Origin of the sequence: Flavihumibacter sp. ZG627, assembly GCF_000814325.1 — a bacterium.
Classification (GTDB): domain Bacteria; phylum Bacteroidota; class Bacteroidia; order Chitinophagales; family Chitinophagaceae; genus Flavihumibacter.
On sequence record NZ_JPHF01000012.1, the window covers coordinates 1 to 57,671 of the forward strand.

The window sequence follows — 57,671 nt, forward strand, 5'->3', positions numbered from 1 at the left end:
CCGAAGCTTCAGCGTAGGTGGGCGGTGCCCTATAAAGCTTCAGTAATTCTTTCAAACCCTGCTCCACAAATTCATATTACGGCAGGCAATCTTGATTGTGAATTAAAATACTTATCATTGAGGTTAGTATTCCTTTCAATATTACCGCATACAGATTGTCCAAGGATATTGATATTCGATCACTCCTGTTAAGATAGACGCCGAATAACATGTGTATTGGCAAAAGCGGATTTCCCGTACCCAAATAGTTTACAAATTCATTCTCGCCCGCCTTCGCGAATGCCGCAACATTAAATAATGGGTCAAATATATTTACTATTAATTATTAGATATCTTATTCGCACACATAGAATAGTTGCTTCTGTTATTTATAAAAATACTGCTCGATGGCTTTTATCCCTCAATTTCGGCTATGCCTGTGCTGATCAATATAAGAAGCAGCACCCTGGAACCATGCAATGGCTTCATGTTCCATAGCCTTATCCATTTTCTCCGGACGCATAACGCCGGTTCTGAAATCAGGCTCAAACATTTGCACTTTTCTGCGGGGTGAGAGAACAACCATCTTGCCGTCTTTTACATAGGCGATATCCTGGTAATTGACCAGCAATAATCTTTCACGTCCTTTTTCCAGGTGAAATATATCATAACCAAAAAAATCTGACTCATAGGGGATATTAAGCAATCCCATGATGGTAGGTGGTATATCGATCTGGCTGGTGAGCCGTTCAAATTTCCCGGGCTTTATAAGTCCGGGTGCATATATCCAACCCGGTATATGATATTTATTGACCGGCATATCCGTTTTGCCACCAACAGATGCACAATGGTCGGCAAGTATTACAAAAATGGTATTATTGAACCATGGTTTCTTTCTTGCCTGCTGAAGGAATTGTCCGAGGGCATAGTCAGTATAGAGCAATCCTCCCTCTCTTCTTTTAATGGAAGGGGGGATAACAACTTTGCCTTCCGGGTAGGTGTATGGCCGGTGGTTTGACACGGTCATCAGGTGATTAAAAAAAAGTTTACCCGATCCGTAACTTTTATCCATTTCGGAAAGAGCCTTCGCGTATAGATCTTCATCACATACACCCCAGGCTGTTTCATGATGAATACTATCTGCCGGAATATCGCTTTCATCAACAACCTGGTAGCCATTCTTGCCAAAAAAATCTCCCATATTATCAAAGAAGCTATTGCCTCCATAAATAAACTTGGTATCATACCCATGTTTCTGAAGCACTTCACCCAGGGTGAACATATTATTGCGGGTTGGAAGGCGTTTTACAATTGACTGTCCCGGTGTGGGAGGCATGGAGGTACTAACCGCTTCAAGCCCTCTCACGGTGCGTGTTCCGGAAGCGTATAGCTGGGTAAAAAACAAGCTTTCATCAATCAGTGAATCAAGATTAGGTGTAAGCTTAGGGGCTATCCCTATTTGCTTTAATAGATAATCGGGATAATAATAGTTATGGTATTCTTTAAAATAGCTGAGATACTCTGCGCTAAGACTCTCAATGGTTATCATTACCACATTCCAGTTATGCGGTTCTCCAACCGGATTGATCTTACGGGTTATATTATGTTCATCCTTGCTTTCAAAACTGGCAGCGGGCTCCTGCAGCAGCTCATGTAGTTTGTTATATACGACAGCCTCCTCATCTTTTGCATAAAAATCAAGGTAGGGCATTTCGTTTTTCCTGAATGCATTTCCAAATTGGTAGATTCCATTAGCGGCCAGTTCATTGTTCATCTTGTTATTCGAAATATTATGGATATCATCTTCAGTAAAATAAAAAATGGAAAATGAGACTGACAACACTGTTACAAGTGTGATCATTCGGGCCACCAGGGGGATTCTTTGCTGGCCGGTAAAAACCTGTTTTCTGATAAATAACCAAATAGCCAGGGTTATGATTAACAATCCACCAATGACAGGTGCCATTGGATAAGATTGACGAATATTATTAAGAACCTCATTGGTATATATGAGGTAATCAACAGCAATAAAGTTATATCGGACAGAAAATTCATTCCAGAAGAATATTTCCGAAACCGCATTCAAAACCAATAATAAGAGGTGAATAAAGAAAAATGTTTTTTGGAAATACCTGCCTGCTTTGGTAAGGAGGAATTTTTGCGGCAACACCCATATTATAAGAAAAAGGAAAAGACTGAAATACCAGGCAGCCAGTATGTCAAAGTAAAATCCTGTAAGAAAAGTTTTGGCAATTAACACTGGTTGGAGAGAAGCCTCCGGTAACGCATAAACAAACAGAACGATCCTTGTAAGGGTGCTAATCAATACAAACACAATGATAAGCAAGTACCATAACCGGAAGCGTTGGAGGGTGTCTTTGATGGTTTGCATATGCTATATTACAATTTTAAGCTGCTATGCCAATGTGATAACTATCACACCAGGTTTTTAAATCAGGTTCAAATCCATAATTAACATGCCTTTTAGAGCTGAGGCAGCAAAACATGAAACGCTGCACCATTGTCAGGTTCTGAAACAGCATAGATGAGTCCCCTGTGATTGATCGCAACTTTCTTTACCAGTGATAGTCCGATTCCGGTTCCTTCATATGCTGTTTTGGAATGTAAGCGCTGGAAGATAGCGAAGATCTTCTCTGCATATTTTTGTTCGAACCCTATTCCATTGTCCTTGATGGTGATCTTGTAATACTCTTTGAATCGAATGAGTTCTGGGTGCATGGTTATTTCTTCCTGCAAGGCATTGGTTGCACTGATCTCAACGATGGGGGGCGTGCCAGGCCTCGAGAATTTCAGGGCATTGTTGATCAGGTTGTAAAAGAGCTGCTGCATCTGTACGGGAATGGCATTCAGCACAGGGAGCTCACTAACCTGGATAGTTGCATTTTTTTTCGCGATCATCAATTCAAGATCAACCAGTACCTGCGATACAACTTCATTCAGAGAAACCCAGCTAAACCTGTCTTCACTCTTTAACCTTGCGTAGGTCAGGAGATCTTTGAGTGATTCGCTCATCCTTTCGGCTGTAGTACTGATCTTGTCGAGGTATTTGTTGGATTGTTCATCGAGATGGTGCCTGGAGGTGGTTTTCAGCATGCTGGCAAAGGTCATGATCTTTCGAAGTGGTTCCTGCAGATCATGGCTGGATACGTGTGTGAACTGTTCCAGCTCATTATTGATAATTTCTAATGAATGCGTTCTTTCCTTTACCTTTTTCTCCAGTTCTTCCGTCAGCAATACCTGGTCATGTATATCAGTGCAGGTACCTACCCACATCAGGATCTCTTTACCTATTCCTTGTATGGCTGAAGCCCGCACAAGATGCCAGCGGTATTCTCCTTTTGCATTTCGATACCTTGCTGCCTGCTGGAAAGGCTTTCCGCTTGCCAGGGAACTCTTCCATTGCCGGAGAAGTTTTTCTTTGTCGGCGGCATAAACAACATCCACCCAGCCTTCGCCTGCAGCCTGCTCTTTAGACTGACTGGTATAGAAATACCATCCCTGGGTAAAATAGGTTGCATAACCATCGGCACCCGCCGTCCAGGCTATTTGCGGTAATGCTTCAAGAATACTGTGAATGCGCTGTGTTTCCTGCCGCACATGGGTAACATCATTTAAGAGCAGCAGGAAATGTTTTTCTCCCTCTTCCGTATATACTGCTGAGGAGGTGAGTTCAAATATTTTTTGCTGATGGGAGAGCTCTATGCTGGCTTCCGGATCATGTTGCTGGTGGATGAATTCCTTTATGTATGAAACCTGCTCTTTGGGAAATACCTGCGATAGCTCAACATCTACTGTTTCGAGAAGTGGAAATAATTTGCGGGCCTGCTGATTGAAATTGACGATACGATCTGTATCACTTAAAAGAATGGCACTGATGGGAGCATGTTCCAGGAAGCAGCCCATCTGCGTCACTTTGATTTTTTGAACCTGTTCTGCTTTTGGAATGGCGTTCAGGTTCAGTTGATGAAAGGATCTCTTTTGTCTTGTTCGCGTGGCGGCGTTTTCGCAAAGGGTGGGGAGGTTCAGCTCGGGATTGAGTGGAACCACCAGGGTGTTCTTTCCAATAAAAGGAGCAAACTGGAAAGCCTGTTTAACCTGCTTTAATGCGGAAGGTTCAGCCAGTACGAGTACAGAGAGATGTTTGTCGGCCGCATAAATTTTCTGTACCTCTTTTACCGGTGCTGCTATACCGGGACCAATTAGAAAAACCTCAGCGCGCTCCATAAGGTTTTGTAGAATAGCAACGTCTGCTGCATCAACTTCCACCAGCGAAAACAATGAGGAGAGCTGCTGATAGCCCGGGGGGGTAGTTGTCAGTCCCGAATGAATGATCATGATTACATTTTTTTAGTCCGACAATAAAGGCTGCTCCAGAAGAGATCTTCCTATCCAGGTGTAGAGGATATCTGTTGTTGGTGCCATCACGTGTGCAGCTCTTGCATCGCGGAGAAGCATCCCGAGGAGATTGTTGTTTTCATAACCGAGCCCTCCCGAGAGGGTCATAGCTTCATTCACTGTATCAACTGCGCAGGAGGCCACCTCGGCCTTGGCAGCCAATATTGAAAGCACTGCTGATTCTTCTCCTTTATCGCCGTCCAGTGCAGCATTATAAATAAGCTGTCGCGTGCGTTGCACTTTTGCCCAGATAGTGCCCAGCCGGTGTTGAAGGATGGAGACCTGTGCCAATGAGCTGCCATTATGTGTATACATTCTTTTGGAGAGTGTTGACCTGGCTTCTGATAAGGCGCGTTCGGCAATGCCGAGGTAGGTGCCTGCCATGGCCGTAAGAAAATAGGGGGCCACAACATTAAAAATATACCAGAGCTGATCCCCTTTTTCACCAAGCACCTGCTGGTCTGAAATGCGGACATTATTTAGTTTCAGTGATCGGGACGAGTTACCTCTCATGCCGAGTCCATCCCATTCTTTACCCCAATGCATGCCTTCGGTGTTTTTGTTAACCACGATGCAGGAAAACTGATGGGGCTCGGCATCACTGCTGGCGCCTACAGTTGAGAGAACATAAGAATCAGCGTGTGATCCATTGGTCACAAAGGTCTTCATTCCATTCACCATGAAATCTGTTTCGGTTATGGGAAGGAGTGAGGTTTGCGGGATATAAAAATGAGAACCTGTTCCTTTCTCACTGAGGGAGAGGGTTGTAATATGCTGGCCATTTGCGATAGGCTCGAGGTAGTTTTGCTTTTGCCATTCGGTGGGTTTAGCCGCTATCACGGCTGTACCTACACAATGCATTCCAAAACATAGTCCGGCGGAAGAGTAACCCTTTCCCAGTTCTTCACAAACGCGGGCCAGGGCATACATGCCATGTCCATGTCCGCCGCAGTTGATGGGAGCCGTTAGTGCTGTAAGTGTGGATTGCTTTAAAGCGTTCATCGTTTCAGAAACCCAAACACCATCGTGGTCGGCAACTAATGCTTCTTTCACTGCTATATCAGTAGCTATTTCTTTTGCTTTATTTATCAGCGCATTTATATCCATTAATGATTATGTTTTCACCTCAGTATTCACCTGGCAATTTAATTTTTCTGAGGGTTACATGCAATATCGGAGCATACCTTCAACTGTTTTGACAAAATCAGGCATATTGGAAGGTTTTACAACGAAATCAGTGGCGCCTTTTGATAAGCTGCGGACTCTGTCGATTTCAGAAGCAGATGTTGTGAAAATGATTTTGGGGATATGCTGAAAGCTGGCTTTGTGGTTTAATATCTCCAGGGTTTGAATGCCGTCAAGAACAGGCATATTCAGATCGAGGATGATCACGCAGGGCAGTCCGTCTTCAGGTGAAAGATTAAATAGGATCTCAAGGGCTTCCTTGCCGTTAGTGGCCATATGCACCTTATGATAAGATCCTACATTCCTCAGCGCATGCATTAAAAATTCTCTATCATCTTCATCGTCTTCAGCAAATAATATGGAAAAAACATGATGGGAATTAACAATAGACATAGTAGGCGAATTTACAACTACAGACGGAGGATTTGTGGTGAAAGACATGAAAACTTATGCCAATGTTTAAGTACTATCCAAGTGTTGAATCTATTAAGGAGTTGGGGAAAATTGTCGCCAATCAGCAAAATTGGTAGGGGAAACCGTAATCTGTATACAAATATTGCCATGAAAAACTATGATCTTTAGCACATTGTCTTATCTTATTTTATAGGTGATCAATTGATTTTGTAATAATAAATTCCCCAACAATGGCCGATCTAAAAACTTCCATAACCAGGCGATCCTTCCTGCGGTCTTCAGCACTTGCCGGGGGCGGACTGATGATCAGTTTTTCCTGGCTCTCCGCCTTTAAATCTCCCGATACAATGGCGCCCGAACTTGCCGATTGGGCTGAGTTGACCGGGTATGTAAAGATCACGCCTGATAACATCATAAAAATTCTAAATCCCAATCCGGAGTTTGGACAAAATGTTATGACCTCGCTTCCCATGATTGTAGCGGAAGAACTGGATGCCGACTGGAAGCAGGTGCTGGTGGAGATGGGGCCACACGATAATGTGAAACTGGGGCCGCAGTTTACCGGGGGAAGCAATTCGGTGAGGATGTACTGGAAACCACTTCGCGAAGCAGGTGCAGCGGCAAGGCAAATGTTGATAGAAGCTGCATCCCAATCCTGGGCGGTGCCTGCAGCAGAAATTACTACGAAGGCCGGCATCTTGTATCACCAGAAAACTGGTAAGCAGGCAACCTATGGCAGCCTGGCAACAAAAGCTTCTGCTATCGCCATTCCGAAAGGGATGAAGCTGAAAGATGCAAAAGAATTTAAGGTGGTGAAATCATCCATAAAAAATGTTGAGGGAAAGAAGATCGTTACCGGCGAACCTCTTTTTGGATTAGATTATCATGTGGAAGGGATGCTTATTGCGATGATAGAACATCCGCCTGCCTTTGGAATGAAACTAAAATCTTTTGATGCATCGGAAGCGCTGAAGATGCCGGGCATTAAAGATGTGTTCACGCAGAAATTATATGAAGATGGTTTTGAGCAGGGAGGTTTCGATACGAGAACATTCAACGATCTGTTGGTTGTAGTTGGGAGCAATACCTGGCAGGTGATGAAGGCGCGTAAGAAATTAAAAGTGGAGTGGGAGCCCGCTGGTGAGTATAAAGATATTATTGCCGCCCGTGGTCAGAAAAGAGAGGTGGTTGTACCTGCAGAGCTGGAAAGTACGGAGGCACAGCTAAAGAAAATGCAGGAATGGTCGGCAAAGCCCGCCCCTCAACTGAGAAAGGACGGAGAGCCGGAAGCAGCATTTAAAAATGCAGCGCAGGTAATTGAGAGAACCTATAATGCACCCTTCCTCGCACATAATTGCATGGAGCCGATGAATTTCTTCGCGCATGTTACGGATGACAAAGCTTTGGTTGCTGGTCCGCTTCAGGCACCGGGCTGGTCGGAGCCCACGCTGGCAAAACTTTTAAACCTGCCGGCCGACAAAATTGAGATCCAGATGACCCGCATGGGTGGAGGTTTTGGTCGCAGGGCCTATGGACAATACCTCTATGAGGCAGCACTGATCTCTAAAAAAGTAAAGGCTCCCATCAAACTGGTTTATAGTCGGGAAGACGATATGACCTATGGCATTTACCGGCCCATGTACACAGCAACGTATAGAGCTGCGCTGGATGCCAATAAAAAACTGATCGGCTTTCATGTTAATGGTGGTGGCATTCCTGAGCATGCCATCCATGCGAACAGATTTCCCGCCGGAACAGTAGATAATTATTTAGCGGAAGGCTGGGCTATCCCATCCAATATTACCATAGGAGCATTCAGGGCTCCGCGATCCAATTTCAATGCGGCAGCAGAACAATCTTTTCTTGATGAACTGGCAGAAGCAATGGGTAAAGACCCTATTGATTTGAGGTTGGAACTCCTGCAGAAAGGCAAGGAATCCCCGGTTGGTCAGAACAATGATTATGATGCCGAACGGTATGCGGGTGTACTAAAACTGGTAAGGGAAAAATCAGGCTGGGGCAAGGCGGAAAATAAAAAATACAGTCGCGGTGTGGCAGCCTATTTCTGCCATAATTCTTATGCAGCACATGTAGTGGATATAGTGATGAAGAATGGGCAACCATATGTAGAAAGAGTATTCAGCGCAATAGATTGTGGCATTGTGGTCAATCCGGATGCGGCAATAAACATGGTGCAGGGAGCTGTTGTGGATGGCATTGGAAATGCTTTCTATGGTGGGTTAACGCATAAAGAGGGCAGGGCGGTGCAAAACAATTTCCATGCGTACAGGATCATCCGCATGAATGAAGCGCCAAAGAAGATAGAAGTTCATTTTGTACAAAATGATATTGATCCTACCGGCTTAGGAGAACCGCCTTTTCCACCTGTATTTGGTGCAGTGGCGAATGCATTATTCAAAGCAACCGGCCAGCGATTGTATCAGCAACCCTATGCGCCACAGTTAAACAAACGTCGTGCTTTTTAAACAATCAATTTTCACTAACAATATTCAGAAATGATCACATTATCTATCAATAAGAAAACCTACAATGTTGATGTAGATCCTGAGACGCCTTTGCTATGGGTACTGAGGGATGAGCTGGGACTTGTAGGAACAAAATATGGTTGTGGATTAGCGCAATGTGGTGCCTGCACGGTGCACCTCAATGGCGAGGCGGTCAGATCCTGTGTTACCAAAGTAAGCAGGGCTGTGGGACAAGAGGTTGTGACCATTGAAGGTTTAAGTGAGAAAGGAGATCATCCGGTACAAAAAGCCTGGCTGGAAATAGATGTGGCGCAATGTGGTTACTGTCAGACCGGACAGATCATGTCAGCAGTAGTACTGCTCAAAGCGAATAAGAATCCGACGGATGCTGATATTGATGCGGCTATGGCGGGGAATATTTGCAGATGCGGAACTTATCTGAGGATCCGTGATGCAATAAAGTTAGCAGCACAGATAGAGCGTAAGGAAGCATAAATAAAACACTATGAAGAAATATATCATTGTTTTAGCAGGTATAGTAACAATTGTTGCGCTCTTAAGTTTCAGTTTGAAAGATCAGCCGATCAGTGATGCGAATGATAGTTTTCATAAAGACAGTATCGCATCTGTGAATGCTTTCAAAGATGTATATAAAGTATTGATCAGTCCCCGCTGCATGAACTGCCATCCCTCCGGTGATGTGCCGCTGCAGGGAGATGATAGTCATTTACATACCATGCTACCACAAAGAGGTAAGGATGGCAAAGGAATCAATTCCATGAAATGTGGCAACTGTCACCAGGCCACACCTATGGAAGGCTTAAACCAGCCACCTGCGCACCCTGACTGGCACTTACCGCCTGCTGATATGAAAATGGTTTTTGAGGGAAAAACACCGGGGCAACTTGCAAAGCAATTAGTGAATCCAAAAACAAACGGTGGAAAAACGATGAAGCAGTTGATGGAGCATGCGGATGATGGACTGGTAAAAATTGGTTGGGATATGGGAGAAGGCAGAACGGCGCCACCCATTAGTCATGCGGAATTTAAAAAAGCATGGATCAGGTGGATTGAAACAGGTGCCTATGCACCAAAAGATAAGTGAGTCCCTGTAAAAAAGCAACCATATGAATGGGTAGAATATTTTTAGTTGTCTGCAGCCAGTTTTTGCTTTTCGCTACTGCTTTTTGCCAGGACAAGGTCCCTAAAGATACGCTGGGCGCAAAGATGTTATCGGAAGTGGTGGTAACGGCCACAAGGCAGGCAGAAAGCCTGTTAAGCGCACCAGTCAGTATTGAAAAAATGGATGCAGCGCAGTTAAGGTCATCTCCACAACCCGGTTTTTTTGAGGCTATACAAAATATAAAAGGGCTGCATATTATTACACCGGGTATGGGCTTTAAGGTGATCAATGCCCGGGGATTTGCCAATACAACCAATGTCAGGTTTGTACAGATGGTGGATGGCGTTGATATACAGGCTCCGCATATTGGCGCACCCATAGCCAATTCACTTGGTCCCGGTGATCTGGATATTAATAACCTGGAAATTCTACCGGGTTCGGCATCTGCCATTTATGGTATGAATGCCATCAACGGTACGGCTAACTTTATTACCAAAGATCCCTTTCGCTTTCCCGGCATAAGTATCAGCAAAAAATTGGGTGTAAATAATGCAGGCAGCACTGAAACCGCTGCTACACTTTATAGTGAAACAAATATTCGGATAGCCAGGCCTTTTAGTCAGAAATGGGCCATCAAACTGAACGGTACGTTCATGAAAGGAACTGACTGGTATGCAAACAGCCAGGTTGATTTGAATGCTGCTGCCAACTCCAGTACGGCACTTACCGGTGAATTGAATCCGGGTAAAGACAGGGTAAATAATTATGGGGATGAAGCAGGCAACAGGAAAACACTGAATCTTGGAGGCAAACAATATGCGGTTAGCCGTACAGGTTATGCAGAAAAAGATGTGGCGGATTATGATCTGCAAAATATAAAAGGAGATGCCTCTGTATACTTCAGACCAGTTGCCGCGGCAGAATTTATTTATACCTACCGGATTTCAAATCAAAACAATATCTACCAGCGCACCAACCGTTTCAGGCTACACAACTATTTAACACAACAACATGCATTGTCTTTTAAATGGTCTGGCCTCCAGGTAAGAACCTATTTCACAAAAGAGAATAGCGGCGATTCCTACAATATTCGTTCGATGGCTGAGAATATGGATCGCCGTTTCAAAAATGATGAGAGCTGGTTCACTGATTTTTCCAGTCGTTATAATATGGTATCCCAGGCTGGCAGTTCCGTGGCCGAAGCACTTAGCCTGGCGAGGCTTTTTGCAGATAGCGGCAGAATACAGGTGGGTAGTAAAGAAATGCAGAACATGATTGATACGTTGCGGCATATCAATAACTGGGATGAGGGTGCCGCGCTAAAAGTAAAAGCCGCACTATTTTTTATAGAGTTGCAGCATGATATCACCAATCGTCTTTTTAATAATGTGAAAGGGTTGCATATAATGTATGGGCTTGATCACAGGAATTATATAATAACTCCGGATGGAAATTATTTTATCAACCCTGAAAAGACGGGCAGGAATTTAAAATACTGGAAGCTGGGAGGATTTCTGCAGGCAACAAAATATTTCATGGGTGATAAGCTAAAGATAAATGCAGTGGTTCGCATTGATAAATCGGAGTATTTTTCGCCTAAGATCCATCCGCGATTAGCCATCGTTTATTCACCTGCATTGCATCATAGCTTTCGTGTATCAGCGCAGAATGGTTATCGTTTCCCAAGCATATTTGAAGCCTTCTCCAATATCAACAGTGGAGGAAGAAAGAGAATTGGCGGATTGCCCGTTATGTCAGATGGAGTATTTGAATCCAGCTATACACAGGCCTCCATCACTGCGTTTCAAAGGGCAGTGCAGAATGAAGTAAACCTGAATGGCAGCAGTTTAAATGATGCAATCGTTAAGCACAGGGACTTACTTAAAAGGAATCCCTATACTTATTTGAGGCCGGAAAAGGTTACCGGTTTTGAAGCCGGTTATCGCACTATGCTTTTCAATAACAGGTTAAAAATTGATGCAGACATTTATTATAATATCTACCGGCACCTGATGGCACAGATCGACGCTAATGTGCCCAAAACAAGCATTGCAGACAGTATCCCTTTTTATCTGCAAAATAATGGCAAGCAAAGCCTGTATCGACTATGGACCAATTCAAAAACCGTGAGCCATAATTATGGTGCGGCATTTGGAATGGCCTATGAACCCGTAAATGGTTTTCAGTTAAGTGGCAATTTTACCTATGCAAAGCTGGCGAGAAAAGACCAGGGCGACGGATTGGAAGATGGCTTTAATACACCGAAGTGGAGTTACAATCTGGGTGCAAGGCATTCAAAGATTTATAAAACAGCAGGATTTGCGATCAGTTACAGGCAGCATTCCTCTTTCTTATGGGAGTCGGCTATGGCTACCGGAAATGTGCCAGGCTATTCTTCGCTTGATGTGCAGGCGAATGTGGGTCTGTTTAATAATGCATTGAATGTAAAGATCGGGGCAACAAATGTTATCAATAAATATTATTACTCTTTTATAGGAGGTCCATCAATTGGCGGTTTTTATTATACCAATATGGTTTATTCATTTTGATTTTCCTTCTCCGGACCCTCTTCGAAGAATTGTCGAACTATTGTGGAACCATTACGCACGAACGGGCATATCGTGATCGTTGAAATGAGTCACCTGTAAGTTAGAGGTCAAGTTCCATTTGGATATTGCATCGCTCGTACGGTGTAGTGCGACCGGAAATTTTCTTAAAGCCTAATTTGTAATAGAGGTTGATAGCGGGTGTAAGAATGGTATTGCTTTCGAGGTAGAGTTTTTTACCGCCCATTGATCTTGCTTTTTCGATGATAGCCTGGGCTAATAACCATCCGATGTTTTTGCCCTGGGCCTTAGGGGAGACGGCCATTTTCGCCAGTTCAAAATCATAGTCAGGGTCTTTCATTTTGATGAGGGCACAAACGCCAACGGGTTCATCATCGTATAAGGCTACCAGTATGGCGCCACCTTTGTTCAGGATATATTCCTTTGGATGATCGAGGGCTTTATAATCGGATTCTTCCATCTTAAAATAAGTGGTGATCCATTCTTCATTCAGGTTACGAAAAGCGGCGGCGTATTCAGGCTTGTAAGGAACGATCTGCACTTTCACGCTTTCCCGCTTTTTCTTTTGTTCCTGCACATATTGGAAAAGGCTTTTGCGGTTGAGGAGGAATTCCCATTCTTCAATGGCCTTCCAGAGATCATGTTTTGCTTCTTTAGAAAGCTCTTCCACTGCGGCTGTTACGTCGGTATACTGGTCTTTTATTTTTTCGGATAGTTCCTTTCCTTTTTTCGAGAGACTGACTACGTTCTTGCGGCCATCTCCCTTATCTTTCTTTTCAGTGATCAGTCCGCCCTTTGCCATCTCCTGAACTATTTTACTCACCGATGGATGTGAATGTCCTATTACCTGCGCCAGCTCTGTGATGGTAAAGTTTCCTTTTGCAAGTGTATGGAAAACAGGGAACCATTTAGGCTGCAGGTCGATATTGTAAAGCTGGTATATGGCAGATGCATCAGCGGTTATCTTATCTGTTAAGAGGCGAAGCCGGCTGCCTATCGCCATCTTGCCTGTTTCTGTATAGAAGTCCATATAAGTAGTTATTTACGTAACTGGTTACGCAAATATAAATAAATGATTTATTTGTGCAAATTCTTACCTGGCAGCTATTAATCTGTATCCCACGCCTGATTCTGTGAGCAGGTATTTTGGCCGGTTGGGATCATCTTCTATTTTCTTCCTGATCTGGGCTATGAATACCCTCAGGTATTGCGATTGGTTAATATATCCCGGTCCCCAGATGGCCCTGAGTAAAAACTGGTGGGTGAGTACCTTGCCTTCATTGCGGGCCAGCAAGGCCAGCAGATTGTATTCCGTAGAAGTGAGTTTAACAAGCTGGTTATCTTTTTTGACGGTGCGGGCTACCAGGTCGATGGTAAGCCCCTCAAAATCCATCGTTGTTTCTCTTTCCTCATTGCTGATGTTCCTGATAACGGATCGTATCCGGGCAAGGAGTTCGCCTGTTCGGAAAGGCTTCGACAGGTAATCGTTGGCGCCATTGTCCAGTGCTTTTATGATCTCTTCTTCCGCCTTCTGAACAGAAAGAATAATGATGGGGTTGGTGTACCACTGCCTTAATTTTTGCAATACAATATGCCCGCTTTCATCAGGCAGGCCAAGGTCGAGCAGGATAAGTTCCGGGGGATGGTTGGCTGCCATGATAAGGCCTTCTTTAGCAGAGACGGCAGTTTTCACCAGGTACCCATTGCTTACCAGTGTAATCTCCAGGAGCTTCCTGATCTGCGGCTCATCATCTATTATTAAAATTTCTGCTTTGGTCACGGCGCCTGGGTTTCATGTTGATAGATCTTCACGGGAATGGTGACGGTAAACTTTGATCCCCTTTTACTGCTTTCCAGTTCTACCGTTCCTCCCAATGCTTCTGTAAAACCTTTCACGATGGTGAGTCCCAGTCCGGAACCCGAAGTAGATGGATTTTTTGTGCGGGAGAATTTATGAAACACTTCCCTGCTGTCAACATTGTCAAATCCCGCGCCGTTGTCTTCAATGTCTATCTGCAACAGGTCTACCAGTTGGGTGATGCTAATGGCGATGGTAGAATCAGGCGCGGTGTGGATGGCGGCATTATTGAGCAGGTTGTAAATGATCTGGTCGAGCATACCTTTGTCGATGGCGCATAGCGGAAGGTTTTGATTAATACTGATAGCAATTTTACGTGCCGGATTATTTTCTTCCACCCGCTTCACCAGGTCGTACACCAGTTCAACCACATCGGTCCAGTCGTTTTTAGGTTTGATATGTCCGGATTCAAGTCGGGATATATTCAAAAGGTTTTCTACCTGCTGGTTTAACCGAAGGGATGCTTTAGATATTTCTGTCACGAGTTGATCGCGATGAATGTTTGTGAGGTTGGGATTGGTTTGAAGATTATCTGTTGCCGCGATGATAGCTGCGATGGGTGTTCTAAGTTCATGCGAGAGGGAGTTCAGGATAGTATTATAGAGTTTAACGCTATTAGCTCTTTCTTCTTTAAGCCGGGTTATTTTTTCTACCTGCCTGATCTTATAGGTGAGCACGCCGCTGATGATGGCGATGATAAAATACATGATCAGCAGAATGGTATCTTCTGTTGTGTCAACATGAATGGTATAGCGTGGAGGAATAAAAAAGAAATCCCATAGCAGGGCGCTTAATGCAGCAGAGACCAATACCGGCAATATGTCGAATGTAATGGCCAGCAGAGAAACAGTGATCAGGAGAATGAATGCGGCAACACGATAACCCATCAATCCCGAAAGGGTATAGCATACCGCAGCCACTACCACAATAATGGAGATGCTGTAAAGATATTGCCTGCCTTTTGGGAGCGTGTTAAATAAGAACTTATTCATGTGTAGTTCCTGTTAAGCAAAAGTAGTTTTAAAGTTTAAAGTGGTATGAAGGTGCTGTAAAGCGTATAAAGATTTTATAAGGATTTAGCTGCCAGTAATCTGTTGAGGCCTTAACCCATCTACATTTGAAGCCGAAATTAAGAGATGATGTCATCACATAATCGGGTTACGGTAGCGGGGGTTCTTATTGCGTTGGGAATAATTTATGGTGATATTGGTACTTCACCACTTTATGTGCTGAATGCTATTACCAGTGGCAAACAGATATCGGAAGAGCTTATCATAGGTTCACTATCACTGATCATCTGGACCCTTACCTTACAAACAACCATAAAATATGTGATCCTCACTTTAAGGGCCGATAATAAAGGGGAGGGAGGGATATTTTCACTATTTGCATTGGTGAGGCGCAGGAGAAAATGGCTGGTAATTCCCGCCATGATGGGTGGTGCCGCGCTGCTGGCCGACGGGATGATAACCCCGCCCATTTCAGTTACATCGGCTATAGAGGGATTAAAACAGGTTCCTGCATTACATGAGATCAGTCAATGGACGGTTATCTATATAGTGATAGGAATTATATCGGTGCTGTTTTTTGTGCAGCAGTTTGGGACGGCATTTATTGGAAAGTATTTTGGTCCGGTTATGACGGTCTGGTTTTTAATGCTGGCTACGCTGGGCATCTCCAATTTCTTTCATGACCTCAGCATATTGAAATCCTTCAATCCCTATTATGGCCTAAGGCTGCTAACCCTTTATCCCAATGGATTCTATATACTGGGAGGCGTATTTCTTTGTACCACGGGTGCAGAAGCGTTGTATTCTGATTTAGGGCATTGCGGCAAATGGAATATTCGTTACTCCTGGATCTTTGTAAAGAGTTGCCTGATCATAAATTACCTGGGACAGGGTGCATGGCTGCTGAAGAATCATAACGGCAAGCTGATAAGTGCAGAAATTATTGAGAGTGGATTCAATCCCTTTTATGGCGTCATGCCTTCCTGGTTTTTATATTTCGGGATCACCATTGCAACGGCAGCTACTATTATTGCATCGCAGGCCCTGATATCGGGGTCATTCACATTGGTGAGTGAGGCCATGCGACTGACTCTCTGGCCCAAGCTGAAGATTAAATATCCAACGGAGGCCAAGGGGCAGTTATTTGTTCCGGCGGCTAATGTTTTATTGTATATCGGGTGTATTGGCATTGTGCTGTACTTTAAGAAGGCTTCTAATATGGAGGCTGCTTATGGGTTAGCCATCACCGTTACCATGATTGCCACCTCCATACTTTTTGCCAATTACCTGGTGCTGCGCCGAACAAGGCCTGCACTGGTGTATTTGTATCTCATGGTTTACCTGGGTATAGAATTCAGTTTCTTTTATGCCAACCTCGAGAAATTTCCGCATGGGGGATACGTTACGCTGCTTGTAGGGGGGGTGCTGTTTCTGATCATGTATGACTGGTATAGGGCAAGACAGATCAAGAACCGGTATGTTGAATTTGTCAGGATGGAAGATTATGTGCCGAAAATACAGGAGCTGAGTAATGATAAGACAGTACCCAAATATGCAACCCATCTTGTTTACCTGAGCAGTGCTGCTAACCGGAAGGAGATAGAGCATAAGATCATTTATTCCATACTCAACAGGAAACCTAAGCGGGCAGATATATACTGGTTCATTCATGTTGATACAGTAGATGATCCTTATACGGCGGAGTACAGTGTTGACCATATTATTCCTAATGACATAATAAGGGTAGAATTCAAATTGGGATTTCGGGTGCAGCCAAGGATCAATTTGTTATTCCGTAAAGTGGTGGAAGAACTTGTGAAGAACAGGGAAGTGAATATTAACAGCAGATATGAAAGTCTGGAGCGAAGCAATGTAGTGGGAGATTTTTCTTTTATTGTGATGGAAAAATATCTGAGCCAGGACAATGAGCTGCCTTTCAGTGAAAGATTGATCATGCGGCTACATTTCTGGCTGAAAGAAATTTCGCTTTCTGAGGAGAGGGGTTTTGGATTAGATCCGGGTAATGTGGTGGTGGAGAAATTCCCGCTGATTGTATCGCCTGTTACGAATCTTCGTTTAAAGAGAGTGATGGAGTAAGGGCTTGCAGGTTCCTTTTTTCCGTTTCTCGTAAAACCTTTTCCCGATTGCTAGAGGATAGATGTTTGGCCTGGATCAAATTTGTGCCCCAATAGCAAAAGGAAAATTAATATGAGAAGAATGTTTTCGATTTTATGCCTGCTGGTTTTATCAGTAGCAGGTTTTTCCCAGGATCTGACTACAACAGGAGGTATTAAAGGAATTGTAAGAGCAGAGGATAATAGTCCGGTCCCATCCGCCACCGTTAGAATAAAGGATTTGAAAAAGGCTGTGCTCACCAATAATGAAGGAGCATTTAGTTTTGACAATATTCAACCAGGAAGCTATACGCTGGAGGTTTCTACCATTGGCTATAAACCCATCGAGAAACTGGTTTCTGTATTGGCAGGAACTTATTCAGAACTGAGTCTTCAATTATCACAGGCACAAACAGAATTGACAGAGGTGATCGTTTCTGCGGGACGAACAAAGGAGACGATTGATGAGGTTCCTTCTTCGGTAACGATAGTTGGATTGAAGACCATGCAGCAGAATATAAATATCACGCCCAACCTGGGTGATATACTGGAGAATCGTGTACCCGGACTTGCGCCGAGTACAGGGCTCAGTAGTAATTGGGGACAAACACTCCGCGGACGTAGTTTGCTCATCATGGTAGATGGTGTTCCGCAATCAACTCCGCTGCGAAATGGTGCCATGGATCTTCGGGCATTAGACCCTGCGGTCATTGAAAGGGTAGAAGTAGTTAAAGGTGCCACGGCCATTTATGGTAATGGAGCAGCGGGTGGATTGATCAACTATTTAACCCGCAATCCAAAGACCGATAAGCTTTTGAATAGCCAGACATCGTTGAGTACTACAGGTTCACTCGTCAATAAATCTAATAGTATGGGCGCGCGTATGAGCCAGCTTTTCTATGGTGATAAGGGTAAATTCAATTATGTGCTGAGCGGTGTGTATGAGCAGACAGGTGAGCATAAAGATGCTGATGGCGATGTATTACCGCCGGTATATGGACTTGGTGAAACAGACTCTTATAATGCCTTTGCCAAGGTTGGTTATGATTTCAATGCCAGTCATAAAGTGCAGGCTACCTATAATTTTTATAGCAGTCGGCAAACAACCAACTATCTCACGGAGAATGGTGATTATAAGACAGGCCAGAAAACAACTGCGAAGTTGGGTGAGAGCATAGGTGTGCCGCAGGGAGTAAGAGGCAATCACAACCTGGGTGTACAGTTTAGTGGTGAAACGGGCATTGCAAACACGAGGTATGATGCAGATGTTTATTACCAGAGTGTTGATAATATTTTCTTCTACTCAGAAGTGTTTGTAGACGGTGGTGTATCCCGCATTCTGTCAAAGAAGAACGGAGCTCGATTGGTATTGAATACACCTGTTTTACTAAATAATATTGATGCCAATTTTACCTATGGACTGGATGCGCAGCGTGATATTACCTCACAGCCGCTTGTGGATGGCAGGATCTGGGTTCCTGAAATGAACATGCTGAATATCGCGCCTTTTATCCAGACTAAATTTACCTTTTTTGATAAGCTGGTTCTGAAAGGAGGAGTGCGATATGAAAAAGTAAATATCGGTGTGGACGATTATGCCACCCTGCCTACAAAAAATACCAGAACCGGGGTTGTAACGCCTTCTATGGATGTAAAGGGAGGCGACCTTAAGTATAATGCAGTTGTTTCGAATGTTGGTTTGCGTTATAATCTATCCAATTATTTCTCCCCCTATATAAGTTTTTCACAGGGCTTCAGTGTCTCTGATATCGGTTTGGTATTAAGGTCGGCCAGGGTTGATGATATTGAGAAGATCAATACGGAAGCTGTTATCATCAATAACTATGAAGCCGGATTTGTAACAAGGGTGAAGAATTTCCGCTTTGAGGCAACAGGTTATATCAGCAAATCAAGTTTGGGGGCCAATAGTGTTTATAGTGATGGGGTATTTGTGGTAGTTCGTAGTCCGGAGCGCATTTATGGATATGAATTAGCGGCAGATTATCAAATAACCAAAGACCTGCAGGCCGGACTATCCTATTCATATGTGGAAGGAAAACTTGATGCCGATGATGATGGCAAGTTTGATGGGGATAGTGATGATTACCTGCCCGGGCAGCGGATCGCTCCGCCAAAACTGGCTGGTCATGTGGATTATGCAGTAATTCCGGGCAAGCTGAACGTGCTGCTGCAGTATACGGGAATTTTGAAAAGAGATCGCTTTGCGAGAAACAGCAGCGGTTCTTATGATCCCTATAAGGCCCCGGTGAGTCCATACCATCTTTTCAATTCATCCATTGGATATAATTTCAATGAAAGTACATCGCTGAACCTGGGAATTGAGAATATGTTCAATGCAGATTATTATACTGCAAGGTCGCAGTGGGGAGCTTTCAATGACAGTTATACGAAAGGGAAGGGAGCGTGTTACAGGATAACGCTGAATGTGAAGCTTTGAAGAAAATAGCGCGCAAGATACATTTGTGGCTGGGCCTCGCCACCGGGCTGGTAGTGTTTATAATGGGTGTGACGGGCGCTGTATATTGTTTTGCCCCAGAGTTGCAGAGGCTTCAATCTTACCGGCATGTGGAAGAGGAGAGTGGTGCTTTTCTTCCACCCTCCCGGATAAAGCAGATTGCAGAAGAGCAGTTGCCGGGGAAGACATTACATCGCATTTATTATGATGCGCGGAACAGGTCGGTAATGACCTTGTTTTCAAAAAAGGAGGGGTATGATTATTCAGTTTTCATCAATCCATATAATGGGGCAGTTTTAAAATGCCGCGATAATAACCGAGATTTTTTAAGTGTGGTATTGCAGATACACCGGACGCTGAAGATACCCTACGGGCATGAGATCATTCGCTGGAGCACGGTGATCTTTTTGCTTATGCTGATCACGGGTATCATTCTCTGGTGGCCGAAGAACAGTCGAACTGCCAAGAAAGGCTTCCTGATCATGTGGCGGGCATCCCCCAAAAGATTGAACTATGATCTGCATAAGGTACTTGGATTTTATGTTAGCTGGATTGCGGTCTTTTCTGCTATTACCGGTTTGATGTTTGCGTTTGAAAGTTTTGCAAGCTTTACCTATAACCTTACCGGGGCTAAGCAATCTGTTGTGCATAAGAAGCCCCCGCTTTCTGATACAGCGCGGGCGGGGATTGAGGTAGGTATAGATAAGGTATGGAAGACTATTGAACCAGCTCTTTATGGCAGATATGCGTCGGCAATGTTTGTACTTCCTGCTTCGGCTGAAGGTTCCATTCTGGTAAGGGCAAATCCATCATCTTCCACTTTGTACAAAACAGATTTTCGTTATTTTGATCAGTATAGTGGTAAGGAGATAGACGGGGCCTATGTTTGGGGGAGGTATAGTGATGCAGATACTGTGGCGGATAATATTAAAAGGATGAACTATGATATTCATACCGGTGCAATATTTGGATTGCCCGGCAGGATAGCATTATTTTTTGTGGCATTGGTAGTAGCGAGTTTACCGCTTACGGGTTTTTATTTCTGGTGGGGGAGGCAGAGGAAGTTGAAGAGAGTTAAACAGTAATCCCCGGCTGGCATGGTATTTCCATGTCATAAATGTTCCCTGCTGGTCAAACTGTGTAAACATGAAAAAAGCGCTACTGATCGTTTTAGTTTTCTCTATCCTGTTGCTGCAAAAGGCCACTGCCCAGGATAGTTCTTTTAAGGTCAAATCCCAACTAAGTAGTTTAATCAATTCCTGGCAGCTAATTAAAGATGCGTTGGCGGAAGGCAGCGTTGATGAGGCGGCTTTTGCTGCCTCTGCATATATAAAAATTGCCAATGGTATTGATTATAAATTGCTATCGGAGGGTAATATTCATGCTTTATTAAAAGATGCAGGCGCTATTTCAGAAGCCCCCGACCTTAAAAGGCAACAGAAAAGTTTTGAGCAGCTCTCTGCAAACATGGTGACGCTGGCAAAAGCCTTTAAGCTGGAAATAAGTGTTGGAGATAAAAATCAATAGAGGAAATGAGAAAGATATTATTCATGGCCATGCAATTGGTTTTTTTTGTTGTATTGGCGCAAGATATACTGGCTCAAAAGGCAGAAACACAGGTGGTTTATACCTGCCCTATGCACCCGGAGGTGAAAATGACCAAGCCGGGTAATTGTCCAAAATGCGGGATGACATTGGTGAAAAAAAGCGTTAAGCTTGTTCCGCCGAAGACAGTTCCTAAAAAGCAAAGGGATCCACAAAGGGCAAAAGATAAACTGCCTGCAAAAAAGGAAATGAAGGAGATGCCGGGCATGGAAGAGAAGAAGGATCCGGCAGAAAAGAAGGATTCGGTTGAGATGAAGGATGGGCACATGCATGATCATATGCAGATGGAGCATGCGAAAACAGATTCGGCAGAGGAGGTGGGGCATAAGGTGAATTTGACAGGTGGTAAAACTGTTCGATATGATTTATATGTTACCGATACCATGGTTCATTTTACCGGTAAGCACCGGCATGCACTTGCGGTAAATGGTTCCATTCCAGCCCCGCCACTTATTTTTACCGAAGGGGATACCGCGGAGGTCTATTTACACAACCAGTTGAAGACGTCCACATCCATCCATTGGCATGGCGTCATTTTACCCAACGAGCAGGATGGGGTTCCTTTTCTGACCACTTCGGTAATTCCGGGTGGCACTACTCATTTATATAAGTTTAAGATTGTTCAAAATGGTACGTACTGGTATCATTCGCATACCGGACTTCAACAGCAGTCGGGTACTTATGGAGCGCTGGTATTTAAGCGAAGGGAAGAGAATTCAATGCATGGAAATGGACATGACATGAAGGAGATGAGTCCTGCTTATACCGCTGAATTACCGCTTGTTTTGAGCGATTGGACCGATGAGCATCCTCACCAGGTTCAGCGCCGTTTAAGGAGCGCCAACGACTGGTATGCTATTAAGAAAGGAAGTGTGCAGTCTTATGCGGAGGCCATTAAGAAAGGACATTTTTCGACCAAATTAACGAATGAGTGGAAGCGCATGAACGCAATGGATGTAAGTGATGTGTATTATGAAAAGTTCCTGAGCAATGGCAAAGCGGAAGCTGAAGCGCCTCAATTTAAAGCCGGTGATAAAGTGCGGTTGCGTGTGGTAAATGGGGGATCCTCTTCCTATTTCTGGCTACAATATGCAGGTGGGAAAATGACCGTTGTAGCCAATGACGGCAATGATGTTGTGCCTGTTGAAGTAGATCGGTTAATCATTGGCGTGGCAGAAACCTATGATGTGGTAGTTACTGTTCCAGACAATATGCAATATGAATTTCGTGCTACGGCGGAAGACCGGACCGGGCATACATCGCTATGGCTGGGATCGGGCATGAAGATGCCGGCACCAACGCTTCCGCGGCTCCTCTATTTTGAAGGTATGAATATGATGAATGGGATGATGAAGATGAATGGTGATATGAAGCCGATGCCGGGGATGAAAATGAGTCTGCAGAAAATGGATATGAATACTGTGATGTATCCTGAAATGGCAGGTGCGGATGGTGGGCATGGAAGTCATGAGACGGAGAGCATGAAGGGTATGGACCATAGTAAAATGAACAGCAGTACCGGTATAGTAACACTTAATTATGCCATGCTTCGTTCTCCGGTTCAGACAACCCTTCCTGATGCACCCACCAAAGAACTCCACTTTACACTTGAAGGAAATATGAACCGCTATGTTTGGTCCATCAACAATAAAACTCTTGGTGAGTGGGATAAAATATTAATAAAGCAGGGAGAGAAGGTGCGGGTCATTATGACCAATAATTCTATGATGCGGCATCCCATGCACCTTCATGGGCACGACTTCAGGGTATTGGGTGCACAAGGTCAGTATGCGCCTTTCAAAAATACCATTGATATTATGCCGATGGAAACTGATACCCTTGAATTTGCCGCTAACAAAGACGGCGATTGGTTTTTCCATTGTCATATTCTATACCATATGATGGCTGGAATGGGGAACGTGTTGAGTTACCAGAATTCGCCTCCCAATCCACAGTTGCCTGATAAGGCAAAAGCATGGAAGCAGTTTCAGCGCAGCGAGCGAATGATTCATCCATCTGCAACCATTGGTGTTGAGAGCAATGGCAGCGACGCAAATTTTATGGTAGCCGGCAACCGCTTTGAATTGCAGGGATTGTGGCATCTTGGATTAACACCTGAAAAGGGAAGGGAAGTGGAAGTCAATTTTGGTCGATACCTGGGAAAGATGCAGTGGTTGTTTCCCTATGTAGGTTTCGATTATCACTATGCAAAAGTTGGTGATGAGATCGAAAAGAATTCATTCGGACAGGTTAGTAACAAGAATGACCGGAAGACCTTTGTTGTTGGTTTGCAGTATACCTTACCCATGCTCGTTATAGCTGATGCAAGGGTGGATGGCGACGGGAAATTTCGTTTCCAGCTAGGCAGGGAAGATATTCCGCTTACCAATCGGTTAAGGGGAAATTTAATGTGGAATACCGATAAAGAATATGCTGCCGGTTTGAGATATATACTAAGAAAATGGCTTGCCTTGTCGGCCCACTATGATAGTGATATGGGTTTAGGTGGCGGCATTGCGCTTATTTATTGATGGTGATCGTTGATTCATTATTTGAATCCGAAGATCAGGGGGAATAAAAAGGTTACAATGACTGTCCAGATAAAGTATACGGGTAAGTAGGCAGCAATCGCATTTCCCACTGTGATTAAATTTGTCTTCTTCGTAAGTACTTTAAAAAGTTGCACCGTTACAAGGAGGAGGTTGATAAGAATTAAAACATTGCTTCCCAGTACGGCTGCCCTGTTGGGTGTAATTCCCCATTCGGAAATACGGAAAAGAATGGCGGAGAGTGCGATACCGTTAACCACGATTGTTGCCATTGAAAGCAGCAGGAGTATCCAGATCTCCGTTTGACTTTTAGCCCTTGATCTTTCTGCAACAGAAAAGAATATGATGGCCATAACGCCTACCAGTAGGGCATTAAAGATGAGGAGGAACTCGCGGTCGTTATAGGGGTCTTTTCCTGAGTAGGCCATGGCGATGAGGTAGATAACGAGCATCACCAACACAAGGGGACTGAAGATCTTTGCGATCACCGGTGAAACTTTTCCTACCAGTTGTGGATTGGTTCGTGTGAGCCAGGTGGCTGCAATGGGTAAAGCAGACAGTGCGAATATGCCGAAATAATCGAAGTAGATCTTCCCGATATTAAATCCGATGAGGTTGAAAAGTCCGATCGTAATACCGGTCATAATCCCCCCTGCGATACCGATCAGCACGGCCATTACAACCAGGTCACCGTTGTATTTGAGAAAGCCTAATCGCCGGTCTTCCTTATTATATAGTTCACCTACAAAGGCAAAGCCTAGTATAGACCAGAGAAAAAGAATTAAGTGGATGCAGGCCAATCTGAGTGTGTCGCTGGTTTTATTATCGGGAAGAAAATTAATATAGAGAACTGCGAGTAATGTGCTGCCTGCGATGAATGCAATTTTTGGCGCGGATAGTTTGTTCTTCCAACCGAAGTAGGCGTAGAGGGCGGGGAAAACGATGAAGCCAATATTCCTGCTGTAGAAAAATTCTTCGTCGATATTCAGGAACACCGGCAGCTTGGCGATGAGTCCGGCAACGAGGGATGCGATAGTTACGAAGACTAAATCTTTGCTGCTGCCCCAGGAAATTTCTTCGCGTGTGAAATTGAGTCGCTCATTCCAGTAATTGATAAGGGTGTTGTTTGAGATCTGCGGCGTAATGGCATTGAAGGCGCGCTTAAAGGAAGATTTGTCGGCCCTGTACAATCTTTCCAGTTGACCGGGATTGTTGAGGTTTGATAAGATTTCTTCTTTCATAGATCAGTCTGGTTGCTATTGTTTAAAAGCACTTTGTAATTCAAAGCTAATACAGAAATCAACAAACTGCAAGTTTTTTTTTAGCTACCCGTCTGACATATGTCCTGACACATGTCAGACGGGTAGCTAAAACCAGCATTTTCCCTTATATTGGAATGGTATGAAGAAATGGCTCTGGATGGTAGCTGGCAAGAAACCCGAGTTCGCACTTGAACACCAGGTTTTCAACAGCACCAGCTTTTTTATTACCCTGTTCGCTTTCCTTGCATCCACCGCCAACTGGGTGATAGGGCTGCATGAATTAACCATCTGGCCGGGATACCTGGGCGGGGTGATATCCCTCTACATTTTTTATATCAGCCGGTTCCGGAAGATTTTCAACAGTACTGTAATATTTATATATTCCTTGCTGGTGATGGTTTTCATGGGGTGGATCTATTTTTTCAATGACGGATCGCATGGCACTATCAATTATCTGGTACTGATGTTCATGACCATCCTGCTCATGATCACGCCGCGCCAATTGCAGGTGGGTGTTTTTATCCTGATGTATGGATCCATCCTGGTGCTGCTGGTGCTGGAGTACTTTCATCCCGAATGGCGGGTGGGTTATAATTCAGAAAAAGAAAGGTTGGCAGATCATATCGTCACCATTTTTTTAGCCGCATTATTCATCACCGTCAACACGATCGTTTTCAGGGCGAGTTATATTGAAGAGCGGCAGGTGGTTACCCGGCAGAATGAAGAGCTGATAACGTTGAACCAGCAGATCGATGTGCAGAAAGCAGCCCTGGAAACCCTGCTCAAAGAACTTCATCATCGCGTAAAAAATAACCTGCAGGTGATCTCCAGTCTGCTAGCCCTGCAATCGAACAGGATGGAAGATGCGCTTGCGAGGGAAAGCCTTCAATCGAGCCGAACCCGTATTGAAGCCATGGCACTGATCCATAAGAGTCTATACCAGAACGAAGATGTATCGGCTGTGGAAATGAATCAATATCTGGATTCATTAACTCGTTCGCTGGCAACAAGTTTTGGGGTGGATGGCAATGTTATAAGTTTGGATACTGGTGGGGTGGATTGTATGATGGATATAGACCAGGCCATCCCGATTGGACTTATCGTAAATGAGCTGGTGGGAAATTGTTTTAAACATGCCTTCCGGAATATAGTTTCGCCTGAAATTCAGGTAACATTAAATAAGAAAGGTGGTGAAGATTTTGAGCTTATCGTCGCAGATAATGGTGAGTGGATGCAGGAAGAAGGCCATAAGGATAAATCAACTTCTTTCGGGATGAAGCTTGTAAAGACCCTGGCCATCCAGTTGGATGCTACTGTTGAGGTGGTTAGGGGAAATGGAACGGTATTAACTATTAAAACAGATCTCACATGATTAAAAGTGCTTCGATATTAGTGGTGGAAGATGAATTGATTACTGCCGAAAGTATTTTCGAATTATTGGAACAGGAAGATTTTAAAATGATTGGTGTCGCAAAAGATGCTGTTACAGCCTTTCAGCTCTGTGAAAAAGAAATTCCGCAGGTAGTAGTATGTGATATTAACATCAAGGGCGAGATCAATGGCATTGAGCTTGCGAAACTGTTGAAAAAGAAATTTGGTTGCCTGGTAGTTTTCCTGACAGCCTATACAGATATCAGGACAGTAGAATCGGCTGCTGCAGTAGACCCGGTGATGTATGTGATCAAGCCCTACAATGATGTTCAGTTGCTGGTTGCGGTACAGATGGCCTTCCATCGTCTCTATAAAAGCCAGATGCCGAAAATAAGCGAACAGCTTCAGCTTACGGGAAGGGAGCGGGAAATCGCCAGCCTTGTGGCGCAGGGATTCTCTTCCAAGGAGATTGCAAAAAAATTATTTATCAGTGAGGAAACCGTGAAAACGCATCGGAGGCGAATGCTGCAAAAAAATAATATCAATAATTTTCCCCAGCTCATTTATATGATGGGTGGATCATGATCTTCAAAAGAGCATAAAAAACAGGTTGCACGCAACCTGTTTTTTATGGATAAACTTCTAAGCTTACCTGATTTGTCCCCTTACCACTCCACCAGCATGAAGGGTTGAATGTGCATTAACATAAAGTGCATCCGTTCCTTTAATGGCGGCAAAAGCTGCATCATCAAGAGAGATCGTTTTCACCACACCAAAATCAGCTGCTGAAGCTGCCAGGCCAACCAACACATCTCCATTGGCACCTTCCGCACCTTTATGGATATGGGCCATACTTAGTGCATCAATTGATTCCAGGTTGCTTACTGTAACATTAGAATACAGCTTCTTATCGGCTGTCATTCTCAGGATAGCCGTACCAGTAGCTGTTGTAACAACCGCAGGAACTTCATTGGTTCCGGAGAGCGCTACATCCATTGCAAATTCAACCTTGGAATTCAGCTGCGCACGAACCAATCCCGATGCAACCTGCTGGGAGTGTGCATTAAAATAAATGTGGTTAGCATCACTCTTCAGGCTGTCAACCAATGATTGCCTTAACCCGGTAATAGTACCTGTTGCATTTCCGCCGGTAAAGGTCGGATCCAGACTAAGTATCACCGGACCGTTTGTAATGGCATCACCAGCATGAAGATGGGCTGCCTGCAGTGCATCGCCACCTGCCAGTCCATTTACCGAAATATTATATTTCAGTGAATTGTCTGCCAGTAACTGAAGCGTTACAGTTCCCGTTTCCGTTCTTGATGGTACAGCCGGATTTTCATTTTTAGTACTCAGGTTAAGTGTCCATTCTTTCACCGTGTCTGGTTCCTGAACATCATCATCATCTTCGCTGCAGGCGATCAATAAAAAGGGTAAGCTCAACGCAATAGCGCTTTTGAAGAGAAGCTTTTTCATAATGTGGTTTTTGTAATGATTCAATTACAAACCACATGCAAAAACTGTGCGCTCTTACAGTATTACGCCGGCTAATTCCAGGCTTTTCTTTTTAAGTTGTTGTATCGCAACGTTCTCTATGATGGGTTCTGCGGTTAATATTAAAGAAGTGTTATTTTCTTTCCACCAGCTATTGAGTCTGAGCTCAGAAGCTGGCAGTACCCCAACGAGGTATTTTCTTTCCTCTCCTGCATGCCATTCTTCTATCCATTCAAATTTTTCACGGGGAATATTTTTCCAATCGGTGAAACTCAGGTACACGCGTAGATAATAATCATCAGTGAGGGTATTAGGTTGGTGGTGATATAATTTTTTGTATTCATACTTATAATCGTATCGCAATGCGGAAAGATCACTCAGTACTGCGGATGCTGTTGGAAAACTTCCCGCGCCCTTTCCATAAAAGAATTGTTTATCAGAGAATCCGCTTTCTATGACCACACCATTATATTCATTCTTCACAAATGAAAGATGGTCTTCCTGTGGTACAAATTGGGGGATAACATAACTTGCGACTTTACCGTTGGATAATTTCCGGGCCTGTGCAACAAGTTTTATTTGTTGTCCTTTTTCTGCAGCCACTTTTGCATCACCCGCATGGATATTCTGTATTCCGGTGAACAAAAGATTATCAGGATGTTCAATTATTCCATATGCATGTGTTAAGAGGAATGCCCATTTATTAACAGCATCGTATCCCTCCACATCCAGCTTCGGATCAGATTCTGCGAAGCCCAGTTGTTGTGCGAGTAGAAGTGCCTGCTGGAAGTCGAGCCTGTCCTCAAACATTTTGGTGAGGATGAAATTGGTGGAACCGTTTACGATTGCTTTGATGCCATGCAACAGGTCGTTATCATAATATTCTTCGAGGTTACGAATAACGGGGATGGATGCGCAGGCGGCTGCTTCGTAGAGAAAGCTCTCGCCCGTATCCTGTTGAAGGGCAAGCAATTCGGGAAGATGTTCTGCGATCATTTTCTTGCTGGCGCTTACCACTGCTTTTCCATTGCGCAGGGCTGTGCTTACAATTTCAAAGGCAGGATCGGCTTCGTTGATCACTTCAACGATCACATTAATTTCTTCATCATTGAGCAGCTCATCACGGTCGGTGGTGAACAATGCATCGGGAGCATTTCTTTTTTTGGATGGGTCCTTGATACATACTTTTTTAATGGAGGCTCTCAGCGATGGTGTTTGTTGCAACACCCGGTATAATCCTTCTCCCACTACGCCAAATCCGAATAAACCGATGGTCAGTTGTTTGTGATATGTCATCTTATATTGTTTTGCTTGCTTGTTAACATTTTTCTTTCTGCGCTGCATGTTTTAGTTTCTGCGGATGCGTTGCAGAAACCAGTGTAAGGGCAGTTTCGATATCATTGATAAGGTCGCGCCCATCTTCAAGGCCTACACTGAGCCTGATGAGACTGTCTTTGACGCCCGCTGCTTTTCTTTTCAGTGCATCAATTGATTTATGTGTCATTGAGGCGGGGTGACTCACGAGGCTCTTAACGCCGCCCAAACTTTCAGCCAGGTGGAAAAGGCTGGTGTTTGTAACGAATGCCTTAGCTGCCTCTTCGGTATCATCTTTCAGACTGAAGGAAACGATGCCGCCATAATTTTTCAATTGTCTTTTTGCAAGGTGATGGTTGGGATGGCTGCTTAGTCCGGGATAATAAACTTTATCCACCAGCGGATGTGTTTGCAGGTAACGGGCAATGATAGACGCAGAGCTGCAATGCTGGTTAATTCTCAGATGCAGTGTTTCGAGGCCGCGGATAAGCAGGAAGCTGTCGAAGGGCCCGAGCACAGCGCCACAGGCATTCTGGTAGAATTTTATTTCTGCACCGAGTGCCGGGTCTTTTGTTACTACGAGTCCTGCAATAACATCACTATGTCCGCCGATATATTTGGTAGCGCTATGCACTACGATATCTGCTCCTGCGAGTAGGGGTTGCTGTAATACGGGTGATGCAAAAGTGTTATCAACGCAGAGAAGGATATGGTAGCGCTGAGCTATTTCTGCTATGGCGTGGAGGTCAGAAATTTTAAGGGTGGGGTTGGTCGGACTTTCGATCCAGATCAGTTTTGTTTTTGGTGTGATGGCGCGGGTGATGGCTCCGAGGTCGGTAGTATCAACATAGTTTGTATTGATCCCGAATTTCTTATAGACTTTTTCGAAGAGCCTGTATGCACCACCATAGATATCATCAACCGCGATGATCTCATCCCCCGATTGAAGGAGTTTGACAACGGCATCGATGGCTGCGAGTCCGCTGGAAAATGCAGCGGCTACTGTGCCGGCTTCCAGTTTGGCAATAATCTTTTCGAGTTCATGGCGGGTAGGGTTGTTGGTGCGGCTGTAATCATAGCCTTTGTTGACGCCTGGGGCTTCCTGTACAAAAGTACTTGTCTGGTAAATCGGAACGGCGATTGCGCCGGTTTGTGCATCCACCGGGATGCTGTACAATAATTGTGTTGTCGCTTGCATTGTTAAACAGTTTTTTAATTGATAAACAGGTTTGTTGCGACACCACCTACCAAGTTTGAGATCGGAAGAGTAGTTGTATAAAACAAAAAAGCTCTTCCGATAAATCATCAGAAGAGCTATATGTAGAAGTAATTATTTCTGCAAAAGCCTTTCATCAGACTTATCTGTTCCCGCTGTGCGGGCTGGATTTGGCACCTTACTTCGTGTTGCCACGAAACAGGTTGTCAAGGCTTCATAGGGCCATTTCCCTCTGCCTTTCTTGATAAGCGATGTTATAAAGAACTTGTGCAAAGATAGGGTGGCTGTTTCCGAATTGCCAAAAAATATTTTCTTAAAATAGAAAACCCCGCACTGGGCGGGGCTTTCAAGTTGGTTGCAGAGGTATTCTGTCAGTGCTTCTTAGAAACGGTAGCCTACAGAAACGCCGAAGCCGGTGTTGTTTGCTTTGGGTTGTTGTAATTCAGATGACAGCCCGGTGATGTCGGGAATAAGATTGGCAAGACCAAACTGTGAATTCAGTTGGAAGCTGAGTCCGGAAGCCATTTCATAACCGGCCATAATGTTTGCACCAAAGTCCATTCTTCTGAGGATATAACTGTTTTCATATTCTTCAGCCGACACTTTATTTTTGAATTCAATATCTGAATCTGTGTCGCTATCAAACTTCACTTTACCACCAACGGCAAAGCCTGCGTATGGACCTGCTCCTAAAATCAGGCGGCCATTTCCCAATACCGGCTTATACATAAAGCTTACCGGTATTTCAACATAGGAAAGATTGATACTGGCATCCTCAAAGTCTTTTGATTTAGCTCCCTTAGTGCTGAATAAAACTCCCGGCTGTATAAAGAATTCGTCAGCCAGTGGAATTTCAACATCAGCGCCTATATGAAAGCCTGTTTTGAGTTTACCATTGTCTTTGTCGTCATAGGCATCTTTTCCGGTAATGTTGGTAAAGTTTACACCAGCACGGCCAATAACACGGGCCCCTGTTTGCGCACTTGCAGTGAATAAAATTCCTGCTGCAAATAATCCTGTCAAAATTGTCTTTTTCATAAATGGGTGTTTAAAATATTTAAGGATAGGTTTATTTTATTTAATGGTTCAATTTTCTCCTGCTTCTTTTTTCGCTTCTGCTTTCATTTTTTCATTGGCGGTGATCAGGAATTCAACACGACGGTTCTTCGCCATATTTGCCTCTGAATCGTTGTCGTATTTAGGCGCCAGTTCACCATAACCTTTTGTAGTAAGGCGATGGGAAGCGATTCCTTTTGCGTCAACATAACTCGCAACTGATGTAGCTCTCCTAACTGACAAGCGCTGGTTATAATCCGTTGCACCCTGGCTGTCAGTATGTCCTGCAACTTCAAGATTTGTGTCAGGATATTTATTAAGTATAGCTACCAGTTTATCGAGTTCTGATTTTGCGCCTGCGCTCAGGTCAGACCTGTCGAAGCCAAAAAGTACTGCATTATTGAATTCAACAACGATACCTTCTCCCACACGTTCCACTTTGGCGCCATCAACTTCTTCATCAATTTCTTTGGCTTGTTTATCCATCTTTTTCCCGATAAGAACCCCTGCTGTACCGCCTACTGCGGCTCCCAGGATTGCGCCCAGGCCTGCATTCCCTGCTGCTTTACCGATAATTGCTCCCATGGCTGCTCCGCCTGCAACGCCGATGGCTGCTCCTTTCTGTGTTTTCGTCATTGATTTACAGCCGATCAATAGAATTGAAGATGCGGCGAGGGCAAGTAATGAATTGGTTAAGATTCTCATAATGCTGTTTTTTAGGTAGTAAACCACCTTAATCAAAAACCGTTCCTGTTTATGGTTGTTGTATTTTTGACATTCAATCATCATATGAAGAAAAAAGTAAAAGCAGGGGATCCGCAGGCTGTTGTGGAGACGATTGAGGTGGTAGGAGCGAGGGAACATAATCTTAAGAATATTGATATAACCATACCCAAAAACAAACTTGTGGTATTTACCGGCGTAAGTGGCAGTGGTAAATCTTCTTTGGCATTTGATACAATATATAATGAAGGCCAGCGGAGGTATATGGAAAGCTTCAGCGCATATGCGAGACAGTTTGTTGGTGATATGGAAAGGCCTGATGTAGATAAGATCACCGGGTTAAGTCCGGTTATTTCCATTGAGCAGAAAACAACCAATAAGAATCCGCGATCAACGGTGGGTACCATTACGGAAGTGTATGATTTCCTTCGGTTGCTGTATGCGCGTGCGTCTGATGCTTACAGTTATAATACGGGAAAGCTGATGACAAAGTTTTCTGAAGAGGAGATCGTGGAGAATATTTTTTCTAAATATGGTAACAAGAAGATCAGTTTACTGGCACCGTTGGTAAGGGGACGGAAAGGTCATTACCGCGAGTTGTTTGAAGACATCCGCAAGAAGGGATTTCTGAAGGTTCGGGTGGATGGTGAGGTTAAAGATCTGGTGCCGAAAATGCAGGTTGACCGTTATAAGATCCATGATATTGAAGTGGTGATAGACCGGATGGCTGTAACCGATGAGATGAAATTAAGGTTAAGCCAGAGCGTACAGAAATCGATGCAGGTGGGAAAGGGACTGATGTTTTTGCTGATCAATGACAGCAATCATCTTGTTCAGTATAGCCGGCAGTTGATGTGTGAGGATACGGGTATCAGTTATGAGGAGCCATCGCCCAATAGTTTTTCTTTTAACTCGCCCTATGGTGCATGTCCAACCTGCAAGGGGTTAGGTACGGTTTACCAAGTGAGCATGGAGAAGATAATTCCCGACAATTCATTAAGTATTAAGGAAGGAGGTATTGCGCCGCTGGGTGAGGAGCGTGAGGCCTATGTATATAAGCAGGTGCAGCAGGTGGCAAAGAAGTATAAGGTTGATCTGAAGAAGCCGTTGAAGGATCTGCCTGAAAGATCATTGAATATTATTCTTTATGGCAATGAAGAAGGGGAGACGGATGACATCGTGGATTTTGAAGATTCGGCTACTGATCAACGTGTGTATGCGGAAGAGTTTGAGGGTGTTATCCCGCAATTAAAGAGATGGTTTTCTACGGCGAGTTCTGAGCCTATCCGCGATTGGGCGGAGAGCTTTATGGAACTCAGTGTGTGTGGCAGTTGCGAAGGGGCGAGGCTCAGAAAAGAGAGCCTGTGGTTCAGAGTTGACGGAAAAAATATTGCAGAGATCAGCAACTGGAATCTGGATAAACTGCTTGTATGGTTTACGGATATTGAAAAGCGTTTGAGTAATAAACAGCAGATCATAGGAAAGGATATACTGAAAGAGATCAGGGAGCGGTTGCAGTTTTTACTTGATGTGGGGTTAACCTATCTTACTATAAACAGGGCCACTCGAACGCTGAGTGGGGGCGAATCACAGCGGATCAGGCTGGCCACGCAAATCGGATCGCAGTTGCAGGGTATAACCTATGTGTTGGATGAGCCGAGTATTGGTTTGCACCAGCGCGATAACCAGCGGTTGATATCTGCATTGCAACATCTCCGTGATATTGGTAATAGTGTGCTGGTGGTAGAACATGACAAGGATATCATGATGGCTGCTGATCATCTTGTAGATATTGGTCCCAATGCGGGCAAGCATGGCGGCAGGATCGTTGCGCAGGGTACGCCGCAGCAGGTGCTGGAAGCGAACTCGGAAACGGCGCAATACCTGAGCGGGGAAAAGAGTATTCCTGTTCCTAAAGAAAGGCGGAAGGGAAATGGTAAATCGCTTGAGCTAAAAGGTGCTGCCGGTAATAACCTGAAGAGTGTGAATGTGAAGTTTCCACTTGGCAAACTCATATTGGTGACGGGTGTAAGTGGCAGTGGTAAATCAACACTGATCAATGAGACGCTTTATCCTTTGCTTTCACAACACTGTTATGACTCGAAGCAAAAACCATTGGCGTATAAATCGGTAAAGGGCCTGGATCTTATTGATAAGGTAATTGAGATAGACCAGTCGCCCATTGGCCGAACACCGAGAAGTAATCCCGCAACTTACTGTGGTTTCTTTACAGAGATCAGACAATTATTTGCGGCTGTTCCCGAGGCCAAGATCAGGGGTTATGCGGCGGGGCGTTTTTCATTTAATGTGAAAGGCGGCCGATGTGATCTCTGTGAAGGTGGAGGAATGCGTGTTATTGAGATGAACTTCCTTCCCGACGTTTATGTGCACTGCGAAAAATGCAATGGCAGGCGATACAATCGCGAAACGCTGGAGATAAGATATAAGGGAAAGTCGATCAGTGATGTGCTGGATATGACGGTTGATGAGGCCGTTGAATTTTTCCAATCTATTCCATACCTGTATCGCAAGATCAAGGTATTGCAGGATGTGGGGTTGGGATATATAACATTAGGGCAGTCGGCGGTTACCTTAAGCGGGGGCGAGGCGCAACGTGTAAAGCTATCCACCGAGCTTTCCAAGAAGGATACGGGTAAAACATTTTATATTCTTGACGAGCCCACTACGGGATTGCATTTCCAGGATATCCAGCATTTGCTTGATGTGTTGAATAAGCTGGTTGACAGGGGTAATACCGTGTTGATCATTGAGCATAACCTGGATGTAATAAAGGTTGCGGATCATATCATTGATATTGGTCCCGAGGGAGGTGATGGCGGGGGGCAGTTGTTGTTTGAAGGTTTGCCCGAGGATATGGTGAATGTAAAGGCGAGTCATACTGCGCGGTTCCTGAAAACAGAACTAGAGGCGGCGGGTTAGGTGTCTCCTATGTTTGCAATAAGCAAAAGTAGTTCTTGGAGAATCGATTAAGATACCAATAGTTTTGATTTATAAAGTGAAAAGGGGTGAGAGCTTTAGGTGTCTAAGCAGCTCTTCAGCATGCTGAGTGTCAGAATCAGCCTCACTCTTTTTTATCTCTTCGAGTTTGAACAGAATGTAAGGAATGCTGCAGGTTCAGCATATCCAGAATATCCAGCCAGGAGACAAAACGAAGGGAGATTTTCACTTTTCATTATTTAAACAAATTGGTATGAAAAGATTGGTTAAACAGGTTGTTGGCATTGATGTAGCGCAAAATGAACTGGTAGTCTCACTTGGCAGGATGGATGAACAACTGGATAGTGAAGTGTTTGCACACAAGATTTTCCCCAATACTGCCAAAGGCTTTACTACCCTGCTTGCCTGGGTAGAGAAGCTCACCAATACAGAGGCAGGAGTTCGCTTTGTGATGGAAGCCACGGGAGTTTACCATGAAGCTCTGGCTTATTTTCTAGCGGAAAGGGGCCAGGAGCTGAGCGTGGTCCTACCCAATAAGATCAGCAATTATTTTAGAACACTGAGTATCAAAACGATCACCGACAAAACCGCTTCAGAAGCCATTGTACGCTTTGGACTAGAGCGAAAACTGGAGAATTGGCAGCGGCCCAAATCCCTTTTTAAGAGGCTTCGGCAGTTAACACGCGAACGCGATCAGGGTGGGAGAACGCACGGTGATAAAGAACCAACTACACGCCGAGCAAAGCGAAGCCGATCCTAATCTTAGCAGCGTGGAGCGGATTAAAAAGAGAATCGCTTTTGTAGACAATCAACTCAAAGAAATCCGCACGGAGTTGACCGGCCTGTTAAACCAGGATGCCGAAATAAAACAATTAATCAAGCAGCTTTGCACCTTACCGGGCGTAGGGTTGCTGACAGCCATCACGGTGGTTGCGGAAACCAATGGTTTTGAACTTATCCGAAACAAACGTCAGCTCGCCAGCTATGCGGGGCTGGATGTTCGGGAAAAGCAATCAGGCACATCGGTCAAAGGCAAGCCCACCATCTCTAAGAAAGGAAATAGGTTCTTGCGCAAAGCCATGCACCTGCCAGCACTGGCTGCCATCAGATGCGATGAGCGCTTTAAGGCTGTATTTGATCGGTTGGTTGCCAGACATGGTATCAAAATGAAGGCCGTTGTAGCAGTACAATGAAAACTATTGGAAATGATCTTTACGCTGTTTAAAACCAATACAACATATAAGAAGGATTATTTGAAAATGAATACAAACAACAAGGAATCCTTAAGCATATAAAAAAATTAGGGAGCAGTCATTAAGAGACTGCTCCACTAAACAGGCTGGCTTAAAGCCGCCTAAAACATAAAATTAAAAAATATTAAGAACTTGGTTCTTAACACAGAATCTGACACATGTTCGCAACATGTTCGAACATCCCCTTAACATGTGTCAGACACCTAAACTCCCAAGCGCTAAAACAAACTGCCGGCAGTTACTCACCGCCGGCAGTTAAGAATACTGGATTGTCAGACTTTTGAACCCATCTGACGCCTGTCAGGACAGGCGTCAGATGGGTAGTTTAAAGCCAATAAGCAGTGGCAGGGAGTGATCAATAAAATCATCTGAAGAAAGGGTACTTAGTATAGGGAACGGATCAGGTTTATAACAAACCGGATATTGCGATTCTACTAATGTCCCTGCCGCTTATTGGTTTAAATCTTAATATTTTTATTGTACGATAATAGTTCCTGTCTCAACCCGGTTATCACCGGTAAAAACTTCAAAATAATAATCACCTTTTTCGGGCTTTGCCACTACTGCTGTTTCGCGGCTAAGGATCTTGGTTTGTTTTATCAGTTTTCCCCCTTTTCTGAAAAGAAGGAGATGGTACACATTGCCTTCCTGTCCACGGGCATTAAAGAAGAGCACTTTCTGAGAGGCATTCGTGTATAGGTTTATGTTATGGTTGCTGCTTTTGTTTGTTTTATGAATGATGATACTGTCTTGTGCATGTGCAGGCAGGCAACTGAAACAAATAGCCAATGTAACTAGCAGTAGCCGGCATTGTTGCATTCGCTTCATGGGTACGTTTTAAATGTTCAGTTTGGTTTAGTAACGCATCACCGGGCACTTGATTCGCTTGTAATTATCACCATTACTTCTGCTTCCGAGACGGAATCCCAACTTAAAGCCCGCAGAATAATATGCGTCATTATTGGTTGGAGTTCCTCTTTTATCGCCAGGGCCGAAACCGGCACTGGTACTACCTCCCTGGTCGGTTTTGTTGGCCATACGCCTTGCAAGCTGGGCTTTCTCCGAACCTGCACCGAAGTATTGGTCAAAGAGATTTGGATCGATATAAGTGGTACTTACGTCATCGATATAATCAGTAAATGTTTTGCGGTGAATTACTTCAAAGGCAATGCTTACATTATCATTCATGAAGTATTTAACACCCAATCCCATCGGGATATTCAGTTGTGTTAATTTATAAGGCTTGCGATCCGGATACTCTGCAAATCCCTGTCCCTCAGTACTAAGATCTTTTAGGTTTACCCAGTCGCCTGTCAGGGGATCGGTACCCATTGGATTGTAGTTGAAAACACCCACACCAAGTACACCATATGGACGGATCTTTTTATAAAGGTCTTCCACATCCTGTTCAAAGAAAACGGTTGGAAATACTTCGGCTGCCAGGAAGGCTTCAAACAATCTGGAACGAAAATCAGAGTTCCTGAATTTTCTTGCTTCTTCGAGTCCGCCGGCACCTTTGATGATCTTATCATCGCCGGCAAGGGTTCCATAATTAACTGCGAGTCTTAGTCCGAGGAAGCTGGCCGGCATTGCTGTAATATGCCCGCCGATAATGAATTTGGTCTGCGCGATATTATTGTCTTTAAGGAAGCCCATTCCACGACCACGGTTACCACCAAGGTCGCCGAGGAAATTTGATGGCCCAAAACTTACGCCGGCTTCTACTTCGTTGAAGATGCCAATCTGGCTGAAAGAGGCTTGTGTAAATGTTGTTAATGCAAGACAGGATAAGGCACATTTACGCAGCAAAACGTGTAAATGCTGTTTCATGAATATCAGATTTAGTTTTCGAACGGTTACGTGGATTACTCTAAAAACGATAGACATGATGGCTATGGTATGACCATCGTAAAGTTTTTTTTAACCTGCGTAAAACTACCTGACGAAACTACTATGGTAATAGTACCATTTCGATGTGCCTGATATCATCTTCAAGGTAAATATCCCCTTCTTCTTTAAATCCGAGGGAGCGATAAAATTCAAGAAGATAGAGTTGGGCCCCTATCCGGATCTTTTCCCGTCCGTAGAGATCATAGCAGGCTTTGATGGATTCCTTCATGAGCAGTCGACCTATTCCTAGTCCGCGGGCGGCGGGGGAGGTCACCACTCTTCCGATAGAAACCTCTTCATAAGCAAGGCCTGCCGGAACGATGCGTGTGGATGCCGCGAGTAAGCTATCCTTCCATCCTAAGAGATGCCAGCATAACTGGTCTTTATTATCCATGTCGAGGAAAACGCAGTTCTGTTCAACAACAAATACTTCACTGCGCAGGCGAAGGAGCTGGTATAATTCATTATTAGTAAGTGTGTCGAATTTTTTCAGTTGCCAGTTGATGTTCATCGTATAAAATTTTCGGCGGGGGCCACCTTGTTCAAATTTAGTACAATAGTGTGCTGCCTGTTTAATAACCATATTTATCTCTCCAGCGTATCTGCAGGAATTTCCGGATCTCTTCTTCGCGCGCATTTTTTCCGGGTTGGTAAAATACATGTCCCTTCAAACTATCCGGAAGATATTCCTGCGCAGAGAAATTGTTTTCATAATCGTGTGCGTACTGGTAACTCTTGCCATAGTTGAGATCTTTCATCAGTTTGGTTGGAGCATTCCTGATATGCAGTGGTACGGGCAGGTCGCCGGTTTGGTTTACCATCGCAATAGCTGCATCGATAGCGAGGTAACTGGCATTGCTCTTGGGCGAAGTGGCCAGGTATACGGCACATTGCGATAAGATAATTCTTGATTCGGGATGACCAATCTTATTCACTGCATCAAATGCTGCATTGGCCAGCAAAAGCGCATTGGGATTGGCATTTCCGATGTCTTCACTGGCGAGTATCACCAATCTCCTTGCGATGAATTTTACTTCCTCCCCACCGGCGATCATGCGTGCCAGCCAGTATACGGCACCGTTAGGATCACTGCCGCGGATAGATTTGATAAAGGCGGAGATGATATCATAGTGTTGCTCACCCTGTTTATCATAGATGGCTATTTTTTGCTGCGCCACCTGCATCACCAGCTCGTCGGTAATAATAACCGGGGGATTAGCTCCCGCAGATTGAACTACCAGTTCAAGCAGGTTGAGCAACTTACGGGCATCCCCACCCGAAATACGGATCATCGCCTCCACCTCTTTAAGCTGGGGCGAATGGTTGCGAAGCCATTCATCCTTTTCAATGGCCTGGTGAAGTAATGCAATGAGATCATTTTGCTGAAGTGGTTTTAAAACATATACCTGGCATCGGCTAAGCAAGGCGCTGTTCACTTCAAAGGATGGATTTTCGGTGGTGGCGCCAATAAGCGTAACCGTTCCTTTTTCAACGGCTCCCAGCAACGCATCCTGTTGTGATTTATTGAAGCGATGGATCTCATCAATGAATAAGATGGCCTTTTCCTGCTGCCTTGATTTTTCAATTACTTCGCGGATCTCTTTAACCCCTGATGAAATGGCGCTGAGGGTGTAAAAAGGCAGGTCAAGGGTATGCGCGATAATATTGGCGATGGTGGTTTTTCCCACGCCCGGCGGTCCCCATAAGATCATGGAGGGCAGGTTACCCTGTTCCATGGCTTTTCGCAGGATACTTCCTTTTCCGGTGAGGTGTTCCTGCCCTATAAGATCATCCATCGAAATGGGTCGCAGTCTTTCTGCCAAGGGTGCCGTCATATGCTTTCCAGGGGTTGTTGATTGCGAAGATAGGAAGCCTGCGTTATTGCTGGGCAGCGGCCTCTTCTGCAGCCTGCCGGAGCAGCCAAAGGTCCTGCGGCTCGGGCTTTTTCACCAGGTTGCGATCCTCAAAATGATGACCATCTTCATATCCAACAGAAACATATACGAAAAGCTCTTGTATGGCCGGACCTTTAAAGCTTCCTTTCACGGGGGAGCAATCGGTGAAGTTTCTTCCCACGGCAAGTTTTACATGGGTATTGGTGACCCATATATTATTGGTGGGATCTATACCCGCCCAGCCAAACCCGGGTATAAATGATTCAACCCAGGCGTGGGTAGCCCCCTCGCCGCGAAGGCCGTTTTTATTTGGACAGATATAGCCACTCACATAGCGGGAAGGGACTCGAAGGGTTCGCATCACCTGCAGCATCACGTGGGCGAAATCCTGGCAAACACCGGAACGGTGATCGATAATATCATCCACCGTTGTTTCAATATCCGTGATGCCAGCTATATAACTGAAATGCTGGAAAATAAACTGGGAACAATCCTGCACGGTAGCGGCCACACTTTTCCAGGGCTGCTGTATTTGTTTTACAATATCATTGATAGCTGCCTGGTTGCGGATGGGCTCGGCATGCGTGAGTTCAAGAAGGTTGAGATCTTTTTCCACTTCTGCTGCCAGCTCTTCAAAACCGATGTTGAAATTGAGATGCCTGTCGTTTGGTGGTATGGTTCGCACCACCAGCTTGCTTTCTATCACCAGTGAGGTATGCGCGCCGGGGATATTGAAGACACCCGTTTTGTTTCCCCAGTAATCAGTGAACGTATGTATGTCGGGGTTAGAGGTGATGACCAGTTCGTGATTGAGTATCTCCTGTTCGTTGCAGAGATAAGGGTAGATGCGGATTTCATTTACACTTTCTTTTACGGCACGATCGTATTCGTAACTGGTGATATGATGAATCTTAAAAGTTGGCATAGGGTTCGTTAAGCGTAGGAAAAAAATAACTGACTGAACTGCATGTTGAATTGGATGAGTTCTGCGCGAAGTTCCTGGAGATAATTTCTAATTCCTTTTGATTCAAGCAGTTTCATGTCGGCAAATTCAACCCGACTTTGGATCCGTCCAAATTGACGATAGATTGCCATGGCATCATCGCTGTTATTGTCGAGTACTACTTTTTGCAGGTAAAAACCAATACGTTCCAGGCAATAAATTGCAGAGCGGGTGAATTGTTTATTGAACAGAACCTGGTCGGCAACATTTTTATTATGCTGGCTGCTCCGATATGTTTTGAGGTGAAGTTCATAGCCCGAAAGTGAAAGCAGGAGATTGCGCCAGTAAAGAACATCCAGAGATTTTTCGAGGTCATAGTCGGCTTCTGAAAAATGGCGGTCGGCCATTTCAATGGTGATCATGCATCGCTCAATGAATTTGCCAAGTGTCATAAAATTCCATCCCATATTTCTGGGCATGGTGCTATCAGTAACACCATTGTATTGTATTACCTGGAAGGTAAGTGATTCAAGCACGGCGATAGTATCATTGCGTATGATTCGTTGTTGAAGCAGGGGGTTGTTGATCAGGTGATAGACCTGGTTAACCTGTTCCCAAACTTCTTTGGTGATATGGTCCTGGGCGCCCCTTGCATTTTCTCTTGCGCGGATCACCATGGTGCGCATGGCATTGTGGTTGGTGGTATCGTATATGAGATGTTGTACGAGGGAGATGGGTTGTTGTTCGAGGGTTGATCTCCTTGCTGCATCTGCGGTGCTGAAAATAGCCGCGAGATGGTGCCAGTGCAAATGATTGTATTCCCCCTTGTCAAGAGAAAGGGCATAGTTCACATGCACGGATCTTAACAATGCATCTGTTCTTTCGAGATACCTGTTAAGCCAGAATAATGAGTCGGCGATTCTACTAAGCATATGTTTGGGCAGGGGTTCTTTAATCGTTATTAAGTATCCAGGTGTCTTTGCTGCCGCCACCCTGGGAGGAGTTCACTACCAATGAGCCCTCTTTGAGTGCAACACGTGTGAGTCCGCCGGGAATAATTTTCACCCCTGATGGTCCGCACAAGGCAAATGGCCTGAGGTCAACATGGCGCGGTGAAAACTTATTATTGAGGAAACAGGGCACAGTCGACAAATTGATAATGGGTTGGGCAATATAATTCCGCGGATCATCATTGACCGCCTGTATCATATTGTGGATCTCTTCATCGGTAGCGCAATTTCCCATCAGCATACCATATCCTCCTGACTGGTTGGTTTTCTTTATAACCATCGTATGGATGTTTTTGTAGGTATAGTCACGGGCTTCTATATCGGCCAACTGGTAAGTGGGAATATTGGGAAGGATGGGTTCTTCATTGAGGTAGTAACGTATCATGGCGGGTACATAAGCATAAATGGCTTTATCATCGGCTACTCCATTGCCGATGGCATTCACCAGTGCCACATTGCCTTTGCGATAAGCGCTGAGTATGCCTGGAATGCCCAGTGCGCTGTCGGGTTTGAATACCAGCGGATCCATATAGTCATCATCAATACGGCGGTAGATCACATCCACCTGTTGCAATCCCCTTGTGGTTTTCATGTAAACTTTATGGTTGTCTATCATGAGATCGCGGCCTTCTACCAGCGGGATACCCATGGTGCGGGCCAGGAAGGTGTGTTCGTAATAGGCCGAGTTGAAAACGCCGGGCGTTAAAAGCACTACGGTGGGATTGGCGATTTGCCTTGGCGCAAGGGAGACCAGGATATTATAAAGTTCGAGGGGGTAATTATTTACCATTCGAACGCCGTTGGAGGAGAGGAGGTCGGGGAAGATGCGTTTGGTAACTTCGCGGTTCTCCAGCATATAAGAAACGCCGGAAGGTGTGCGGAGGTTATCTTCCAGCACGTAAAAGCCGCCATCGTTTCCCCTGATCAGGTCTATCCCCGATATATGAACGAAAATATCATAGGGTACTTTTATGCCAAAAACTTCGCGGGTGTAGTGGGCGCAGGAGGCGATGAGGGCGGCGGGAATTACATTGTCCTTTATGATCTGCTGATCGGAATAAATGTCTTTCAGGAAAAGGTTAAGCGCTTTTAGTCGCTGGCTGATTCCGGCTTCGATATTGTTCCATTCTTTACCTGGAATGATGCGTGGAATGATATCAAAGGGGAATATCCTTTCGATACCTTCATTGTCGTTGTAAACGGTAAAGGTTATGCCCTGGCTGAGGAAGAGCTCTGAGGCAAGCTGGTCTTTATCGGCCAGGGTGCTGGCGGAGAGCTGGTTCAGGCTTTCAAATACCTGCCGGTATTGATCACGTATCATGCCGTTATCGCACATTTCATCCCATGCATCGGGGATCAGGCAATAGTTATTGAAAACCGAAGATTCCATCATAAGCGTTGGTTAAAATAAAAAAACGAGTTGTTGCCCCTTTTCAGGCAAACAACTCGTTGCTTTCAATTTAATGATAATTTATTAACCAACAGCGGTCGGGAAAATAAAACTCAGGCTTCGGGTTCTTTTGGAATGCCAAATGCATCGGCATGCTGCCTTACCAAACGGAAGGTCATGTACACGTGGATGATGAGGGCAATGCTATATACGAGCAGGAAGCGAAGAAGGAAATGCATGAAGCGGAGCATCATATCCTCCATACCTTCTGCCGATGCTTTTTGCATGCTCAGCGCCTGTTCCATTATGTCGTTCAGGAGTGCAGGGTTCATGATGAGCGAGAAGGTCTGGATAGCGGTCATGGTTGCAAATGCGATGGTGCCATAGCCATTTACTTTTATGAGGTCGCGCAGGGAGGGCTTGCAATACATGTGTGCGTTGATGCCACGGGTAAGGAAGCGCCAGCTGCTATAGGTATATAACACTACGCAGGCTACCAGGAAAACCGGTAATAGCAGAACCGGGTTGGCCAGTGCGGCCATCAGCATGGTAAGGGTCATCAGGGCCATGAAGCCACCAACGGCAAACAGGAGCCAGGTCAATATTTTATAGAAGGTCATTGTATATTTTTATACCTGTCTGACATGTGTCAGACGGATAGTCCGAGTTCTTTAAGTTGTTTATCATCGATGGAAGAAGGTGCATCCAGCATCACGTCTCTGCCGCTGTTGTTTTTTGGGAATGCGATAAAGTCGCGGATGCTTTCTGATCCACCGAGGATGGAACAGAGGCGGTCAAATCCAAAGGCGATACCGCCATGTGGTGGTGCTCCATATTCAAATGCGCCGAGGAGGAATCCGAATTTATGCTGGGCCTCTTCTTTGCTCATTCCGAGAGCATCAAACATTTTCTCCTGCAATTCACGCTGGTAGATCCTGATAGAGCCGCCGCCAATTTCATTGCCATTTAATACCATGTCATAGGCATTGGCTTTGATATTGGAATAAGGGTGACTGAGGTAATGATCGGCATCGGTGATGGTTGGATCATTATCTATCATCACCGGAATATGATCGGGCTTGGGAGAGGTGAAGGGATGGTGACGGGCCACCCAGCGGTTATCTTCTTCGGCATATTCAAACAGGGGAAAATCGAGTACCCATAATAGTTTGAATTCATCTTTCCGGCGCAATCCCAGTCTCTCACCCATTTCGAGGCGGAGTTCGCTGGTAGCTTTTCTCGTACGTTCTTCCCTTCCTGCCAAAATCAGGACGAGGTCGCCGGGCTTGGCACCACATATATCAGCAAGCACTTTTAGTTTCTCTTCATCAAAGAATTTGTCGACGCTGCTCTTGTAGGTTCCATCAGCATTGCACTTAATAAATACCAACCCGTTCATGCCTATCTGCGGGCGCTTAACCCAATCAGTTAGTTCATCGGTTTGCTTACGGGTATACTCACTGCAACCCGGAACGGCAATGGCGAGAACGGTTTCAGCATCATTGAAAACTTTAAATCCTGCACCTTCAAACATCGACATTGCTGCCAGGTTACCGGTCTGTCCTTCAAATACCGTTTTAAGGTTGGTAAGTTCCATCCCGAAACGGATATCGGGTTTATCGTTGCCATAATGAACCATGGCATCATTCCAGGTCATGCGTTGAACAGGTTCGGGGTAGTCGATATCCTTAACGTCTTTGAATATGCGCTTTATTAGTCCCTCGAACATATTGAGAATATCTTCCTGTGCCACAAAGCTCATTTCGCAGTCGATCTGCGTGAATTCGGGCTGTCGGTCTGCGCGGAGATCTTCATCGCGGAAGCATTTCACCACCTGGTAATAGCGGTCGTATCCGCTTACCATCAGCAGTTGCTTAAATGTTTGCGGACTCTGCGGCAGTGCATAGAACTGGCCGGGGTTCATCCGGGAAGGAACAACGAAATCGCGGGCGCCCTCGGGAGTGCTTTTTATAAGGAATGGGGTTTCGATATCCATGAAATGATGTTCATGGAGGTAGTTTCTGGCCGAGCGGTTTACTGCATAGCGGAGTTCAAGGTTCTTTTTGACTGCATTCCTGCGAAGGTCGAGGAAGCGGTATTTCATCCGGATATCATCCCCGCCATCTGTTTCATCCTGGATGGTGAAAGGAGGGGTGATGGATTTGTTCAATATTGTGAAGGAGGACACTTCGATCTCGATTTCGCCGGTAGGGATATTAAGATTTTTATTGCTTCGTTCTATGACGGTGCCGCTGACTTGTAAAACAAATTCCCGGCCAAGGGGGTTTTCATCAAGTTGCTGGGAGAGGGTGTCCCCAAACAATAATTGGGTGATGCCATAGCGGTCGCGGAGGTCTATAAAGGTGATGCTTCCGAATTTCCTGACTGTCTGAACCCAGCCCGCCAGGGTCACGGGCTGGCTGACATGAGATGCGTTCAATTCTCCACAAGTATGTGATCTATACATAAAGATTTATGTTTTCGGTCTTTTAGATGAGGGGCAAAGGTAATCCATAGCCTTATAGAAACCATAGCAGGCAGGGGAGGAGGTTGGTTTTCAATAGGAATTCGACGAATGGACAGTTAAAAATGTCAAAATGCTTTATCGGTTCAGATAGTATTGGTAAATTGTATTGGATTTCAGTTATACAAGTTTTGCACCCTCTCATCTCTACCTAATCCGAGTACCCTGTTTCCATGTAAAAACCAAGCATCCATAACTGTGTCTAACCAGCATTACAGTGTCGATTTTCTTAACCAAAAGAAGACTTTATGGAAATCGTTCTCATTTGTTTGCTGGTGTTCTGTACCATTTTTTTATTCGAGGTACTACATGTGCGCCTGCAAAAATTCCTGCTATATCGCAGAAGGAGAGGTTTTGAGCAACACGAACCATTTTTCCGGAAACTGATATCAGCCAACATCCGCTATTTCAATAAGGTGGATGAGGAAACCCGTCATAAGTGGTTATTCCGCACTTATCTCTTTTATCGTTCTAAAAAATTCCATTACGTTGGTGTGCAGAAATCGGAGGATATGCCGATCCTGATCAGTGCCACTGCTGCGCAACTCACCCTGGGTCTCGAGAATTTTTCCCTCAATTATTTTCATGATATCTATGTGCTGCAGCATGACTATCACTATGGGTATTATTCCCTTCCTTTCATGGGGCATGTGGATAGTTCAGGGATCTATTTATCGTGGGATAATTTCCTGACCGGAATAAGGAGTGCGCACGACAGCAGCAATGTTGGACTCCATGAGATGGCGCATGCGTTGGCCTATGTCAATTTTATTACCAAGACCGATGAGGACAAACACTTCAAAAAAGAATTCCACCAGTTCTCCAAAGTAGCGAGGCCGGTGTACCAGGAAATGCAAAGAGGCAGACGAACTATTTTAGGAGAATATGCTGCCACTAATTATCATGAGTTCTGGGCGGTGAGTGTGGAAGTGTTTTTTGAGAATCCCATTCGGTTCCGGCATGAGTTACCCGAGTTGTATGAGGCTATGACGAGGCTGCTAAGACAGGATCCTTATGCGGTATTATTGGCCCGGCTGGCGGCCTAAGGCATCTGGCTGTCAACCAGCTCACGCAAGGTTTCGGGTTTAAGGATCCTGATCATTTTACCGTCTGTGTCAATGAGTTTGGCAGCAATAAATTCCTGGAAAATGCGGAATACCGTTTCGTAGGTTGTTCCTGCAAAGGAGGCGATATCCTGACGCGATAAGTTGATGTTTATTAGTCCACCCCCATTGGTCCCGAATTTTCCTTCCAGGAAAAGCAGGATGTAAGCCAGTCGACCTTTAACAGGCATATGCACAAGGTTGCGCATTTTTCTTTCCGACTCCTGCAATTCACGCGCATAGAACATCATGAGATCATAGGTGAAAGCATGATTCACTTTGAGGGTGGTGAGAAAAAAATCGAGTGGAAAAAAGCAGGCGGTGCTTTCTTCAAGGGCGGTGGCAGAAACGGGAAATATGTTTTCATTTCCAAGTCCGCGGTGACCAATAATATCACCGTCTTTAGCGAAGCGAAGAATAAGTTCTTTTTCTGTTCCCCATTGTTTATGCACTTTAGCGAGTCCTCTGTCTAGAAAGTAAATACCGGTTACCGGGTCACCTTCGCGGAAGATGAGCTCTCCTTTTTTTATGGTGTAGGTAATTTTATTTAAGGCGATGGCTGCTTGCCATTCCGGAAGGCATCCGCGGCAGAAAAAACAACTATTCAGATCACATCCTTTCTTGCTTATTTTCATCCATATAAAAATAGGGATTTTCAGCAAGCTTCGCCACCACTGTGGAGGGCTGCAGGTTTACAACTTCACCCACCAGAATGATAGCAGGGTTCTGCATGTTGGCATGGGCGGCTTTAAAAGCGATATCACGCACGGTTCCAGTTACTATTTTTTCTTTATTGGTTGTGCCCTCCTGTATGATGGCCACCGGTGTTGAAGCTTTTCCGTTAGCAGCGAAAATATCCATGATGGCTTCCAGTTTACTCATGGCCATCAGGATCACTACCGTGGCGGTGGATCTGGCTGCCATTTGGATATCGGTAGATATTTCTCCGGAGCGGGTGGTGCCGGTGGTAACCCAGAAGCTTTCACTGATGCCGCGGCAGGTGAGTGGGATCATTTTGGAGGCGGGCACGGCCAGGGCACTGGAGATGCCGGGGATCACTTCAACAGGGATGCCGGCCTGTCGGGCAGCTTCAATTTCTTCCTGGGCGCGGCCGAATACGAAGGGGTCGCCGCCTTTTAGTCTCACGAGGGTCCCATGTTCACGTGCCTGTTCTATCATGAGCTGGTTGATCTCCTGCTGGGATAGGGCATGGCAGCCATATCTTTTTCCCACAAATATTTTAATACTATCTGTGCGGCAATGGTTAAGCAGATCAGTATTGGCCAGTGCATCATATAATATCACACGGGCATTTGCCAGGGCTTTAACTGCCTTAAGGGTGATCAGTTCGGGGTCACCGGGCCCCGCACCTACCAATTGTATTCTGGGTAATATCATATATAGTAAAATAAATAATGTTAGTAAAACTCATATTAATATTATTGAAATTAATAAAAAATCCGTTAAATTTATGATACAAGCAACATTTGAAACGATAATTACGATTGAGGCCTATATAAAACATTACATGTAATAATATGTAATACGATTGTTTGCCATCCTGAAACGAGATTAACTAATCAAAAAGAATCATCGTATGAGGATCGTAATTATTGGCAATGGGATGGTAGGATATAAATGCTGTGAGAAGATGGTGGCGCGGATGGCGCCGGGCAGCATGGAGATAACAGTATTCGGGGAAGAGAGCCGGCCGGCCTATGACCGCGTTCACCTGAGTGCATATTTTGCGGGTAAAACAGCAGAGGACCTCACGCTGGCAACAGCAGACTGGTATGCTGAAAATGGTATCACCTTATATTTATCGGACCCGGTAACACGGATTGACCGCGAGGTCAGGATGGTTTACTCACACCAGGGGCTGGCCGTTCCATACGACTACCTGGTACTGGCAACCGGATCTTCCGCTTTTGTACCAGCCATCCCCGGCGTTGAGAAAGAGGGTGTCTTTATTTACCGCACTATTGAAGATCTGGAGTTGATGACCCGCTGGGCACCAAAGGCTAAAACCGCGGCCGTGATCGGTGGCGGGTTACTGGGACTGGAGGCTGCCAAGGCCCTGATTGATCTCGGAATTAAATCTACACATGTAATTGAATTTGCCCCCCGCCTGATGCCCCGCCAGATCGATGAGGCGGGCGCAGGCATCCTGAAGGCAAAGCTGGAGTTGCTTGGACTATCCATTCATACCAATAAGAATACCACTGCCATTGAAGGTGGGGAGCATATTGAAGCCATGAGTTTCAGTGATGGCGATCGCCTTAAAACAGATATGCTGGTGATATCAGCGGGTATCAAACCCCGTGATGAACTTGCACGGGCTTCCGGATTGGCAACAGGCAGCAGGGGTGGGATCATTGTGAACGAGCATATGCTCACATCAGATCAGAACATTTTTGCCATTGGCGAATGTGCCCTTTATAATGGAATGATCTATGGCCTGGTAGCGCCGGGTTATGAAATGGCTGAAGTTGTGGTGAACCGGCTTACTGGTGGTGATAAAAGTTTTACCGGTTTTGATATGAGTACCAAACTCAAACTGATCGGAACAGATGTGGCAAGTTTCGGAGATCCTTTTATATCGGGAGAAGAGGTGAAGACCATTGTTATGGAGGATGGATATAAGGGTGTGTATAAGCGAATCAATATTTCCAGGGACGGTAAAGAATTGCTTGGCGGTATTTTGGTGGGAGATGCTGCTGCTTATAATATGTTACTGCAAACCTGCAAGAATAAACTGGTGCTTCCACCCAATGTGGAGGACCTGATATTAGGTGCCAGAGGTGGTGAAGGAGATGCTGGAGCAGGCGTTGCTGCCTTACCTGATGAAGCACTGATCTGCAGTTGTGAATCGATCAGTAAGGGAGCGATATGCAGTTCGGTTACTGATGGGGGGTGTGAAACAGTTGAGGCCATTAAGAAATGTACCAAGGCTGGAACAGGTTGTGGTGGATGTATACCCATGATTAAAGACCTGGTAAATCATAGTCTGAAAGCACAGGGTAAATATATACGCAATGTTCTTTGTGAGCATTTCCAATATAGCCGGCAGGAACTATTTGACCTGATCAGAATACATGATATCCGTAGTATGGATGCTGCGTTGGATAAATTGGGAAGCGGCCATGGATGCGAAACCTGTAAACCGGCGGTGGCGTCTATCCTGGCGAGTTTGTGGGGAGAAATGATCCTCAAAAAAGGTAATGCAACGGCGCAAGACAGCAATGACCGTTTTCTTGCCAATATACAAAAAGGAGGAACCTACTCTGTGGTTCCCAGGATCCCCGGTGGAGAGATAAGTCCGGATAAATTGATAGTAATTGGCCAGGTAGCAAAAAAATACAATCTATATACCAAGATCACGGGTGGGCAAAGAATAGATCTTTTTGGCGCGCATCTTTCTGATCTTCCTTCCATTTGGGAAGAGTTGATAGAAGCCGGCTTTGAGAGTGGACATGCTTATGGCAAGGCGCTTCGAACGGTGAAGAGTTGCGTGGGAAGTACCTGGTGCAGGTTTGGGTTACACGACTCCGTTAGTTATGCCATCAGGGTGGAAGAGAGGTACCGCGGATTACGTGCACCGCATAAGATCAAGTCGGCCGTGAGCGGATGTATCCGCGAATGTGCAGAAGCGCAGTCCAAAGATTTTGGCATCATTGCAACAGAGAAAGGCTGGAATCTTTATGTATGCGGCAATGGAGGATCAAAGCCACAGCATGCACTTCTGCTGGCAAATGATTTAGATAGTGAAACCTGTATAAAATATATAGACCGCTTCCTGATGTTTTATATCAGGACGGCAGATCCACTTGCGCGTACTGCCACCTGGCTGAATAAAATGGAAGGAGGGATAGATTATCTGAGGAATGTGATCATTAATGATAGTCTGGGTATGTGCGAACAATGGGAAGCCGAAATGCAATTATTGGTGGATAGCTATGAATGTGAATGGAAGGCTGCGGTTGAGAATCCTGAGATCAGGAAGCGCTTCTCACATTTTGTAAATGCTCCAGAAGAAAAAGATCCTACTGTACAATTTGAAGCCTTACGCAGCCAGAAGCGTGCGGCTGAATGGAAATAATTTTTCCCTTTCTACATCCACGATTGTTTGTCCGCCTCAGATGGGGCGATAGCCCCATCATTTATTAACCTTAAATACAATCACTATGTACCAGGAGAATTCAAGCAGCTGGACCTTTGCCTGTTATACCCATGATGTTCCCGAGAACGGAGGGGTATGTGTAAAGGTGAATGAGCAACAGATCGCCTTATTTCATTTTACCAGGATAGACGCCTGGTATGCCACGCAGAATCAATGTCCCCACCGCCGACAGATGGCCTTAAGCAGAGGTATGATCGGAACACAGGGTGAGATCCCGAAAGTTGCCTGTCCCTTTCATAAAAAAACATTCTCACTGGAAACAGGTGAATGCTTAAATGGCGATGAATGCTCCATTGAAACCTATGGGGTAAAAGTGGAAGGAGATAAAGTCTTCATTGGAATTTAATCACTAAAAAATTATCAATGACTACATATAACAACCGACTAATATTATTTATGGCATTGTTGCTGACGGGCCTTCAACTCGAAGCGCAGTTATCCCTTACAGCACAGATCAGGCCTCGTTTTGAAGTGCGCAATGGTTTTGGAACACTGCCCCTGAAAGGAAGTACACCTGCCGCATTCATGTCGCAGAGAAGCAGACTTGCCATCAATTATTCCAGTCCGAAAGTAGTGTTGCGTTATGCGCTGCAGGATGTGAGGTTATGGGGACAGGATGCGGGTACCATAAGTAATGCAGACGGCAACCGGCTAGGTACGCATGAAGCATGGGCGGAGTTGATACTGGCAAATGCAAAAGACAGTTCGGGAAGTTCAGCGGTGGATATGTTCAGTATCCGCGTGGGCAGGCAGGAACTGGTTTATGATGACCAGCGCTTACTGGGAAACCTCGATTGGTTGCAGCAGGGTCGCCGGCATGATGCACTTGTATTCAAGCTGATGGATGGAGGATGGCAGGCCGATCTGGGGCTTGCATTCAACCAGCACACAGATGCTTTTGCCTATAACGGCACGGCCTATACGCCGGCCAATGTGAGTGCCTATATAAAAGACAGCAGGGGAAATATTGCTGCCACTCCGGCAGGTATGATACCGCTGACCAACAGTGCGGGACAAAGTGCAAAGAATGGAAATCCAGCCCTCATCAATATGCCTTCTACTAATGGATTGAACCAGGCGTATAAGAGTATGCAATTTATTTATGGCGCAAAGAAGATCCGTGAAGCAAAAATTTCGGCTTTGGTGTTTGCAGATCATTTTGGCCGATATACCAATGATTCCGTCCGCAATATTTCAGGAACAGATACAGGATACATCTATGGAAGAAAGTTCAATGCCGGCGGTGTGCATTCGCGCATAACCACGGGCCTGCAGGTTAACTATCCCATTGGTTCAAAAAAAGGATTGCAACTGATTGCAGGGGCATGGTACCAGGGCGGTAAAGACAGGGATGGTTTGAGTTTATCGGCATTTATGACCACTGCATCATTGAACTACAGCAGGAAGCAGTTTAGCTATACAGCAGGATGGGATATGCTTTCAGGGAATGATGCGCTTGACAACGATGGTAAATCACATCGCTTTGATCCGCTGTATGGAACACCGCATAAGTTCTGGGGACAGATGGATTATTTCTATGCCGGTACGGGTTCAGCTGCCGGAGGACTGAACAATATTTATCTCAAATCAAAGTATGCGGGTGCAGGAAAGCGATTCAGCGTCAGCCTCGATTATCATTGGTTTGCACTTTTAGGAAGACAACTTGATAAGCAGGGTGCCTCGCTACGCAAATACCTAGGCTCGGAGATAGACCTTGTGACAACCTATTCCATTAACAAATATGCAACTGTTGAATGGGGAATGGCCCTGATGGCTGCTGGTAAAAGCATGGCTTATACCAAAGGGATAGATCCCGCCAATGCCAGGAATACTGCAAGCTGGAGTTATCTGACGCTCCATATTAAACCCGAACATATTTTCAAATGAATTGCTGCCCTAAGTAAACATTAACCAAAACAACTACAACATGTCAACAAACAACCAACCACTGGAAACACTGAAAATATTCAGCCTGAAGGGTGTTCAGATGAGAACCTTTCACATTACCTGGCTTACATTTTTTGTATGCTTCTTTGCATGGTTTGGAATTGCGCCGCTGATGCCATTGATCAGCGATCAGTTGAATTTAACCAAAGCGGAGAAAGGAAATATTGGAATAGCGGCAGTATCAGCAACCATTGTAGCGAGACTGGTGATCGGGCGGCTCTGCGATTCTTGGGGACCGCGGAAAACATATACGTTGTTATTGTTACTCTGTTCAATTCCGGTGATGCTGATCGGGTTAAGCAATAGTTATGTAAGCTTCCTCATTTTTCGGCTGGCCATAGGAGTGATAGGAGCCTCCTTTGTGCTCACCCAATACCATACATCGGTGATGTTTGCACCCAGTATCAAGGGCACAGCCAATGCTGTTGCCGGAGGTTGGGGCAATACAGGTGGAGGTGCCACACAGATCATGATGCCGCTGGTGGCAGCAGGAATGGTGGCCATGGGCTGGGTAAGCCAGGAAGACAGCTGGCGACTTGCCATGGTTGTACCGGGTGTGCTGTTGCTGGTGATGGCGTTTTTGTATTACCGTTATACTGCTGATACTCCTGCCGGAAATTTAGAAGACCTTCCACGAGATCCAAATGTGAAAAAGGAAAACACCATGTTACTGGCGGCAAAGGATTACCGTACCTGGATCCTCACGATAGCATATGCAGCCTGTTTTGGGGTGGAGATAACAGTAGATAATTATGCTGCATCTTTTTTCCATGATGACTATAAAGCATCCCTTATAATGGCGGGATTGCTGGCCAGCATATTCGGATGGCTGAACATTTTTGCACGTGCATTGGGAGGGATTCTTTCTGATAAAGTAGGAAAGCGATTTGGCTTTGGCGGGAAGGTGAACCTGCTTATTATCCTTTTATTACTGGAGGGATTGGGCATCATATTATTCTCTATGGCAGGTGCATTAAGCATGGCGATCATCCTCATGTTCTTTTTCGGTCTTTGCCTGAAAATGGCCAATGGAGCCACTTACAGCATCGTGCCTTTCGTGAATCCGAAAGCAATTGGAAGCGTGGCGGGCATCGTGGGAGCAGGTGGAAATATTGGAGCCATGCTGATCGGGTTTCTCTTTAAAGCCTATCCTTATGGTGAAGCATTTCTTTATCTCGGTTCAGGTGTTTTTGCCATTGGGGTTATCGTACTCGGATTTAAGCTAATTAAAAAAGAAGCATCGGCTGTTGTGGCAGAGGAATTACCGGAAGCTATCCGGGCATAAAAAATGATCATGGTGAATACGTATAAATCTACCTGTTGTTATTGTGGTGTGGGTTGTGGCATACTGGTGCATAAGGATAAAACAGGAGCTCTTACTGTTGAGGGCGATCCATCGCACCCGGTGAACAAGGGTATGCTTTGTTCGAAGGGAATGAATCTTCACCATACCCTCAATGACAGGAGCGACCGTTTGCTTTATCCCGAAATGCGCTCGTCGCGAAACCAGCCTAGGCAAAGGGTTTCATGGGATGCGGCATTAGAAAGGACGGCGGCAGTATTCAGCACCCTGATCAGGAAATTTGGTCCCGATTCCGTTGCGTTCTATGCCTCGGGACAATGTCTTACGGAAGAGTATTATGTAGTCAATAAGCTCATCAAAGGATTTATCGGTTCTAACAATATTGACACCAATTCGAGGCTCTGCATGAGTTCGGCAGTTGTGGCATATAAGATGAGTCTGGGAGAAGATAGTGTTCCGCTATCTTATGATGATATCGGATTATCAGACTGCATCTTTATTGCAGGGGCCAATCCAGCCTGGTGCCATCCCATTTTATGGCGCAGGGTGGAGGCGGCCAGGGAAGCCAATCCCGATCTGAAAATAATTGTGAGTGATCCACGAGTAACACAAACATGTGCGCTTGCCGATATTCACCTGCAGGTAAATCCAGGCACCGATACAACCTTGCATCATGCCATTGGAAGATGCCTTATAGAGGAGGGCCAAATTGACGAATCATTTATTGAAGCGCATACAGAAGGTTTCAGGGCCTACTGCGATTCAGTATTTGTGCGCAGTATAGAGAAAGCGGCAGAAATCTGTGGTATTAGTGAGGAGGATATCAGGCTTGCGGCATCCATGATCGGGAATGCAAAAGCATTCATCACGATGTGGACCATGGGATTGAACCAGAGTGTTGTAGGGGTGCAGAAGAATCTATCGCTGATCAATCTCAACCTTATCACCGGGCAGATCGGAAAACCCGGGGCGGGACCACTATCCCTTACAGGCCAGCCCAATGCAATGGGCGGTCGGGAGGTGGGAGGACTAAGCAATATGTTACCTGCGCATCGTGAATTTTCGAACAGCCAACATCGTGAGGAAGTAGAAAAGTTCTGGGGAGGAGGGAAGATCTCACCAACACCTGGATTAACGGCTACAGAAATGTTTGATGCATTGGCAGATGGCAGGCTAAAAGCCATCTGGATCATGTGCACTAATCCATTGGTGAGTTTACCAGATGCCAGGAAGGTGGAGGCTGCCCTGAAGAATGCCCGGTTTGTGGTGGTACAGGAGATCAGTAATCGTCCGGAGACGCTGGAATATGCTGATGTTGTTTTGCCTGCGGCGGGTTGGGCAGAAAAAACAGGTACCATGACCAATGCAGAGCGCAGGATAAGTCTGCTGGAGAAAGTTATGGATGCACCTGGAGAAGCAATGCCTGATGCAGAGATCATAAGTGCTTTTGCCAGGAAGATGGGTTTCCCTGGATTTTATTACACATCAAGTGCTGAAATATTCAAGGAGCATACCGCACTAACTGCTGGTACCAGTATAGATATCAGTGAACTTGATTATGGTACGCTGCGTGATAAAAGAACAGTACAATGGCCATGGAGCAAGGCAACTAACGGCTATGGTACCCCGAGGCTTTTTACAGATAAAAAATTCCACACACCATCGGGTCTTGCAGTAATACATCCAGTAGGGGATGATAACAGGAGTGAGAAGATAAGTTCCGATCATCCGTTGGTGCTCACCACCGGAAGGATACGAGACCAATGGCATACGATGAGTAAAACGGGTAAGGTTAACCGATTAAAACAGCATGCGGGTGTTTCATTTCTTGAGATCCATCCCGATGATGCTGCTGAACGCGGTATTGAGGAAAATGATGTGGTGGATATCTACAATGAGAGAGGAGAGGTTCGGGTGAAGGCCAGGCTTACAACAGATATTAAGAGAGGCGTGGTATTTCTTCCGATGCATTGGGGTAAGGTTTTAGGCAATGATCTTAATAGGGCAAATAATCTCACCAATAACCTGGTAGATCCGAAAAGCAAGGAGCCTGATTTTAAGTTCAGTGCTGTGGAGGTGCGCAAGCATATTCCGGATCATCGAAAGATAATAGTTGTGGGGGCAGGGGCAGGAGCCTGTGGTTTTGTAAAAGCGTATCGGCAGGTGAATACAATAGATGATATAAATGTATTCAGTAAGGAAGCATTCCCTTTTTACAACAGGGTTTTGTTACCGGATTATATCAGTGGGAATCAGCCATGGAGCAATCTTGTTAAGATGACTGATGAGGAAGAGATGGAATATGGAATCAGCATGCACAGGGGAGTGAGTATTGAGGATATAGACCGGAAGTCGAAAACTGTAACCGACAGTAACGGGAAAACGCATCAGTATGATGTGTTGCTACTGGCTACCGGAAGCAGGGCTGCCATGCTGCGCGACCTTCCTGAAATGCAAGGCATTTTTAGTATGCGCAACCGGAATGATGCAGATAATTTCAGGAAACATATTGATGCTACAAAAGCAAAGGTGGTGATCATAGGAGGGGGGTTGCTTGGAATAGAGCTCGCGGCATCGCTGAGAGAAACCGGTGTATCGGTAGTTATCGTTCAACGCATCTCGCGGTTGATGGACAGGCAGCTTGATCCACTGGGAAGCCAGCTATTGCATGAAGAACTAAACATTAAAGGCATCGATATCTATTATAATGATGAGATAGACAGGGTGCTTGGAACAAACAGTGTTGAAGGAATCCGGTTAAAGAGTGGATTGTTACTGGAGTGCGAAGCTATTGTGATAGCAGTTGGCACCGTTCCGAATATTGAGATAGCCAAGAAAGCCGGGATTGACTGCCAGCGGGGAGTAGTGGTGAATGAATACTTGCAGACCAATGACCCCTCAGTTTTTGCAATTGGAGAGATAGCTGAGTTCAAGGGATTTTTATATGGAATAACTGCCGCTGCCGAGCAACAGGCAGGAATAGTTGCTTCCTTTCTTTCCGGGGATATTTCAAGGTACTACGAAGGCTCATTGCTGATGAATATCCTAAAGATGCAT

Annotated in this window: 44 protein-coding genes and 1 riboswitch (1 of these 45 running past the window's edge); of the genes, 20 read left to right on the forward strand and 24 right to left on the reverse strand. The window is 45.0% G+C overall.

Going from position 1 to position 57,671, the window contains the following annotated elements; translation table 11 throughout:
• Positions 1–400: 400 nt before the first annotated feature.
• From HY58_RS16990 to HY58_RS17005, 4 genes are all read right to left on the reverse strand, one after another.
• Entirely contained in the window at positions 401–2,371 is a 1,971-nt protein-coding gene (locus HY58_RS16990) for an LTA synthase family protein (RefSeq protein ID WP_039134875.1), read from the reverse strand.
• Positions 2,372–2,463: 92 nt separating this feature from the next.
• A complete protein-coding gene (locus tag HY58_RS19065) occupies positions 2,464–4,335 on the reverse strand; it encodes an ATP-binding protein (protein ID WP_052324244.1) in 1,872 nt (623 codons plus the stop codon).
• 12 nt (positions 4,336–4,347) lie between these two features.
• Positions 4,348–5,502: an acyl-CoA dehydrogenase family protein gene (locus tag HY58_RS17000; protein ID WP_039134877.1), complete on the reverse strand. Its 1,155-nt coding sequence runs from the start codon at positions 5,500–5,502 to the stop codon at positions 4,348–4,350.
• Between the two features lie 54 nt (positions 5,503–5,556).
• On the reverse strand, positions 5,557–5,973 hold the full coding sequence (locus HY58_RS17005) for a response regulator (RefSeq protein ID WP_052324245.1): 417 nt from the start codon (positions 5,971–5,973) through the stop codon (positions 5,557–5,559).
• A 251-nt stretch (positions 5,974–6,224) separates the two neighbouring features.
• Here HY58_RS17005 and HY58_RS17010 point away from each other — a divergent pair, with 251 nt between their 5' ends.
• Genes HY58_RS17010 through HY58_RS17025 form a run of 4 tightly spaced genes read left to right on the forward strand, consistent with a single transcriptional unit; the run spans position 6,225 to position 12,152 of the window.
• Positions 6,225–8,480, forward strand: a complete 2,256-nt coding sequence (locus HY58_RS17010) for a xanthine dehydrogenase family protein molybdopterin-binding subunit (RefSeq protein ID WP_039134880.1) — start codon at positions 6,225–6,227, stop codon at positions 8,478–8,480.
• Positions 8,481–8,510: 30 nt separating this feature from the next.
• Positions 8,511–8,975, forward strand: coding sequence for a (2Fe-2S)-binding protein (locus HY58_RS17015; protein ID WP_039134883.1), 465 nt, complete (start codon positions 8,511–8,513; stop codon positions 8,973–8,975).
• 10 nt (positions 8,976–8,985) lie between these two features.
• Positions 8,986–9,585, forward strand: a complete 600-nt coding sequence (locus HY58_RS17020; protein ID WP_052324246.1) for a hypothetical protein — start codon at positions 8,986–8,988, stop codon at positions 9,583–9,585.
• A 26-nt stretch (positions 9,586–9,611) separates the two neighbouring features.
• Positions 9,612–12,152, forward strand: coding sequence for a TonB-dependent receptor (locus HY58_RS17025; protein WP_039134886.1), 2,541 nt, complete (start codon positions 9,612–9,614; stop codon positions 12,150–12,152).
• A gap of 100 nt (positions 12,153–12,252) precedes the next feature.
• Here HY58_RS17025 and HY58_RS17030 read toward each other — a convergent pair whose 3' ends face one another.
• The 3 genes from HY58_RS17030 to HY58_RS17040 form a co-directional block, all read right to left on the reverse strand.
• Complete coding sequence (locus HY58_RS17030; protein ID WP_039134889.1) at positions 12,253–13,200, reverse strand: GNAT family N-acetyltransferase; 948 nt, start codon at positions 13,198–13,200, stop codon at positions 12,253–12,255.
• Between the two features lie 63 nt (positions 13,201–13,263).
• Positions 13,264–13,950, reverse strand: coding sequence for a response regulator (locus HY58_RS17035; RefSeq protein WP_039134892.1), 687 nt, complete (start codon positions 13,948–13,950; stop codon positions 13,264–13,266).
• Entirely contained in the window at positions 13,947–15,020 is a 1,074-nt protein-coding gene (locus HY58_RS17040) for an ATP-binding protein (protein WP_052324247.1), read from the reverse strand. Before HY58_RS17040 ends, HY58_RS17035 begins: the two co-directional genes overlap by 4 nt.
• Before the next feature lie 144 nt (positions 15,021–15,164).
• Here HY58_RS17040 and HY58_RS17045 point away from each other — a divergent pair, with 144 nt between their 5' ends.
• The 5 genes from HY58_RS17045 (at position 15,165) to HY58_RS17065 (ending at position 23,764) form a co-directional block, all read left to right on the forward strand.
• The gene (locus tag HY58_RS17045) at positions 15,165–17,135 is read left to right on the forward strand and encodes a KUP/HAK/KT family potassium transporter (RefSeq protein WP_039134895.1); all 1,971 of its coding nucleotides are present in this window, start codon (positions 15,165–15,167) and stop codon (positions 17,133–17,135) included.
• 120 nt (positions 17,136–17,255) lie between these two features.
• Positions 17,256–19,610 (forward strand): TonB-dependent receptor, encoded by a 2,355-nt coding sequence (locus HY58_RS17050; protein WP_172644677.1) that lies wholly within the window; start codon positions 17,256–17,258, stop codon positions 19,608–19,610.
• Positions 19,607–20,713, forward strand: a complete 1,107-nt coding sequence (locus HY58_RS17055) for a PepSY domain-containing protein (RefSeq protein ID WP_039134900.1) — start codon at positions 19,607–19,609, stop codon at positions 20,711–20,713. Before HY58_RS17050 ends, HY58_RS17055 begins: the two co-directional genes overlap by 4 nt.
• Positions 20,714–20,774: 61 nt before the next feature.
• Positions 20,775–21,155, forward strand: coding sequence for a DUF3347 domain-containing protein (locus tag HY58_RS17060; protein ID WP_052324248.1), 381 nt, complete (start codon positions 20,775–20,777; stop codon positions 21,153–21,155).
• A gap of 5 nt (positions 21,156–21,160) precedes the next feature.
• Complete coding sequence (locus tag HY58_RS17065) at positions 21,161–23,764, forward strand: multicopper oxidase domain-containing protein (RefSeq protein WP_039134902.1); 2,604 nt, start codon at positions 21,161–21,163, stop codon at positions 23,762–23,764.
• Between the two features lie 17 nt (positions 23,765–23,781).
• Here HY58_RS17065 and HY58_RS17070 read toward each other — a convergent pair whose 3' ends face one another.
• A complete protein-coding gene (locus HY58_RS17070) occupies positions 23,782–25,023 on the reverse strand; it encodes a hypothetical protein (RefSeq protein WP_039134903.1) in 1,242 nt (413 codons plus the stop codon).
• Positions 25,024–25,183: 160 nt separating this feature from the next.
• Between HY58_RS17070 and HY58_RS19070 the strand changes: the two genes are divergently transcribed.
• Together HY58_RS19070 and HY58_RS17080 are read left to right on the forward strand one after the other, a co-directional pair.
• The gene (locus HY58_RS19070; RefSeq protein WP_052324249.1) at positions 25,184–26,416 is read left to right on the forward strand and encodes a sensor histidine kinase; all 1,233 of its coding nucleotides are present in this window, start codon (positions 25,184–25,186) and stop codon (positions 26,414–26,416) included.
• Positions 26,413–27,000: a DNA-binding response regulator gene (locus HY58_RS17080; RefSeq protein ID WP_039134905.1), complete on the forward strand. Its 588-nt coding sequence runs from the start codon at positions 26,413–26,415 to the stop codon at positions 26,998–27,000. Before HY58_RS19070 ends, HY58_RS17080 begins: the two co-directional genes overlap by 4 nt.
• A 63-nt stretch (positions 27,001–27,063) precedes the next feature.
• Here the strand turns inward: HY58_RS17080 and HY58_RS17085 are convergent, their stop codons facing one another.
• The 5 genes from HY58_RS17085 to HY58_RS17105 form a co-directional block, all read right to left on the reverse strand.
• Positions 27,064–27,891 (reverse strand): CHRD domain-containing protein, encoded by an 828-nt coding sequence (locus HY58_RS17085; protein WP_039134908.1) that lies wholly within the window; start codon positions 27,889–27,891, stop codon positions 27,064–27,066.
• A 54-nt stretch (positions 27,892–27,945) separates the two neighbouring features.
• Positions 27,946–29,205, reverse strand: coding sequence for a homoserine dehydrogenase (locus HY58_RS17090; protein WP_039135058.1), 1,260 nt, complete (start codon positions 29,203–29,205; stop codon positions 27,946–27,948).
• 22 nt (positions 29,206–29,227) lie between these two features.
• Positions 29,228–30,421, reverse strand: coding sequence for a PLP-dependent aspartate aminotransferase family protein (locus HY58_RS17095; RefSeq protein WP_039134910.1), 1,194 nt, complete (start codon positions 30,419–30,421; stop codon positions 29,228–29,230).
• A 157-nt stretch (positions 30,422–30,578) separates the two neighbouring features.
• Positions 30,579–30,690: riboswitch (SAM riboswitch) on the reverse strand.
• Positions 30,691–30,820: 130 nt separating this feature from the next.
• Complete coding sequence (locus HY58_RS17100; RefSeq protein WP_039134912.1) at positions 30,821–31,477, reverse strand: porin family protein; 657 nt, start codon at positions 31,475–31,477, stop codon at positions 30,821–30,823.
• Positions 31,478–31,525: 48 nt separating this feature from the next.
• Positions 31,526–32,200 carry an OmpA family protein gene (locus HY58_RS17105; RefSeq protein ID WP_039135061.1) on the reverse strand — a complete coding sequence of 225 codons (675 nt, stop codon included), beginning with the start codon at positions 32,198–32,200 and terminating at the stop codon, positions 31,526–31,528.
• Positions 32,201–32,284: 84 nt separating this feature from the next.
• On the opposite strand from HY58_RS17105, the gene uvrA reads away from it, so the two are divergent.
• The 3 genes from uvrA (at position 32,285) to HY58_RS19770 (ending at position 36,369) form a co-directional block, all read left to right on the forward strand.
• A complete protein-coding gene (gene uvrA, locus HY58_RS17110; RefSeq protein ID WP_039134915.1) occupies positions 32,285–35,158 on the forward strand; it encodes an excinuclease ABC subunit UvrA in 2,874 nt (957 codons plus the stop codon).
• Between the two features lie 271 nt (positions 35,159–35,429).
• The gene (locus tag HY58_RS19765) at positions 35,430–35,936 is read left to right on the forward strand and encodes a transposase (protein WP_216593827.1); all 507 of its coding nucleotides are present in this window, start codon (positions 35,430–35,432) and stop codon (positions 35,934–35,936) included.
• A gap of 10 nt (positions 35,937–35,946) precedes the next feature.
• Positions 35,947–36,369, forward strand: a complete 423-nt coding sequence (locus tag HY58_RS19770; RefSeq protein ID WP_216593828.1) for a transposase — start codon at positions 35,947–35,949, stop codon at positions 36,367–36,369.
• A 534-nt stretch (positions 36,370–36,903) separates the two neighbouring features.
• On the opposite strand, the gene HY58_RS17120 is transcribed toward HY58_RS19770, so the two are convergent.
• The 9 genes from HY58_RS17120 to aspS form a co-directional block, all read right to left on the reverse strand.
• The gene (locus tag HY58_RS17120; protein WP_156123737.1) at positions 36,904–37,257 is read right to left on the reverse strand and encodes a hypothetical protein; all 354 of its coding nucleotides are present in this window, start codon (positions 37,255–37,257) and stop codon (positions 36,904–36,906) included.
• Between the two features lie 27 nt (positions 37,258–37,284).
• Positions 37,285–38,259 carry a hypothetical protein gene (locus HY58_RS17125; RefSeq protein ID WP_156123738.1) on the reverse strand — a complete coding sequence of 325 codons (975 nt, stop codon included), beginning with the start codon at positions 38,257–38,259 and terminating at the stop codon, positions 37,285–37,287.
• 121 nt (positions 38,260–38,380) lie between these two features.
• Positions 38,381–38,830 carry a GNAT family N-acetyltransferase gene (locus tag HY58_RS17130; RefSeq protein WP_039135067.1) on the reverse strand — a complete coding sequence of 150 codons (450 nt, stop codon included), beginning with the start codon at positions 38,828–38,830 and terminating at the stop codon, positions 38,381–38,383.
• Between the two features lie 61 nt (positions 38,831–38,891).
• Entirely contained in the window at positions 38,892–40,154 is a 1,263-nt protein-coding gene (locus tag HY58_RS17135; protein WP_039134921.1) for a replication-associated recombination protein A, read from the reverse strand.
• 43 nt (positions 40,155–40,197) lie between these two features.
• Entirely contained in the window at positions 40,198–41,139 is a 942-nt protein-coding gene (locus HY58_RS17140) for a transglutaminase family protein (RefSeq protein ID WP_052324251.1), read from the reverse strand.
• 8 nt (positions 41,140–41,147) lie between these two features.
• Positions 41,148–42,089: an alpha-E domain-containing protein gene (locus HY58_RS17145; RefSeq protein ID WP_039134925.1), complete on the reverse strand. Its 942-nt coding sequence runs from the start codon at positions 42,087–42,089 to the stop codon at positions 41,148–41,150.
• Positions 42,090–42,108: 19 nt separating this feature from the next.
• Positions 42,109–43,527, reverse strand: a complete 1,419-nt coding sequence (locus tag HY58_RS17150) for a circularly permuted type 2 ATP-grasp protein (RefSeq protein ID WP_371197920.1) — start codon at positions 43,525–43,527, stop codon at positions 42,109–42,111.
• Between the two features lie 143 nt (positions 43,528–43,670).
• Positions 43,671–44,177 carry a hypothetical protein gene (locus HY58_RS17155; RefSeq protein WP_039134930.1) on the reverse strand — a complete coding sequence of 169 codons (507 nt, stop codon included), beginning with the start codon at positions 44,175–44,177 and terminating at the stop codon, positions 43,671–43,673.
• A 29-nt stretch (positions 44,178–44,206) separates the two neighbouring features.
• Positions 44,207–46,024, reverse strand: a complete 1,818-nt coding sequence (gene aspS, locus HY58_RS17160) for an aspartate--tRNA ligase (protein WP_039134933.1) — start codon at positions 46,022–46,024, stop codon at positions 44,207–44,209.
• Between the two features lie 305 nt (positions 46,025–46,329).
• Here aspS and HY58_RS19075 point away from each other — a divergent pair, with 305 nt between their 5' ends.
• On the forward strand, positions 46,330–47,127 hold the full coding sequence (locus tag HY58_RS19075) for a zinc-dependent peptidase (protein ID WP_052324252.1): 798 nt from the start codon (positions 46,330–46,332) through the stop codon (positions 47,125–47,127).
• On the opposite strand, the gene HY58_RS17170 is transcribed toward HY58_RS19075, so the two are convergent.
• Together HY58_RS17170 and cobA are read right to left on the reverse strand one after the other, a co-directional pair.
• Positions 47,124–47,819, reverse strand: a complete 696-nt coding sequence (locus HY58_RS17170) for a Crp/Fnr family transcriptional regulator (RefSeq protein ID WP_039134936.1) — start codon at positions 47,817–47,819, stop codon at positions 47,124–47,126. The genes HY58_RS19075 and HY58_RS17170 overlap by 4 nt on opposite strands.
• Entirely contained in the window at positions 47,794–48,582 is a 789-nt protein-coding gene (cobA, locus tag HY58_RS17175; RefSeq protein ID WP_052324253.1) for a uroporphyrinogen-III C-methyltransferase, read from the reverse strand. Before cobA ends, HY58_RS17170 begins: the two co-directional genes overlap by 26 nt.
• A gap of 199 nt (positions 48,583–48,781) precedes the next feature.
• Between cobA and nirB the strand changes: the two genes are divergently transcribed.
• The 5 genes from nirB to HY58_RS17200 form a co-directional block, all read left to right on the forward strand.
• A complete protein-coding gene (gene nirB / locus HY58_RS17180) occupies positions 48,782–51,283 on the forward strand; it encodes a nitrite reductase large subunit NirB (RefSeq protein ID WP_039134939.1) in 2,502 nt (833 codons plus the stop codon).
• Between the two features lie 85 nt (positions 51,284–51,368).
• Positions 51,369–51,710, forward strand: coding sequence for a nitrite reductase small subunit NirD (nirD, locus tag HY58_RS17185; RefSeq protein ID WP_039134940.1), 342 nt, complete (start codon positions 51,369–51,371; stop codon positions 51,708–51,710).
• Positions 51,711–51,727: 17 nt separating this feature from the next.
• A complete protein-coding gene (locus HY58_RS17190) occupies positions 51,728–53,251 on the forward strand; it encodes an alginate export family protein (protein ID WP_052324254.1) in 1,524 nt (507 codons plus the stop codon).
• Positions 53,252–53,291: 40 nt separating this feature from the next.
• A complete protein-coding gene (locus HY58_RS17195) occupies positions 53,292–54,596 on the forward strand; it encodes a NarK family nitrate/nitrite MFS transporter (RefSeq protein WP_052324255.1) in 1,305 nt (434 codons plus the stop codon).
• A gap of 9 nt (positions 54,597–54,605) precedes the next feature.
• Positions 54,606–57,671: the 5' portion of a nitrate reductase gene (locus HY58_RS17200; RefSeq protein WP_039135084.1), read on the forward strand. Its footprint extends 438 nt past the window's final position; only the first 3,066 of its 3,504 coding nucleotides appear in the window; the start codon lies at positions 54,606–54,608; the stop codon falls past the right edge of the window.

What these genes read in the sequence shown, in the direction of transcription:
- HY58_RS16990 (WP_039134875.1), bottom strand. Translation starts at nt 2,371, where the DNA reads ATGCAAACCATCAAAGACACCCTCCAACGCTTCCGGTTATGGTACTTG.
- HY58_RS19065 (WP_052324244.1), bottom strand. Translation starts at nt 4,335, where the DNA reads ATGATCATTCATTCGGGACTGACAACTACCCCCCCGGGCTATCAGCAG.
- HY58_RS17000 (WP_039134877.1), bottom strand. Translation starts at nt 5,502, where the DNA reads ATGGATATAAATGCGCTGATAAATAAAGCAAAAGAAATAGCTACTGAT.
- HY58_RS17005 (WP_052324245.1), bottom strand. Translation starts at nt 5,973, where the DNA reads ATGTCTATTGTTAATTCCCATCATGTTTTTTCCATATTATTTGCTGAA.
- HY58_RS17010 (WP_039134880.1), top strand. Translation starts at nt 6,225, where the DNA reads ATGGCCGATCTAAAAACTTCCATAACCAGGCGATCCTTCCTGCGGTCT.
- HY58_RS17015 (WP_039134883.1), top strand. Translation starts at nt 8,511, where the DNA reads ATGATCACATTATCTATCAATAAGAAAACCTACAATGTTGATGTAGAT.
- HY58_RS17020 (WP_052324246.1), top strand. Translation starts at nt 8,986, where the DNA reads ATGAAGAAATATATCATTGTTTTAGCAGGTATAGTAACAATTGTTGCG.
- HY58_RS17025 (WP_039134886.1), top strand. Translation starts at nt 9,612, where the DNA reads ATGGGTAGAATATTTTTAGTTGTCTGCAGCCAGTTTTTGCTTTTCGCT.
- HY58_RS17030 (WP_039134889.1), bottom strand. Translation starts at nt 13,200, where the DNA reads ATGGACTTCTATACAGAAACAGGCAAGATGGCGATAGGCAGCCGGCTT.
- HY58_RS17040 (WP_052324247.1), bottom strand. Translation starts at nt 15,020, where the DNA reads ATGAATAAGTTCTTATTTAACACGCTCCCAAAAGGCAGGCAATATCTT.
- HY58_RS17045 (WP_039134895.1), top strand. Translation starts at nt 15,165, where the DNA reads ATGATGTCATCACATAATCGGGTTACGGTAGCGGGGGTTCTTATTGCG.
- HY58_RS17050 (WP_172644677.1), top strand. Translation starts at nt 17,256, where the DNA reads ATGTTTTCGATTTTATGCCTGCTGGTTTTATCAGTAGCAGGTTTTTCC.
- HY58_RS17060 (WP_052324248.1), top strand. Translation starts at nt 20,775, where the DNA reads ATGAAAAAAGCGCTACTGATCGTTTTAGTTTTCTCTATCCTGTTGCTG.
- HY58_RS17065 (WP_039134902.1), top strand. Translation starts at nt 21,161, where the DNA reads ATGAGAAAGATATTATTCATGGCCATGCAATTGGTTTTTTTTGTTGTA.
- HY58_RS17070 (WP_039134903.1), bottom strand. Translation starts at nt 25,023, where the DNA reads ATGAAAGAAGAAATCTTATCAAACCTCAACAATCCCGGTCAACTGGAA.
- HY58_RS19070 (WP_052324249.1), top strand. Translation starts at nt 25,184, where the DNA reads ATGAAGAAATGGCTCTGGATGGTAGCTGGCAAGAAACCCGAGTTCGCA.
- HY58_RS17080 (WP_039134905.1), top strand. Translation starts at nt 26,413, where the DNA reads ATGATTAAAAGTGCTTCGATATTAGTGGTGGAAGATGAATTGATTACT.
- HY58_RS17085 (WP_039134908.1), bottom strand. Translation starts at nt 27,891, where the DNA reads ATGAAAAAGCTTCTCTTCAAAAGCGCTATTGCGTTGAGCTTACCCTTT.
- HY58_RS17090 (WP_039135058.1), bottom strand. Translation starts at nt 29,205, where the DNA reads ATGACATATCACAAACAACTGACCATCGGTTTATTCGGATTTGGCGTA.
- HY58_RS17095 (WP_039134910.1), bottom strand. Translation starts at nt 30,421, where the DNA reads ATGCAAGCGACAACACAATTATTGTACAGCATCCCGGTGGATGCACAA.
- HY58_RS17100 (WP_039134912.1), bottom strand. Translation starts at nt 31,477, where the DNA reads ATGAAAAAGACAATTTTGACAGGATTATTTGCAGCAGGAATTTTATTC.
- HY58_RS17105 (WP_039135061.1), bottom strand. Translation starts at nt 32,200, where the DNA reads ATGAGAATCTTAACCAATTCATTACTTGCCCTCGCCGCATCTTCAATT.
- uvrA (WP_039134915.1), top strand. Translation starts at nt 32,285, where the DNA reads ATGAAGAAAAAAGTAAAAGCAGGGGATCCGCAGGCTGTTGTGGAGACG.
- HY58_RS19765 (WP_216593827.1), top strand. Translation starts at nt 35,430, where the DNA reads ATGAAAAGATTGGTTAAACAGGTTGTTGGCATTGATGTAGCGCAAAAT.
- HY58_RS17120 (WP_156123737.1), bottom strand. Translation starts at nt 37,257, where the DNA reads ATGAAGCGAATGCAACAATGCCGGCTACTGCTAGTTACATTGGCTATT.
- HY58_RS17125 (WP_156123738.1), bottom strand. Translation starts at nt 38,259, where the DNA reads ATGAAACAGCATTTACACGTTTTGCTGCGTAAATGTGCCTTATCCTGT.
- HY58_RS17130 (WP_039135067.1), bottom strand. Translation starts at nt 38,830, where the DNA reads ATGAACATCAACTGGCAACTGAAAAAATTCGACACACTTACTAATAAT.
- HY58_RS17135 (WP_039134921.1), bottom strand. Translation starts at nt 40,154, where the DNA reads ATGACGGCACCCTTGGCAGAAAGACTGCGACCCATTTCGATGGATGAT.
- HY58_RS17140 (WP_052324251.1), bottom strand. Translation starts at nt 41,139, where the DNA reads ATGCCAACTTTTAAGATTCATCATATCACCAGTTACGAATACGATCGT.
- HY58_RS17145 (WP_039134925.1), bottom strand. Translation starts at nt 42,089, where the DNA reads ATGCTTAGTAGAATCGCCGACTCATTATTCTGGCTTAACAGGTATCTC.
- HY58_RS17155 (WP_039134930.1), bottom strand. Translation starts at nt 44,177, where the DNA reads ATGACCTTCTATAAAATATTGACCTGGCTCCTGTTTGCCGTTGGTGGC.
- aspS (WP_039134933.1), bottom strand. Translation starts at nt 46,024, where the DNA reads ATGTATAGATCACATACTTGTGGAGAATTGAACGCATCTCATGTCAGC.
- HY58_RS19075 (WP_052324252.1), top strand. Translation starts at nt 46,330, where the DNA reads ATGGAAATCGTTCTCATTTGTTTGCTGGTGTTCTGTACCATTTTTTTA.
- HY58_RS17170 (WP_039134936.1), bottom strand. Translation starts at nt 47,819, where the DNA reads ATGAAAATAAGCAAGAAAGGATGTGATCTGAATAGTTGTTTTTTCTGC.
- cobA (WP_052324253.1), bottom strand. Translation starts at nt 48,582, where the DNA reads ATGATATTACCCAGAATACAATTGGTAGGTGCGGGGCCCGGTGACCCC.
- nirB (WP_039134939.1), top strand. Translation starts at nt 48,782, where the DNA reads ATGAGGATCGTAATTATTGGCAATGGGATGGTAGGATATAAATGCTGT.
- nirD (WP_039134940.1), top strand. Translation starts at nt 51,369, where the DNA reads ATGTACCAGGAGAATTCAAGCAGCTGGACCTTTGCCTGTTATACCCAT.
- HY58_RS17190 (WP_052324254.1), top strand. Translation starts at nt 51,728, where the DNA reads ATGACTACATATAACAACCGACTAATATTATTTATGGCATTGTTGCTG.
- HY58_RS17195 (WP_052324255.1), top strand. Translation starts at nt 53,292, where the DNA reads ATGTCAACAAACAACCAACCACTGGAAACACTGAAAATATTCAGCCTG.